Genomic DNA, 47,936 nt, shown 5'->3' on the forward strand with positions numbered 1-47,936 from the left:
GAACCTTGCGGTTAAAAATAGGATAGCAATACTCAAAGGAATTAAAAGAGTAGCAAATAATCTTTAAATAAATGATTTCTTTGCGACCTTTGCGTAACCCTTTGCGAACCTTGCGGTTAAAAATAGGATAGCAATACTCAACGGAATTAAAAGAGTAGCAAATAATCTTTAAATAAATGATTTCTTTGCGACCTTTGCGTAAAACTTTGCGAACCTTGCGGTAAAAATATGAAAGCAACCATCAACAACGAATATACAATCGACCTATCTAAACCCATTGATATTTCGATTCCTTTGACCAATACCGACGAAAATCCTATTGCTTGGTATATCCAAAAACCCGTCATTGAACCAGTAGTTTTTGGGGATTGGGTTGGGAAAGTATCGGAAGGAAGCTCATCGACCAATTTCAATAACATCTTTTTCAATCCACACGGTCACGGTACGCATACCGAATGTTTGGGGCATATCACACGTGAATTTTACAGTGTGAATCAATGTTTGCATCATTTTTTCTTCCGTGCTGAATTGATTTCTGTGGTGCCAGAAGTGCAGGGGGAAGATTTAGTGATTACATTAAAAAGCCTCTCGACTGCGCTCGAGGTGACATTGCAATCGGGTATTTCTTTTGAAGCTTTAGTAATTAGAACTTTGCCTAATTTCAAACTTAAAAAACACCAAAACTATTCGAATACCAATCCACCGTATCTTTCGGAAGAAGCGGCACATTTTATTCGTGAGAATGGCATTCAACATTTACTAATTGATTTGCCTAGTGTAGACAAGGAGAAAGATGAGGGAAAATTACTGGCGCACAAAGCGTTTTGGAATGTGAAAGATGTGCAAAATCTGAATGCAGATGCGAGAATGAATTGCACCATCACCGAAATGATTTATGTGCCCAATGAAGTGCTAGATGGTCCTTATGTATTGAATTTGCAAATTGCATCTTTTGAAAATGATGCCAGTCCGAGTAAACCTATTTTATATGATGTAAGATTCTTGAATAAGGAATTCTGAGTCAAGATTCAAACCTTTAAATCCTAAATCCTAAATCTAAAATCAAAAATTCAATGAATTTAGAAACATTTTATGAATACTGTTTGTCTAAAAAAGCAGTAACAGAGCATTTTCCGTTTGATGAAGATACTTTGGTTTTTAAAGTAGGAGGTAAAATGTTTGCATTGTCCTCATTAAAGCAATGGGAAAAGCAAGAACCCTCGGTGAATCTCAAGTGTGAGCCCGAGCGCGCTTTAGAATTGCGTGCCAATTACGATGCCATCAAGGAAGGGTATCATATGAGCAAAATACACTGGAACACCGTTGCGATTAATCAAGATGTTCCAGATGCTATGCTCAAAGCATTAATCGACCATTCGTATGACTTGGTTTTTAAAAGTCTTACGAAAAAAATACAGGCCGAAATTGCTGATTTACCTATCGATTAGACGACGATATGTCCCCAGTTTTCACCAGATTTAATGCGGAAAATTTGCATTTCGCTTACACCAAATTGCTTGGCAATCATTTTAATCCTAGTTTTTCTGTTGGGATTTTGTAGCATTTTTTTGATGCGCATCACTTTGGTCACCGTCAATTTTCTACCATCAGATTTGATGTTGTGTTCCAGCAAATTTTTTCTTGCTTGAATCACGTGTGGACTTTTTCGGTTGTGTTCCAAAAATTCTTCGCGTGTCGCCCATTTCAAGTTTCGAAGGGAGTCGTTGTCACGCACATAATCTAAATGTAACACGTGAACTTGGTCTTCGGACTGTTTTGGGATAAAATGCTCCGCAATGAGTTTGTAAAAAAAGAGATGTCGGTTGACTGGTTTTTCTCCAGAATTGATTTTGTAGCGAAAAATACGGTAGCCGTCTATCATGCTTCCTTTTAATTCGCGACCTTCTTCAATTCGGTCTTTAAAACTAATCAGCCTTCCTCGGCTGGTAATTGCATAGCGCAATTGCAAGGATTCGTGTACGTCGAATTCTTTAACTTGTTCGTTTGGATATAATCGAATCATATGTGGCTTAGATTGATTTAGAGCAAATATAACTAAATAATGATGTGATTTTTAGAAAAAAAAATGAAGTGTACTTTTTTTTTTGAAAGTTTATGGTTCTTTCTCTAGTTTTTTTAAAATAGATTTCCATTTCTCTAGTTTATTGATCATCAGTAAGAATCGAATGATTAACCAAAAAGCTACTAAAGTAAAAAAGAGAATAATTGTAGTTGAAAAATAATTTACTAAACCGAAACCTAAACCTAAAAAAAACAAACAAAATACTGCAATGGAGAGTGTTGTTTTTTTATGTGTCAATCCGCTTCCCAGTAATAAGTGATGTAAATGCGATTTATCGGCTTTAAAGGGTGATTTTCCCTTTTTTATTCTCCCCATATACACTCTTAATGAATCGAAAACGGGAATCGAAAAAAACGCTAACAATAATAAAAATGGATAAAGGGGATTCCACTTTGGATTAAGGGTTTCATGTTGTAAAAAGTGAATACCAAAAGTCACCAGTAAAAAACCCAAAGAAAGTGAACCTGAATCGCCCATAAATATCTTTGAACGCGAAAGATTATGGTATAAGAATCCAATGTTAGAACCCATAAAAATAACAGACAATAGACTTAAGTTGTAGGTACCAAAATACAGGGAAGTAAAGAACAAGGATAGGAATCCAATCATGGTCAAACTCCCTACTAGTCCATCAACTCCATCCATCAAGTTGAAAGCATTAACCACTCCAGTAATTACAACGATTGTTAAGAGATATTGTACCCAAGAAGCAATGGAGTAGATTCCAAACAATCCGTATAAGGAAGTAATTCGAGTACCACCAAGGCAAATAAGTAGCGCCAAAAGCAATTGGATGGCTAATTTTAGTTTAGCATTTAAATCTCTTTTGTCGTCTATTATTCCTACAATGAGTAGAATAAATGATGCTGAAAAAATGGTTAAGTAGGGACGAAATGAATTTTGATGAGCAGCGGCTACTATTACAATGAAGGAGGAAAAAAATACTGCAATACCCCCCACCAACGGAATGGCAGTTTGATGCACTTTTCGGTGGTTGGGTTGGTCAACCAAATTAATTCTAATTGCCGTTTTTTTTAGAATTGGAGTAATCAATAAAGTAATAAATAATGACAATAGGCCATAGGATAATAATACAATAATAGTTTTCATGACTTATCGATTTTCGTAAAACAATTGGTGATTTTTTAAATGCCCCAGTTGTAGTTCTTCTAAAAATGAACTGTTTAATTTATGTACTTCTGGATGAACAGTAGCCTTAGATTTAATTGCAATTGCTTCTTTTAGTAGCAAATCATATTGTCTGGCAATTGTTTTCCAAGTGTATCTTCTGTTGGCTATACTTTTCATTTCAAGGCTAATTTCTTTGAGTTTACTTTCATAAATACTAACCAGATTGCTTTCAAGTTCATCTTCAGAGTCAAAATAGATTGCTTTATTCTCTGTGGTTGTTTTGTTGTAAGATACTCTGTAAGCCAAAATAGGTAATTGTAAATACATGGCCTCTACTAAAGAAGGATTAGTCCCGCCAGCAGAATGGCCATGGATGTACAAATGTGCGTTTCCTCGAATTAAATCGATTTCTCGCTGCTTATAGATGGGGTCTAAAAGGGTGATATTTGGGTAGTGTTTGTAGGTTTTTTTTAAATTCTTGCCGTAGTCACTATTGTTCCAGTTGCCTACGATAACTAGTTTCATTTTTTCTATTTTTTTGAAAGCTTCTAGCACAATATGCACATTATTTTCGGGTTCAATACGACATACTTTTACGGCATATTTTTCTTTTAAAAAGGGATACTTGATACGGTCTTCCACATTTGGTTTTACTTTTAAAGTGTGATCTGCTCCATATTCTATAACTCTACTCAAAGTTTGGTAACGCAAAGCCGTATAGTTTTGGATGGATTCATTATCTGAGATATCAATATGAGAAAATCGAACCGCTACTCTTTCAGCCAACCATAAATAGAGTTTGGCTATTGGCGGCCATTTATCTCTTTTCCATTCAATTCCATCAATAGAGATGATGATTTTTTTATTGGTAAACCAACGTACAAAAGGAAGTAAAAAAGCTCCTGCAACACCCAAAATGAGCAAGACATCATTGTTTTTTAAGGCATGAAGAATTGAAAGCATATCATACGGAATACTTTGAATTCCATTGGCTTCTAGTGGGAGGTATTTTAGTTTGGCTCCTTTATAAGTTCCTATTCGTTCTTTTTGGGAATATCTTTTTTTGGAACAATAGACCGTAAAGTCATAGTGTTCACCTAAATGAGTTACTAAGTGAGCCGCCAAGGTTTCAAAGCCTCCATATTTTGCGGGTAAACCAACCGTGCCAATTATGGCTATTCTATTTTTTCTCATTGTAATTGATTTTTTATAACTATGCCAAAAAACATGCTAAATTGTTTGAAGTACTATAAACAATGGGATTTGATGTTTTTTTAATGGGTTAAACTTCCAAATCTTGGAAAAAAAGGGCATTAATTGGAAAGTATTCTAGTACTTTCATTTTCGAAATAATCTTCACAAAAAAAGCGACTATATTCTATAGCTTTGCCACTCATCTTTTGGTAAAGGGCTGTATTTTGAAGCACTTCATTTAATTTCTTAGACAGCAAGGGAATGTTTTTGCTATCAATTAAAAAGCCGTTTTTACCTTCTTTTACTAATTCCACTACACCGCCCACTGGTGGTACAATAGTAGGTAATCCATAAGCCATAGCCTCCAAAATAGTCAAGCCAAATGTTTCTATCCATACCCTAGGATTAGACAAATTCAATACTATACTAGCTTCTTTGTAAAAACGATGGGTGTCTTTTTGAGTGGGATAAATGATTAAATTTTCAGGGAGTACTTCCATTTTAAAATAATCATTAATTTCATTTTCTGAAGCATTTACCACCAACTTGAAGGTATATTTTCGATTTAAATGAGCCAATTGCAAAAATTCGTTAACGCCTTTGTAGGCTTTGAGTGAGCAAATCATCAATACAATTTTGTTGTCTTTTAGGCTAGGTTTGATGTTGTTGCACCGTTCCAAAAAGTCTTTTTCGAGTACATTGTAAATGACATTGGTTTTGATTTGTAAAGGCTCTTGATTGGCCAAAAAATTAGAAACATACACAACTTCACTAGCCGACCATTTTACAATTCCAAAAAGGAAAAGCTTTAAAATTTTGGGCTTTATGCTGGTTTCATGTATGTGGTACATAATCTTGCAACCTTTTATTTTTCCAGCTATTGCAGCTCCAAATGGCAGAACAGTATTGATGTACAGAATGTCAGTTTTTTTTAATTTGAAAAGTAGTTTAATAAGTAAAATTAGCTGGCTACTCATCAAAAAAAGCAATCTTAGTAGTGGATTTTTAGCAAAACGATACCAATAATGATGAGTAGTTACTTCTGGAATATCAGATAAAAAACCTTGTTTTCCGCCACAAACGTATAGTTCGGTGTTGATGTTTTTTTTGGTCCAAACCTTAAGGAGTTGTTTAAGTACTTTTGGGCTACCGCTATAATCGTTTAGTAAATGAACAGCTATTACTTTCATGATGTTAAAGTGTTATAAATCTTTTGTAAATAGTCACCTCTACTTTCCCAACTAAATTTATTTTCATAAAGATTTCGCGCTTGATCGCTCATGGACTTGGTAAGATTAGGGTTTTTGTAAAGCTTAAAAAGAGCCTGTTTCAAGTCGATTACGGTATCAGTATAGCCCTGTTCTGGAATTGTTATGCCCACAGCATCAGTAATGTATTGCCCTGGACCTTCGTTGTCCAAACAAATAATAGGAAGTCCAAACGAAAGCGCTTCGGCAATGACCATTCCGGCTCCTTCATGGGAAGGAAAAAGGAAAACGGTTGCCTCTTGGTATTTTTGCATCAATGATTGTCGATCCATCCATTCGATAATTTCTACAAATGGAGCAGCCTCATTGTCCTTAATGATTTTTTCGTATAATTCTTTTTCGGGACCAGTACCCACAAGAGTAAGCTTGCATAATTTTTGCTCTGCTAGCGGGAGTGAGCGAATAAAACCAATAAATGAATTCAGTGCCAAATCAAATCCCTTCAGGGCTACAAATCGGCCCACACTCAAAACCTGAAAGTGGTTGTTTTTTTCTTTATTTTCTGTGCAAAAATCCTCTGAGGCTACCGATGGATAAACAGAATAATTATCCTTTTTTAATCGTAACATCAAGGGAACATTGAAGTTCATGCACCAAATATGGGCACTATTCTGGATTGTTTTTTGCAAATCAGAGGAGTACTTCCAGCATATTTTTTTAACCGACCAGGTCAAATTATTGATGAAATGTTGCTTTTTGGAATATAACTTTAAGTATTGCTTCGGAATAGGCGGATGATGACCAATTGGCCCCCAAACCATAGGTTTATCTAATTTCCATAAAAAACTAGGCATCCAGTCATTATGAAAGTTGACGTTGTGCACTATATCATACGCAATTGTTTGTTTTTTTATAAAGGAAACCATGCCACGTTGCCACATGTAGTAATATATCAAAGCACCTCTTCCGCCTTTTCTCCAGAATCGCATCCAATAGGGTAAATCAAAATATAAGAAAGTGATATTATCAAAAGCTGGATTCGTATTCTCGTTAAGGTACTTTTCAATGGCGGCTTGGTTGTTTTCTCTTGTTATGGCAATCACTTTTTGATAGCGTGCTATTTGAAGGATAAAGTTCCATCCCATGCCGTCTTCTGAACCTTTATAGGGGTTCACGGCGTAACAAGTTGCTAATATTGTTTTGTTAGACATGATTTCTTTCTTTTATTATTTTGGCAGGAACCCCACCAATGATACTATTGTCGGGAAATGATTTTGTAACTACACTTCCGGCGGCTATAATGCATCCGTTACCAATTGCTACACCATCTAGTACGGTGACTTTACTGCCAATCCAACAATTATTGCCAATTTTTATTCCTTTTCTGCTTACCCCTTGAAGCCGAATGGGCACTTCTAAATCATCAAATAAATGATTTTCTGGGTGGCAACTCCAATATTGACCCACTATGCAATCGTCACCAATGGTCAACCCGCCAGCTCCGCCCAAATACGCAAATTCACCAATACCAACATTGTTTCCTATAGTGATATGATCCCCAATGTGGTTTAATGAAGTAGATACAATCACTCGACTAAAAGCACCAATACTTACATTGTTACCCAGCAGAATGCCCTTTTTGCTCAACGCCGAGAGGCTTACGTGATTGCCCAATTTTAGATAATTACCCCAGTGAATTTTAGAGCAATTAAAGAACGTTACGCCTTTACCAAGCAGCATTCCCTTTGGATTTCTCCATCTCAAAAGCAACATACTTCCTCGTATAAAGCATCCCAGTTGGATCCAAAGGAACTGAAGCAAGGCAGCGGTATTTAAATTAGGATCAAAATGAAAATGAGGATTCCTACATTGAATTAGTTTTTCAAAAAGCGATTTCATTAGTGAGCCATGGTTATGGTTTGAAACACTTTGCTCAGGGTTACATCCAGATCTACATTGTTGATCGATTGATAAACATTCGATTTCCCTCTATTTTGAAGGCGGTCAAATAGCTGTTTGTAATCTGTTGTCAGTTCTTCTATTGTGTTTTTGCTGAGTTCTTGTTTCCTTTTTAAAATGACGTTAGCATCGGCAAAAAGGAAAAAATTGTAATCAGGTTGCATCAAAAAGCGATAGCCAAATGTGGTTAATTTTTTGGGTAAAACGATATTACTTCTTTTGCTATCATTGATAAAATCAAAATAGTAGCGATCATAAACCACAACATAGCCGCGAATGATGTATTTGAAATAAATTACAAACTGACCAATGATATAGTCCAAATAGTAATATGAAAATCGGATCAACGAAGAAATTGGATTGTTGTTTTTTCCTTGCCTAGGTAAGCTAGAAATGGCATCCAATTGTGCTTTTTCTTTTCCTTTTGTCCAAACACTCAAAATGGGTAATATGGAGGGACGATGACGCAATATTACCACAGGTTTACGAAGTTGTTTTTGGATGCGATGGGCTATTTGTTCAATAACAGTCGACTTTCCAGCGCCATCTACACCACTAAACGTTATGATGTACCCACTGGTATTGGCGAAGCTTTTTAGAGTATCTAAAACATAGAAAACCATATTTTTAAGGTAATAAAACGATTGGTTTTTTGGATTTTTTTCAATGAATTGCTGCAGTCTAGATTGCTCGTTACCATTCTCATTGATACAAGAGGTAATGTGCAAGTCCAAAGCATTTTGCGATTTTTCTAGTAATGGCAAATAGTGGGAATAACGGCTTGGAACTTTGGCGTTATTCAATAAATAAAACAAAGCGGTAAATCTTGCCGAAACGATAGAAGGTACATGCCTTACTCCGAAAGGTGATATTGGATTGTTTTTATACACTTCTTGCGCATTCATGATTTCTAGATTTCTAACTTTTAGTTGCCAAATCAAGTCAATTGCCAAAATACTTCCGTCTGTAAGTACCGCTTGTAGGGCATACATAAATGATTTTTTTTCGACAGAAACACGGTTCACCAAATGATGACTTTTAAGAAATAGTAACATTTTTTTAGCTTCTTTTTTTTCGATTACGAGATCAATATCTGAGGCCTCGCTTAGTTTTTCTGGCACATAATTTGGAAACTTTAGTGCGCCATAATCTCTGTTTTGAATGCTGTCAAAGACATCCATGATTACTAATTCTCTTGGTGATTTTTCTTCTTCAAAGAAAACATTCAAAGCTTCATTCCAAACGGTCAGTAACCACTCAATTTGGGTATGCCATTCTGATTGCTCAGCATAGACTTTTAGATAATGCATACAGTTGGTCAATAGATACCATTTAAGCTGGTTTTTGAACGTGTTTAAATCATGATTAAAAAGGCAGTTCCCTTGACTATCTACACATTGTTCTTTAAGATCCTTGTATATCTCGGTCCATTTTTTTCTATCGACCATAATCCCTTGCTGAATAACAAAATGAAAGTAATCGAAGGCAAAAGGACGATCTGGTCGAGCTAATTCCCAATCATACAAGGCAATCGTTGCATCTTGTTGATATTGATTCCAAGGTGTAAAATCGCCTTGCGAAAAACCTAGTGTTACGGGTTGTTTGGTTACAGAATTTGATAGAGATTCTATTTTGCGTATTAAATTTTTCGGAATTCTAGGGTCTTCTATTTTTAAAAAATCAGCTTTTATTTCTTGAAACCAAATCCAATTCTTTACTTCGATGGTTTGTTTTCTGAGCATAGCCATTTCTTGTAAAACTTGTAAATGGGTATCGGTAATTTTTGCAACTCTTTTGCCATTTTCAGAGATGTCAGAGAGTTGAATAATGTTGTTGTTGACTTTTCTAATTAATGGTGTTGTAAATCCTCTTGCGACACGTTGAACTTCTTTTAAAATTCTATACTCGTTCTTAATTAATTGTGTTGCGTTTTCGGTGCAAGCAATTTTATAGAAGGTCTTGTTGGCATACAAAATTGCTTTATTGTTTGGGCCAACTGTTCCTGTAAATAATGCCCAATCGCTTTTCAAATCAAAAAGAGGATTTTTATCAACAGCATAAAACCATCTTTTTTGTTTAAAAAGCAAACCTTGTAATTTTAGAACAAAAATGAGTTGGATTAGTTTTGCAAAAAACCAAGAACTTTTACTACCTACATTGTAAAATTTTAAGAATAAAGGTTCGTTATTATCGGAATTCCAAATCCATCTTGGCGAACCGTCACGGTTTGCGATGTACGATAATAGAATACTATGTTCGTATACAGTTGTTTTTTTGGAAGATAAATCGTAGCCCGCTAAATTTAAAATAGTTTTCATGTTTATGATCTTTTCTAATACAGTTATTTGAAAAACTATGCCAAAACAAAAAAACCTTGATTTCACAAGGGTTTTGAGGGTTTTTGGTTTTGGTTTTTTCCATATTTTGGAAAAAAAGTCTCTTTTTTAAAAAGTCCAATCGGGTCTTCTTTTTTTGAGAAATAGTTTTTGAACTGAAGTAAGGTGGGCATTGTTTTTAAATGATATGGAAAAAATTACCATTTGATAAAATAAGATGCCATAGTTGCTTTCGCCAAAAATGCCAAATTCAGTGAAGGAATTAATAATGATTGGAATCATAATTCCAATGAGCATCAGTCGCGTTTCTTTATTCTCGGTTTTAAATGCTAGAATGGTGAAAAATAGTTGAAATAGCGCAATGAGCAACCCTATAAATCCAAGATTCATTAAAACTTGCATGAAAGTATTATGGGTCATTTTTCCGGGATACGTGTGTACACTTTGAAAAAATTCTTTGTAATCAATTCGCATATAACCAAAACCCAATAAAGGTTCACGTGGTAATCCTTCGGTAATCAAAGCTTGCCAGAAAGGTAATCTACCGGTTAGAGTCAAGATTTCTTCTAAACGTTCTTTGTCACCGTCTTTGAGAATGATTTGCTGTACTGCAAAAGGCACTACCATTAAAACAACTCCCATAATGGCAAATTTGAGACCTTGTTTCTTGGTTTGGTTGATGTGGAAAAACACAATTAGCAATACGCCAATTAATGAGGAACGGGATCCTGTCATGAATAAGGCATAAGCTATAATTAGAATTTTAAATATCGTCCAAGCTTTTTGTTGACGGTCGTAAAGATCAAAAATTAAAGAGGCGATGCCTACTCCCGCAAGCATTCCTAATTCGTTCGGATTCATCATTACGCCACCCAAACGTGCTTCTTCGCCACCATTGGTCAATCGAAAAAAAGTATCAGGATCAAACCACATTCCAATCACAAAAACCAGTTGCAATACAAACACCGAGTTACCTAATACATGATACAATCGGATTCGATGTCCTTCAAAAAAATAATCTAAAAGCTTGAAACTTTTGATGAAGAAATAGGCAAAAACTAAACTTTGAAACGTCATGAACCATTGCAATGCACTAAAACCAGGATTTGTACTCCACATGAAAGATATAAAACCAAGCCCCATATATCCTAAATAGAATAAAGGCGAAAAAATGTTTTTATAACTCAAATTATTAACCGCTCCATACCGAACAATTTTGAAATAAATTACAATAGAAGCAAACATTAACCCCATACGCCCCACTACTTTTATTGCTCTAGTAATGTTGACGTTTTCGCTCCAAGTAAAAAAACAGGCAATCATAAGTAGCAAGACTACAAATAAGGCACGGTCTATTTTTTTTAAAAAAGGGAGGTGATTAGGGCTCATTATAGTTTATATAATTGTTGATGAAATTGCTGTAAAAGCGTATTCCAGTTGTAATTTTCTTGAATCATTCGGATGGCATTTTGCTGCATTTCTACAAATTTGCTTGGAGAAGTCCATCTGGCAACAACAGCATTCATCGCGGCTTCAAGTTGGTTACTAGACTGTCGGTAAATGGTTTGACCCGCGTTGTATTTTGTGACTAAGGAGCCAATATTGGTAGCATCAGTAACGATACACGGTTTGCCAAAACTAGCCGCTTCGATAACCGATAATGGCAATCCCTCGTTGCGAGAAGGATGCACAAAAACATCCATGGCTTGCAACAATTGTTCTTTTTCTGAACCAAATTTACTTCCATAAAGAATCACAGCGTGGTTCAGCTTCAAAGCATCGATTTTCTTTTCTAACGCTGGTTTTTCTTTGCTATCACCTACAATCCAAAGTTGGGATTGAGGCATTTTTCTATGAAATTTTTCAAAAGCCAGGAGCAAGGTATCCAGTCCTTTAGTGTAAATATCCAATCGGCCAATGAACCCCAAAACAAAACGTTCTTCGTCTCTTTTTTTGAGTTCAATAGTTGATTGTAATTCAAAACCATAAGGCAATAAAATAGTTTTTTGAGTACGATAGAATTCTTGTAAACCGTTGCGTTCGCTTTTTCCAATGCAATGAATGCTTGAAGCACGATTTAAAATTTTACGTTCAAAAAATCGAAAATACATCTTTTTTAACCAAAAATTTTTGCGCATGGCAATGGTATTGTACGCACCGTGAGGTGTGATTACAAATTCAATTTTGGTATGGTAAAGAAATCGAGCCAAACGATAATATACCGGAATCCATCCACCATGTAGGTGAAAAATAGCTTTTCCTTTTTTGCTCAATAAGGCTTCTTTGAGTGCAGAGGAAAAGGTAAAAGGATTTTTTTGTTTTAGAAACAATCGCGTTTCGAAATTTCGTTCATTATAATTTACTGTAGTGTCTGAAGTGATGCCCCAAACTTCTACTTGCTCTCCAAACAACTGTTGCTGTGTTGCCAATTGGTGCACTACTTTGTTTACACCATTCATCCTTTCGGGATTGGCTTTGCCAAGAATAAGATGTATTATTTCCATAGTTGAAAATGGTTTTTTTTCAGCTGATTTTGCCAATACAAAATCATAATGATTTGATTCATAATAAGTCCAATCACAGCGCCAGTAAGTCCAGAATAGTCTAGTAGGAAATGAAAGGTCAACAAAGACGAAGCGAAGGAAAGTAAATACCCCAAAAAGAAGATTTTGTTGAGCACCAATATGCGAACAGCGATTCGGATAGGGTAACTCAAGAAAATAAAGAAATACAATACGGCAATAATTTTTACTACATAGCCATAACTTTGGTATTTTTCGCCACCCGCTAACACGATTATTGGAGTAGCAAATACAAAGAGAATGCTTAAAAGTACTCCAAATAAAATAGCTCCTTTGAGCGTAATATTTAGCAAATATTTCTTGGCTTGCTTGACATTTTCATTATAAAGTTTCGAAATTTTTGGAAGAAAATAATTTTCAATAGTTTGTAATCCAATATTGATTACGCCAAACAACGTTTGCACCAATCGTAAGGCGCCCAAAGCCTCGATACCAATATAAATTCCAGAAACCAAAATAAAAAAATTGCTTGAGGCCCATTGCAATACAGCCACGGTCAATAACCACTTGCCTTGCTGGACATGATTGCTAAGAAAAATTCGCCAAGAAGCCGGTTTTTCATAGTTTTGATACAAGAACAATACACCAGGAAGACTAGAGGCGAGATTTGCTATTCCAATGATGAAAAGCGCAGAAAGTAAGTTTAGTTGGGGCATTATGAACAAGGCAGAAAGTAATAACAAATACAGGAAGTCCATGCAAAGCACCCATTTTATTTTGGCTATGCCAAGGAATAGTTTTCTAAAAAAATCATTGATTAAGTAACCACATAAGAAGCACAAAAAGGCACCGATAGGAATAGGATCTAGTAATGATTTGGGTAAAAAAAGGACTAACAGTTTTGCACTCAACATGAAAAACAGTAACAAAACCATTAGTCCAAGGAATAATGACACTTGATATTCCTTTTTTTGTATCACTTTTGCTACCGTCACCTGAAAGGGCTGAATGAGCAAAGCATTCGAAATGCTCATTGCCAAAAAAGTAAGCAACAAAAGGCTTGAAAATAATCCAAAATTTGTTAGATCCATTTTTTGTGCCAATACTAGCGTAATTAGAAAACTACTGCCGCTACTGATGGCTTGGTCCACAAGAACCAAAAGTGTTGGATGCTGAATTATTTTTTGGATGGTTTTCATTTTAATTTTTGCGATATTTTTTCCACAATTTTTTGGCTTCAACAAACAAATTAGGATTGTATCCGGTTTTGTTCAAAACAAACCAAACGTTTGGTAATTGAAATTCTTCTTTTAAAAGATTTATCGTTGTGATTCTTTTCTCGGCCGTTTCTCGGCTGTCTAGGACGACTAAATTTTGTGTGGCCAAACTCATGAACAACAAAGCAAGTGGTCCGTCTTTTAGGGCTTGATTATGAATTAACACTAAGTCATAAGTGCTCATTTTTGCATTGATTTCATTTTGAAAATGCTCTTGAGTATATCGATGGTATTTTGTGTCTGAATAATCTATGTAGTGAGTGGCTTCAAATTTGTTGTTGAGTTGACCTGTGGCATCGATGATTAGGGTTTTTCTTCCTTGATTTTGAAAAGCTTTAATCCAATTTTCGGAATGAAAAAGATGTTGATTGGCATCGTCATAGGAACTAACCACCAGTATGCTTTTTGGAGGAATAATCCCTTTGATTTCTAATTGTAGGGCTTCTTTTAAAAAGTTGTTGTTTATCGATTCTGTAGTTTTTAAATAAGGAGTAGTAAGCGCAATGGGGATACTACTGCTTTTTTCGATGGTGCTAGAATCATTTACTTTTGCTTTTAGAAAATGAACGATGTAAATTATAATGATTGAACCTAATAGACCTATAACTGCTGCTACAATGATGATGATGATTCTAATTGGCGAAACCGGCGTTTTTGAAACTTCTCCAGGCGTGATAATTTTATGAAACGCAATTTTGGCCGATTGGGCAATTTCGGCATCTATTCTTTTTTCATTCAAAAAATTATAATTTTTTTCATAAAGATTAAATTCTCTACTCATTGAGTTAAGTTGCTTTTCTTTTTCGGGTAAACCAATAAACACTTTTTCAGCCTCTTTGATATCGTTTTTCAAATTGTTATACTTGATTTGCAGATTTCTCTCAGTGTTTTTTATACTCTCTATTTGATAATCGAAAAGGTCTTTTAACTTGTCATCAATGATTTTTACTTTCTCATGGTTGGGAGTATAAGTTAATAGTAGGTCTTTTTTTTCGGCTTGTAATTGCTTCATTTTTTTGACCAATTCTGTCGAGAGTAAATCCGTAAATGCCTCAAAGTTTAGGGAAAGCTCCAAATAATTATTTTTGCCGTTGGCGATGTATTGGTTCAAATTCTTAATAGCATCTAAGCTCATTTTCAAATTGGTTTGTTCAATTTTTTGTTGAGCAATTTTACGTAAATCGGTTTCGGTTTCTTGTCGAATATTGATGATGTTATTTTGATCTCTGTAATTTTGGATATTATCTTCGGAAGCTTTGAGCTTTTGGTTAGACGTTTGGATTTCGCCTTTCAAAAAGTTAACGGTAGTATTTGCGGCTTTGTATTTACTTTCAATATAATCTTTTATGTACACTTCGGCCAGTTTGTTTACAAATAAAGCAGCTTTGAGTGGCACATTGCTTTTGAAATTGATTCGGATAACAGGAACATCTTTTTCTACGGGTACAATATCTAGATTGCTATTAATTTTATCTAATAGTTTTTGTTGGCTTAAGAATTCGAATTCATACTGATCGATGACTTTGATTTCTTTTTTTGTGGCAATATAGTCATCGTTGAGATGGACTATTATTTTTCCTCCTTCTATGACTAGAGGTTTTCCAATTTGGCCATTTATTCCTTCTTTTGATTCTGGATAAAAGAATAGAAACTCTTTGTTGGAAAGAAGTTGCAATCCATATCGTTTATCCAATGCTTTCGAACCCTCAAAAGTTCCATCAATGAGTATCGGAGAATTTTCGAAAAGTTCGGTAGATAACATTCCCCCCTTGCGATAAATTTCTTTGTTGAAAGGTAGTTTGCTTATGGTTTTTTCTATTAAAGCAGAAGATTTAAGAACTTCAATTTCGGCAGCAATTTTACTGGACGATAACAACGCATCCATATCTTTAAAAAGATTCGAGTTTGATAGACCTTCTTGAATGTCAGCAAGTTTTAGTCTTGCCGTACTTTCATACATGGGAGTGACATAGTTGAGGTATTTTTTGGCAGCCATAATGGAGAGCACAACACTCAAAATTATAATTGGCATTCCTCTAAACAACGGCTTTAGTAATCGTATATTTTCGTTCATAATAACGCCGTTTAAAAAACTCCAAGTAAAATTGCAGCAGCAGTGATTGTTGTGGTAAATGGAATAATAGTAGCCACACGTTTGTCAAATTCTTTGTTCTTTTTTGAAGGAACAATTACGATATCACTGGGATGCAATTGAATGTTGGTATTCAAAATATCCTCTGAAGAGGTTAAATTAAGATGGGTTACGCGAACATTTTGACCTTCTTGACGTAAAATTTTGATGGCTTTGAGATTGGCATAAAAATCAAATCCTCCGGTTTTACTAATCATCTCTAGAAGTGTTACGTTATCTCTATCTACCTGAAACGTACTTGGATTGCGTACTTCGCCTAGGATGGTAATTTCTTTGTTCAATACTTTAACATCTACTATAGGATTGACCAACCATTGTTTCAACTGTGCTCTTAGTTCTTCTTTGAGTTCAGGGATGGTTTTGCCTATAACTACTGTTTTGCCAATTTTTGGAATTTCTATAGTTCCATTAGCATCTACTAAAAGCCATTTTCCATACACTTCATTCGAATTGTAGATTCCGTAAGTAGAGCCTACACTTAAATCATCTTCTCCCCAAACAGAAAGGGTTATTTTGTCATTTTTTCGAATTCTGTATTCGTAATTATCGTCATAGGTAAATCCTGTTTTGTCTGTGTTTTCTTCTTTGGTTTCAAATACATTTTGTGTTTTACAACTTCCAAAGAGTAGGGCCAGAAGGGTTAATTGTAATAGCGTTTTCATGTTGTGTGTCATTTTTGTGTGTCTAAAACATATTTAAAAATCGCTTGATTATTGTTTGATTAGATTTGCTTAGCTCTGTTTTTACTTGACTTATTTTGTTTATGACACGTGTCATATTATCACAAACAGCAAAGTCTTTAATTATATAATCAAACGCGCCATACTTTAAAGCATCGACCGCTGTTTTGACGTTTTCTTGAGCAGAAACCATCACTACATAAATGTTGGGATTATAGCGCTTTATTTTCCTGAGCACCTCAAAACCCGTTAGGTCTTCCATGTTGTGGTCCAGGAAAATGATGTCAGGATTTTGATCAAGATTGTTCAAACAATCATTACCATTACTGAAGTAAGTAATGTCCGTGTAGTTCAAATTAGCTAAATATTGTTCATACACATTGGCACAAAAAATATCATCGTCTACAATAAAGAATTTGAATTGTGTTTGGTCTTCCATGTTATAAAATTTAATAATTTGCATACCAATTTCAAGCCAAAAAACGCAAAGCCCATTGTTTAAAGGGGTTTGCGTTTTTTTTTTGGGTTTGTTTTTTCCAAATTATGGAAAAAAATCCAATATTTTGTCACTTACTCTTGGAGTTCGTTTTTTTGAAGTTGACTAATGGCGAGAGACAAAACGGGTGTAATAGTATGAAGTAATACTGCTATTTCTTCTTTGTTTTTAGTCGATTTTGTAATCTTTTCTAATTGAACTATTTCGGGTATGATTTTTGTTATGCCCAAACTTTCAATACTTGGTTTTATTTTATGAATCAAACGGCTTATTTCCTCAAAGTTATTTTCTTGAAGTGCGATTTCTATATTTAGTAATACTTGAGTAGTTTGCTCAATAAATATGTGTAGCATTTTTTGAACAAAATCTATATTGCCTCGGCTAAGATTTCGTAATATAGACAAGTTATAAACATTTGAATCCGATTTTTCTACGGTTAATCTTGCTTCGTTTTTTGGGCGGTTCACAGTGAGTTTTGCAATAGTTTCTATCAAAGTAAATTCATCGAATGGTTTTGTAACATAGTCGTCCATGCCTGCATTTTTACAGTTTTCAATTTCTGATTTAAAGGCATTGGCGGTTAAGGCGATAATTGGTGTGTTTAGTTTGAATTCGTTTCGAATAATTTTGGTAGCTTCAATACCATCCATTTCGGGCATTTGTATGTCCATTAAGATTATATCAAAGGTTTGATGTTTTAAAAGTTCAAGTGCTTCGATGCCATTTTCGGCCTCGGTTACGGAACAATTAAAATACTGCATTGAATTTTGAATTACCATGCGGTTCATTTTGTTATCTTCTACCAATAAAATTGACAATCCTGTAATGTTGGCATTTATCGCTTTGTTAATTTGTTTTACATTGTTTGGATCTCCTTTTTCTAAAGGAAGCGTAATATAAAAAGTAGTGCCTTTTCCTTTTTCACTTTCTATTTTTATCGTGCCATGCATTAGGCTTACTAATTCTTTGGTTATGGCCATTCCTAGGCCTGTTCCGCCAAATTTTCGAGTAACGGCTTTGTCTTCTTGAGAGAATTTCTTAAAAATCGTTTCTATATAGTTCTGATCCATTCCTATTCCTGTATCCGTAACTTTGATTCGAATTTTTTGAATACTTGTTCGGTCAGCAATAAGTTCACATTTCAAATCGATTCTGCCTTTTGACGTAAATTTTATGGAATTTCCAACAATATTAAATAGAATTTCCTCAATTCGTAACGAATCGGCTTTCAAAACAGTATTGATTTTCGGGTCAATGGTAGCATTAAGTCTTAAGTCTTTTTCCTTTGCCAGAGGATGTAGTACTTTAATGACCTTGTCTATCGACTCGGCAAATAAGAAATCTTCTTTTTCTAGTTCCATTTCTCCAGCTTCTATTTTAGATATATCCAAGATGTTGTTGAGTATGGCGAGTAAATGTCGAGAGGCAATCGTACTATTGTCGATGTATTTTTTTTGTAAATCGGTGAGTTCTTGCTTGCCTAATTCTCTCAAAAAACCAATAATGGCATTTAGAGGAGTTCGTATTTCATGGCTCATATTGGCCAAGAACACCTCCTTAGCTTTGGAAGCTTGTTCTGCTTTTAGTTTTTGTTGGTTGAGTTCGATTTCGAGTTGTTTTTGATCGGTAATATCGAGATGAATTCCAATAGATCCAACTAAATTTCCTTTGTCGTCATAGTTTGGTGCCCCGCTTATAGCCCACCATTTCAGGTCGCCTCTTTTGTCTTTTATAGGAACCTGATACACATCCGAAACCCCTTGTGTACGCAATTCTCTTTTGTTTCTCATCTTTTCAATATTCTCTCCAAACACAAAAATTTCTGATGGATTTTTCCCCATTAAATCGTCAATAGTAAATCCTGACATACTTGCAAAACTTTGATTTGCAAATTGTATATTCTCTTCTTTGTCTACTTCAATGATCCCCAAGTTCATGTTGGATATAATATTGCGGTACTTTTCTTCTTGGTACTTGAGCTTGTTTTCTGCTTTTTTTCTTTCGGAAATGTCTTGAATGAAAGAGCAAAAAAAGAGTTCTCCATTTTCTTTTAAGGGTATAATCGCAATTTCTATTGGGAATTCTTCTCCTTGTCGATTAATAGCGGGCAATTCAATGTTTTTATTTAAGGCTGGACCTTCGCCAGTTTCTAAATAATGTTTCATGCCATTGTTATGCCCTTGATGATGTTGCTTCGGAATGATAGTTTCGGTTAGGGTTTTGCCCATTACTTCTTCTTTTTTCCAGCCAAAAATAACTTCTGCTTGGTTGTTCCAAAATGTTATTACTCCTTTGTGATTAATATTGATTATGGCATTCAATGAAGCATTCATGATGTTTCGGTTGCGTTCTTCACTTTGCGCCAAAAGCATTTGGTCTTGAATACGTTGTGTTACATCGGTATATTTCCAAAGGTGGCCTTTGTACTCTTCCTCAATGACAATAGGAATGTAGTCTCTTTCATAAAACAGGTTGTCTTTGGTTTCTAGTAATTCTTGAATCACCATTTTTTTTCTAGCAATGATATCCGTTATTCGAGCAGCAAATTGCTCTTCATTTTTAAAAAGAAGTTGGGATCTCTTAATTAATTCTTTGCAATCAATTCCAACCATTTCGTTTGGTGAAAGGCTAATATTGCGCATGTCACAAAACAGTTGATTGGTGAACACAATTTTACGGTTCATGTCTTCAACCAAGATGCCAGATTGTAGATTGGCCAAGAGGGTTTTTAGTAAAACTAAATTTTCTGAAAGTTGGTATTCGGCTTCTTTTCTTTTAGAAATATCTTGTAAAAAGGCACAGAAAAACGTTTCGCCATTTTGAGTAATTGGGATGATGGATACTTCGGCCAAAAATTCGTTTCCTGATCGATGGACTCCAACAAGTTCTACATGTTTATTTAAGAACTCATTGTGACCTTCTGTTAAATATTGATAAATAGACTGCTCCCAAAGTGCTTTGTTGCGCTCTGGAATCATAAATTCGGTAAATACCTTCCCAAAAACTTCATCATAAGTATAACCAAATGTTGCCGTAGCTTGATCGTTCCAAAACGTTATTTTCCCTTTATCATCAACCGTAACAATTGCGTTGAGAGAGGAGTTCATCACAATTCTGCTGCGTTCTTCACTCTGTTCTAACAAAATTTGATTTTCTATCCGTTCCGTCACATCGGTATACTTCCAGAGGTGACCTTTGTACTCATTGGCTATGTAAATAGGAATATAATCACGTTCAAAAAATCGTCCTTCTGCCGTTTCTAAAAGTTCATTTGTGACCACCTCTCGTTGCGACAATATTTTGGCTATTCCATCACTAAAAGAGTCTGGATTTTTAAAGACATGCTTAGATTGTTCGGCAGAGTTGGTACAATCTATCCCCACCATTTCATCTGGAGTTACAGGAATCGAAAACATTTCACAAAACAATTGATTGGTAAATAGAATTATTCTGTTTTCGTCTTCTACCAAAATACCTGATCTTAGGTTGGCCAAGAGTGTTTTTAAGAGTTCAACAGTTCTGGATAGGTTTTTTTCACTATTCTTTCTGTTTTCTATTTGTTGGTTTAAGTATTTGGAAATAAATAAAATATCATCTACATCATCTCCTGCTTTGATGTTTTTGTAATCGTCTTCTAATGCTTCTAAAGTATCGTATAAATTGGATATAGATTGTTGCTTTAGTTCATATTCTTTTGTAAGATTTTGATTGATTTCGTTGTATTCTTTTTCACTTTCTCTAAAAGAATGAGTCATCAAATCGCGATCTCTTTCGAAGGCAGTATAGGAGTCGTTTATTGTATTCAAAAATGCCATTACCAATGGATTTTCCATGTAAACCAAAGGCAGGTGTTTGTTGATTTGTTTTTGTAAAAGTTTATGAAACTCGGCCATAAATCATAGTTCGTTTAAACAAGTGATCGTCATTGTTTGATTGTGCAATTCACATCCTGAGAAAGGACGAAGAGGCGAAATTTCTCCATAGGAATAAAATCCGGTTAACAAAGTAGTATTATTAAAAATATCAGAAACAGCCTCAACTTCCTCGTCAATTCTATTGTTGAGGATTACTTTTCTTCCTACACAGCTTATTAAAATTGCTACTTTGGGTGAAATAGCATTCATTTTTAAGCAATTTGCAGCCGCATCGCTAGCTGCATCAATTAGTTTGTCAAAGTTAGCTTTCATAAAACGTACTTTGCTGCCCAGAGGTAAATCTCCTGCAAAAGTCATTGATTGCTTTTGTTCGTCGATAGACAAAATGGTGCGAACAATAACATCTTCTGATTCGTTTAATTTTATCGAAAGCGGAAATAATAAGGCAGAGCCGGGTAATTCCTGTGCGTATTTCCCTAGATAATTTTTATAGAGATCCAAAACACTTTTATTATCAATTTCATATAGAATGTTTTTGTCAGATTTGGTCACGGTGCGTTCCAATCCAAAGCTTTCCCAGCCACCAATCGAACCATGGGAAACCTGAAGCTTATCTCCATAAAAACCGATGGCCACTATTTTGCCAGAAGTAGGTAATTGATTCAAGCCTACATAAGTTTTTTCAAATTTAGCCCCATCTCCAGCTAAACCTCCCGTCACCAAAACACTATTTGCTGTGGCTTCATTAATGCCTTTAACAAGTTCGCTCCCGTTTACTTTCCCACCATCCGATAGTACGAAAATGAGTTTGAGCTTTGCTCTAGGGAGTTGGTCCACTAGTATCTTACCTGCTTCAAAACTATTGGCATATTCCTCAATATTTACTTCTGAAGTAGCAATTTTAGTATCGTCAAATTGCATCGCTACAAGTGAAATTGTATTGTCAAAAACTTCTTTTCCAAATATCTCTCCAGCAGATGAAGCCATTGTCAATACAGCATTAGGAAATTTTTCCCGTATAGCATTGTAATTAAGTGGATCCGAGACTAAAGCTCCAGTGCCAAAACCAATAACTAAATCAGCATCTTCTTCTAATAGTTGTTCTCCATTGATTGTTTTGGTAAATCTTTGATTTTCGTATAAAAAAGAGGTTACTTTCATTTTGATTATTTTTTTAATTCTTTGGTTTGTAAAAGGTTGTAAATGGTAGATTTTCCGATGTCGAGTTTTTTAGCAGTTTTAAGTACATCATTATTATTATTTTTCAGAAAATAAAGAATGATTTCTTCGATGTATTGCTTTAATGTTTTCTCTTGTGAAAGCAGCCAATCGGTCGAATTGATACTAGTAAAACTCAAATCATCGTCAGAAATTTCATTTCCATCACACATTACACAAGCCAGATCAATAACCGATTTTAATTCTCGAATATTACCTGGAAAGGCATGTTTTAGAAGCTTATCTTTGGCGGCTTTGGTTAATGAAATGGCAGGCATTTTATTTTCTTTGACAAACAAATCGATGAAATGCTTGGCCAGAAGTAAGGTGTCATTTTCTCGTTCTCTCAGTGGCGGAAGTTCTATGGGCAATCCCATTATTCTGTAATAAAGATCCTCTCTAAAATTTCCTTTTTTTACTTCTTGAGCCAAATCTTTGTGTGTCGCAACAATGAGTCGCGCATTGAATTTTATTTTGTCAGTCCCACCAAGGCGCACCACTTCTCTTTCTTGCAAAACGCGCAAGAGCTTACTTTGAAGGTTTAAATCCAATTCGGCTATTTCGTCAAGAAAAATAGTACCACCATCAGCTTGTTCAAATTTCCCAATCTTTTTCTCGTTAGCACCAGTAAAGGCGCCTTTTTCATGGCCAAAAAATTCACTTTCAACCAATTCTCTCGGAATGGCTGCCATGTTTACGGCAATAAAAGGTTTGTTTTTTCGATCAGAATTATAATGAATGGCATTGGCAACGACTTCTTTTCCAGTACCAGTTTCACCTGTTATCGAAACATTAATGTTATTGTTTAGCGCTTTGTTTATTTTGATAAACACATTTTTGATACTACTACTTTGTCCAATAATGGTTTTCTCGAAGCTGAATTTTTGCTCTAATTTTTCTTTTAAAATTTCGACTTCTTGAACGAGGCTCCGATTTTCTTTTATTTTTAAAATAGAATTCCAAAGCAAATCTTTCGTGTGATTATTTTTTACAATATAATCGGTCGCGCCAGATTTTAAAAAATCAACAGCTACGGCAATATCTTCTTGTCCACTAATAATGATGACAGGAATGGTATTGTTGATTTCTTTTATTCGCTTCAGTAAAACGTCACCCGATATATCAGGTAGACCAAAATCCAGACAAATGATAGCTGGTCTTTGATGTAAATTATTAAGGCATTCTTTGCCAGACCCAAACAATAAAACATTAAAATCAGGATTTAACTTTAGATGATATTTTAAAGTTTCTCCAAAGAAAGGGTCGTCTTCTACGATGAAAATTGTTAATTCTTCCATGTTATTTGAAACTAATTGCTGTCTAAGTTAGTAAAAATTAAATACATAATATTTTTTAGCAAAAATATTTTTTGACATCAGGCATTGTTTTAAAAAAATCTTTCACCTACTTTTAGCGTATTTTTATATTTTTAATGAAACATTGGTTGGTAGTAATAAAAGATGCTTTTTAGGCATTACTTTTGTTAAGGTATTTTAAAACACAACTCGAGAAATATATATTAATTATTTTAGTAACATACTATTACAATGAAAGAACAAATCAAAAAGTTTTTGAACGAAGAACAAGATCCAAAAGCAATCGAGAAAGTTACGGCTAAGTTGAATGATATTTTGATGAAAAACGAAGAGGTAGGGTATATTGCCGTACAAAAGAAACCTGCTTTGACCGTTTTGCCTGATAGTATTGTTTTGACCAATAAAAGAATCATCATTTGCCAACCCAAAAACTTGGGACTTTCTATGCATTTTATAGATTATACTTGGGACGAAGTAGACGGTGCTTTTGTAAAAGAGAATATTTTAGGTTCAGAGTTTACTTTCTCCACCAAAACAGAATTACAAGTAACTATAGATTATATTCCAAAAATTCAAGCTCGCAAAATTTATACGTATGCTAAAGAACAATTGGATAGTATGAAAAATGGCGCAGCTGCTCCTACCGCTGAAACTGTAATTACTCCCGAAGCAGAAATAATCGAAGAAGTTGAAACTGAGGAAGTGACAAATTTTGCTGAAATTATACCCGCAACAATCACTCACGAAGCGATTTTTGTAAGTGAATCAGAGCCTGCCGTAAGTAATGCAAGTTTGAATCAAGAAGAGTTGTTTGCCAAATTGCAGAATTATAAAAAACTGTTAGATAATGGTTTGATTCTTCAAGGTGAGTATGATGCTTTTAAGAAAGAAATCTTGAGTCAGATGTAGTTCATGTTTTACTATTTCCATAAAAAAAACGTCCAAAAGGACGTTTTTTTTATGGAAATCTATAGGTTTATAAAGTGTTTTTTTGCTTTTCTACAAAAGAATTCGATTGTAATTCTAATAGATCTGTTGCGTTTTTACGTTGTAAGTCATACAGTTGTTTGTCCTCGGCAATATCAGCATAGACTTTGTCGTGCATGCTAGCGCTGGTTTGTACTAATAATTGTCGTTGGTATTTATCTTGTTCAATTGTAGCTTTTAGTGCTGTTTCGAGATCTTCTAGTTTATAATCATATTCGCCTTTTGGCGACAATAATTTGGCAATAATAGGTGAAGTTTCTATAGCTAAAAAGAGTAGCATAATGAAAAATGAAGGCAACCAAGGCAAACTATTCAAAGCATTGATTCTCGCCATTAGGCCATCAAAACCATCAATTATGGGTTGGGTTTGAGATACCTTTTTGTCTAAATCGGTTTGAAGTTTTTTGTTTTCTTTTTCAAGTACGGCAATTTTGGACAGATTGTTTTTTTGCAAAGTATCGAGTTCTTTTTTAGACAAATCGTGTTTGGCAATTTTCTCTTTAAAGACAGGACCTTTACCTAGTTTTTTGGTGCCAGCTGTTCCTTCGGCTTCTTTGATGTAAGTTTCATACAAGGTGTTGACTTCTTTTTCTTTAGTAGAAATCTCTAATTTTAATTTTTCTACTTCGGCTTTGTTTTTATCCAAATCAGTTTTGAAATAATCGGCGACTTCTTTTTTGTTTTTCAAAGCCATCGCATTTTTTTCTTTCAAAAGGACCGTATTGATTTCTTTTTCGAAGATTTTAATTTCTAAAGGTTTCGAAATAACAATGGCAATGATAATAGCTAATAGAATTCTAGGTGTTGCTTGCAAAAATTCCGCGCTAAAATTATCTCTTTTTCTAATGGTGGAAACGATAAATCGATCCAAATTGAAGATTAGTAAACTCCAAACCAAACCAAAGGCAATAGCTGGATAAACACTATCGAACACCGTAAAAAGAGCATAAGCACTAGCCAAAAATGCCATTACAGCAGTAAAAAATACGGTGGCTCCAATACCCACAAATTTGGTTTTTTCGCCTTGGGAGCAACCTTCTAACAGGTTTTTGTCTGCCCCAGAACATAAAATAAAAAAAGTTTGTAACATGATTGATTGATTTTTTTGATTGATGAGTGCAAATTTAACGCCAAAAAATCATTTTACTGATAAAATATTGATTCTATTTTAGTTATGATCAATGTTTTTTGCTTTCGCTATTCAGATGTTATGCTTATGTTGCGACTTTGTTATGGTGAGGTTTCAGATTTGTTACGAATAGTAGAAGATAGGCTAGATTCATAACAAATTGATAAAAAAGAAGTAAAATACTGTTAAATATAATTAACTAGTTTTGCTTTTTAACCATTAAATACTTATATGAAAACAAAGTTACTGTTGCTGTTTTTTTTTACTTTTCTAATCTCTCATGCCCAAAAAGGGGTAATCTCGGGGAAAGTATTAGACGCTGATGATCAATTACCACTTCCTGGGGCTTTGATCCAAATAGAAGGATTCAATAAATATGCTGTATCAGATTATACAGGGAATTATGAGTTTTTAAATTTAAATGCAGGAAAATATGTTCTGCATGTAAAATATATGGGATATGCGCTGAAAACTTTGGATGTAGAAGTAGAAGGAGGTAAAAACGTGAGTGTTACGTTTAATTTAAAAGCCACTGGTACAGAATTAAATGAAGTAGTAGTTGGGGATCGATTAAAAGGGCAATCCAAAGCATTGAACAAGCAAAAAACCAATCAAAATATTACCAATGTGATTTCTTCAGATCAAGTAGGTCGTTTCCCAGATGCCAATGTTGGAGATGCTTTAAAAAGAGTACCAGGTATTACGATGCAAAATGACCAAGGTGAAGCCCGAAACATAATCATTAGAGGATTGGCTCCTTCTTTAAACTCAGTTACGTTGAATGGAGATCGAATTCCTTCTGCCGAAGGTGACAATCGTAATGTACAAATGGATTTAATTCCTGCAGATATGATTTCGACCATCGAAGTCAATAAAACGCTTACCTCGGATATGGATGCTGATGCGATTGGAGGTTCGGTTAACTTAATTACTCGTGCCACACCAAATGGACCTAGAGTATCTGCGACACTTGCAGGTGGATATAGTCCAATACGAGAAAAGGGCAATTACACTGCTGGTCTTATTTTAGGGAATCGTTTTGTAGATAAAAAATTAGGTGTGGTTTTAAGTGCCTCATATAACAATAATAATTTTGGTTCTGATAATGTTGAAGGCGTTTGGGTGAAAGGAAAAAAAGACCAAGTTTATATGGAAGAATATGATGTTAGAAAATATGATGTGCAACGTATTCGAAACTCCTTTTCGTTAGCTACGGATTATAAGTTTAACGAAAATAATTCAATATACGTTAATGCGATGTATAACTTCAGAGATGATTTTGAAAATCGTTACCGTACCAGATTCCGTGGAATTAAACCAACGTATGATGCTAATGATAACATCATTGGTTACAAAGGTGATGTACGAAGACAAACAAAAGGTGGAATTCAAGATAACAAAAACGCACGTTTAGAACGACAAATTGTTCAAAATTATGCCATTGGAGGAGAACATCTTTTAAGCGCTAATTTAGATATGGATTGGGCTATTAATTATGCAAAGGCTAGTGAGGACAGACCAGGTGAACGTTACGTAGAATATCAAAATACCAAATTAGACATTAATCAAGATTTAGTGGATACTAGATTTCCATTACTTTCATCTCTTGGAGCTAATGCAACAGAAAATTTCAAGTTCAGAACGCTTTCAGAAAACGATAATTACACAGAAGAATCTGAATTTGGAGCAAAATTAAATTTCAGATTACCCTTATCAGTGATTGAAGATCAAAAAGGACGTATTCGATTTGGTGTTAGAGCAAGAATTAAAGACAAAAATAGAGAGAATACGTTTTTCGAATATACGCCAATTACTGCACTTGGGAACCTAAATGTAATTTCATCTAGTTCTTACGATGGTGAAAATTTCCAAGCGGGTTCAAAATATGTTCCAGGAACTTTTGTGAGTAATTCCTTCTTAGGAGCTTTAGATTTGAACAATTCCGTATTGTTTACTAAAAAAGATATCCCTTCTGAATATTTGGCTTTAAATTATAAAGCTAAAGAAAATATCTATGCTGGTTACATTCGTTGGGATCAGGATTTTACTTCCAATTTATCTATGATTGCAGGATTACGTGTTGAAAACACCGCTATTGACTATACCGCAAATTATGTAGAAGATGAAGAGAAAAAGCTTAAAGAAATCAATAACACGAATTCTTATACCAATATATTGCCTAGTGTAGCGTTTAAATATAATGGCAAAAATGATTGGGTGTATAGAACAGCCTTTACTACTTCTTTAGCGAGACCTAATTATTATGATTTATCACCATTTATAAGTGTTGTTCCAGCTGATGATTCAGAAATTCTTGCGGGTAATCCTAACTTAAAAGCTACGTATGCTTACAATTTTGACCTAATGGTCGAAAAATATTATAAAAACGTAGGGTTATTGTCAGGTGGCGTTTTTTATAAAAACTTAAATAACTTTATTTATACTTATAGAAATAATCAATATACAAATGCTGATTTTACTGCCGATTTCCCAGGACAACCTAATCCAATTCCTGCTATTAATCCTGGAAATTGGGGATTAACACAACAAAGAAATGGCGAAAACGTAAATGTTTATGGATTTGAAATTGCGATACAAAGGCAATTGGATTTCATTCCGGGGAAATTCTTTAAAGGCTTAGGTGTTTATTTGAATTATACTTTTACAGCTTCTGATGCTAAAGGAATTACGAATTCAAGTGGAGATGAACGAAAAAATGTAAGTTTGCCGGGAACTGCTCCTCATATGTTTAATGGTTCTTTGTCATGGGAAAATAAAAGATTTTCTGCACGTGTTTCGCTTAATTATGCTGCGGATTATTTAGATGAATTAGGTGCCAATGAATTTGAAGACCGATACTATGATAAACAATTATTTGTAGATGCAAATGCATCTTATAAAATAACCAAACGCTTAAGAATATTTGCAGAAGCAAATAACCTAACGAATCAGCCTTTACGCTATTACCAAGGTATAGCTTCTCGCACAATGCAAATGGAATACTATCAAGCTAGATATAATTTTGGTTTGAAGTTTGATTTGTAATTGTTGTCTGTTTTTGTTGTGAAACAAACAGGATGTATTTCCTGTTTGTTTTTTTAATTTTACTCCATGAAGAATTTATTTATTTGTTTGTTTGTCGTACAATTACTTTGTGCACAAACTCCTTCCCAAAGAGAACCTTCAGGCTACACAGGAGGTTATTTGTCTCAATTGCAACCATCCGCTAAGAGCTTGAATTTTTTATTGATGGGAGATTTTGGTCGCTATGGGCAGTTTTACCAAAAGGAAGTAGCTACCCAAATGGGAAAAGCAGCTGCGACTCTCGATTCTAAATTTGTGATTACAGTAGGAGATAATTTTTATCCCAATGGTGTTCGCAGTACGCAAGATTATTCTTGGATGGCTTCTTTTGAATCGGTTTATACGGATTACAGTTTGCAAAACGATTGGTATGTTACTTTGGGGAATCATGATTACAGAGGCAGTTTAAAAGCCCAAATTGATTATTCCAATATAAGTAGACGTTGGCATCTGCCTTCAACCTATTACAAAAAGATGATTGAATTAGAAGATGGTAATAAACTTTTACTTTTGGTTATGGATACTTCGCCATTTATAGACAGCTATTATAAAAAAGGGACGGACATGTATGATAATCTCATAGCACAAGATACCACAGCACAAAAGAAATGGCTAATTAAGGAGTTGGAAACGAAAGATGATGCGGTTAAATGGAAAATAGTCGTAGGGCATCATCCCTTATATAGTGGAGGCAAAAGAAAAGACAGTCAAGAGACAAAAAGTTTTGAAAACAAATTTGCCACTATTTTTGATACTTATAAAGTAGATGCTTATTTCTGTGGTCATGAGCACGATTTGCAAATTATTAAGCCTAAAAATCGTTACACTACTCAGTTTTTGTCGGGTGCCGCTTGCGAAGTAAGACCTTCTGGAACTCGTGAAGGAACTTTATTTTGGGCTGAAAAAGCGGGTTTTATGACTTTTTCGGTGACCAAAGACCAATTATTGGCACAAGTGGTCGATGCTGAGGGTAATGTTATTTTTAAAACGAATATTGATAAAAAAAGTAAGAAATGAATAAATATAGTAGTTTGATAATGGTTGCAGCTTTTGTGACATCTTGCTCGAGTTCATTAGCTCCTTTGCGAAAAGATGGACTAAAACCAACAGTAGTAACCGAAACCGTTTTGCATGATACCGATGATCCAGCCATTTGGATTCATCCAACAAACCCAAAAGAAAGTCTTGTTATTGGCACAGACAAAGACACTGATGGTGGTTTATATGTTTTTAATTTACAAGGCAAAATCATAAAAAAATCAGAAACTATCAAGAGACCTAATAATATGGATATTGCCTACGGTTTACAAATCGATGGTGTACTAACTGACATAGCAGTAACTACAGAGCGCGAAACGAATAAAATTCGCATTTTTAGCCTGCCCGACTTGAAGCCTTTGGATAACGGTGGTATTCCTGTTTTTGAAGGGGAATTGGAAAGAGACCCAATGGGAATTGCAATTTATACACGTCCATCAGATAAAGCTGTATTTGCCATTGTAGGTAGAAAATCGGGACCTTCAGGTTCTTATTTATGGCAATATGAATTGAAAGGAACTTCGAATGCTAAAGTAGAAGCTACTTTGGTACGTAAATTTGGTGCTTACAGCGGGAAAAAGGAAATCGAAGCCATTGCAGTTGATAACGAGTTGGGAGCAGTTTATTACTGCGACGAGCAATTTGGAATTCGAAAATACAAAGCCGACCCTTCATTAAATGACAATCAAGAGCTAGCATTGTTTGGACAAAAAGATTTCAAATCGGATCATGAAGGAATGGCCATATATAAATTTTCTGCTACTACGGGATACATTTTGGTTTCTAATCAACAGGCCAATTCTTTTATGGTGTATCCAAGAGAAGGAAGTAATGGTAATCCAAACGGTTATAGATTATTAGCAGAAATACCAACTTCTACCATAGAATGTGATGGTGCCGATGTTACGGCTATTGATCTCGGGAAACCTTTCGATAAAGGACTTTTTGTAGCCATGAGCAACGGAAAGACGTTTCATTTTTATGACTGGAAAATCATTCAAGAAGCTATTGATAAGCATAAAAAATAGCCAGCTGAAGTTGACAATAAAAAAAGAGCTGTTCCGCGAAGAACAGCTCTTTTTAGTTTTGGTTAGTTTATATTTTGGTTTTGGTAATTTTTATGCTTTTGGAGCACCAGCTAGAATTTCTTCGTTGGCAAATTCTTCAAATTTCTCGAAGTTCGCTTTGAATTTTTGTGCTAGTTCTACCGCTTTTACGTCATATAGCGCTTTGTCTTCCCAAGTATTTCTTGGATTTAAGATTTCGGCTGGAACATTTGGACATTCTTGTGGAATGGCAATTCCAAATACGTCGTGATTTACAAATGGAACCGCATCCAATTCACCATTCAATGCAGCAGTAATCATAGCACGAGTGTATTTTAATTTCATTCGGCTTCCTGTTCCATAAGCACCACCTGTCCATCCTGTGTTGATCAACCATACAGTAACATTAGCGTCTTTCATTTTTTTGCTTAACATTTCGGCATATTTTGTAGGATGCAATGGCATAAATGGTGCACCAAAACAAGCTGAAAAATTAGGTTGTGGTTCTGTTACTCCAGCTTCTGTTCCTGCTACTTTTGCAGTATAACCAGATATAAAGTGGTAAGCCGCTTGACCTGGAGTAAGTTTTGATATTGGAGGAATAATTCCAAAAGAATCAGCCGTTAAAAAGAAAATATTCTTTGGATTTTTACCAATAGACCCTGGTTGAATATTGTCGATATGTGTAATTGGGTAGCTTACTCGAGTGTTTTGTGTAATAGAAACATCATCAAAATCTACTTCGTTGCTTCCTGCTTTAAAGACAACATTCTCTAAAATAGCCCCTCTAGTGATGGCTCTAAAGATATCTGGTTCATTTTCTTCTGATAAATTGATTACTTTGGCATAACAACCTCCTTCAAAGTTGAAAACAGTGTTTTCGTTTGTCCAACCGTGTTCATCATCCCCAATTAGTTTTCTTTCTGGATCGGCAGATAGGGTTGTTTTTCCTGTTCCTGATAGACCAAAGAAGATAGCAGTATCTCCATTTTTACCCACATTGGCACTACAGTGCATTGGTAACGTATTTTTGTAAACAGGCAAGATAAAGTTCAATGCAGAGAAAATTCCTTTTTTCATTTCACCTGTATACCCTGTACCACCGATAAGTGCAATTTTTTTAGTAAAATCTAAAATAGCAAAATTGCTCTGACGTGTTCCATCAACTGCTGGATCTGCTTCAAAACTTGGAGCACAAACCACCGTCCATTCTGGAGTGAAATTTTCTAATTCTTGTTCAGTTGGTCGTAAAAACATATTGTAGCAAAATAAGTTTGCCCAAGGTGTTTCGGTTACTACACGAACATTCAATTTGTAATTAGCATCGGCACAAACATAAGCATCTCTTACAAAAACTTCTTTGTTAGATAAGTGAGCCGTTACTTTTTTGTATAAAGCATCAAAAGCAGCTGGCTCGAAAGGGATATTTACTTTTCCCCACCATATTTTGTCTTCGGTGATACTGTCTTTTACAATAAAACGATCTTGAGGCGAGCGACCTGTAAATGTCCCTGTATTAATGGCTAAAGCTCCTGTGGAGTTTTCCATTCCTTGACCCGAAGCAATAGTTAAATCGTGTAATTCATCTGGAGTTAATTGATACTGAATTTTGGCATTCTCAATTCCTAATTTTTCTAACGAAATCGTTTTCGTAAAAAGAGTGTTAGTGTCCATAAAATTGTATTTGGTTTTTATTTGTTTCAATGTAAAAGTGTATTTTTATTATGGTGCAGCTATTTATGGTATCATTTTTCCTTTTTATTCTTTTTTAAAAAGTCAAATAATAAAACAACCCAAGCTGAAATAAGAAGTACTCCTCCGATAGGAGTAATGAAGCCGATTTTCTTAAAATCAAAGGATGTTAAAGAATTAGTAGCTAAAAAATAGATGGAGCCTGAAAATAAAAAGACTCCAGAAACCGTAAGATAATAAATGATTTTTTGTGATTTTTCAGACAGGGAAGTACTTAAGCCAATGAATAAGAGGAACAATGCATGGTACATTTGATAGCGTACCCCCGTTTCGAAGGTAACGAGTTCTTCTGTTGAAAGTACTTTTTTTAAGGCGTGCGCACCAAAGGCTCCTAAAATGATAGCTATCATTCCTAAAAGGGTAGCAGTCGAAATTACTTTTTTGCTCATAGTTCCTATTTAGAATCTACTGCAAAAGTATTTATTACATTTCAAACAAAAAGGGTTATTTCTGTTTTATTTTTAAATTTTGATGTTTTAACATAATCTGTTTGTTATAAATACAACAAAATAGTATGTTTGTGTTAAATAATTATGTTTTTATGAGAACAATACTCATTATTGGAGCTGGAAGATCTGCTTCATCGTTGATACAATATTTACTGGCGAAGTCAGAAAAAGAGCAATTGCATCTCATTATTGGGGATTTATCATTTGAATTGGCTCATAAAAAGACCAATAATCATCCTAATGCAACCCCAATTGCTTTAGATATATTTAATACACAACAACGACAAGAAGCCATTCAAAAAGCCTCAATCGTTATTTCAATGTTGCCAGCGCATTTGCACATCGAAATAGCGAAAGATTGTGTTTTGTTCCGAAAGCATATGGTTACGGCTTCTTACATCAGTGAAGCGATGCAAGCTTTGGATGCAGAAGCCAAAGCCAAAGGACTCATTTTTATGAATGAAATCGGTTTGGATCCTGGAATCGATCATATGAGTGCGATGAAAGTTATTGATGAGATCAAAGAGAAAGGTGGAAAAATGCTAATGTTCGAATCCTTTTGTGGTGGATTAGTCGCTCCAGAATCAGATAACAATATTTGGAATTACAAATTTACATGGGCACCAAGAAATGTGGTGTTAGCAGGTCAAGGTGGCGCAGCCAAATTCATTCAAGAAGGCGCTTACAAATACATACCGTATTGCAATTTATTTCGCAGAACCGAGTTTTTAGAAGTCGAAGGCTACGGCAGATTCGAAGCCTATTCTAATCGTGATTCTTTAAAATACCGTTCGGTTTATGGCTTAGATGATGTGCTTACCTTATATAGAGGTACTATTCGCAGAGTAGGATTCTCTAAAGCTTGGAATATGTTTGTGCAATTAGGAATGACCGATGATAGTTATATAATGGAAGGCTCCGAAGCAATGACCTATCGACAGTTTGTGAATTCCTTTTTGCCTTATCACCCTACTGATTCGGTTGAACTAAAGATGCGACACATTCTCAAAATAGACCAAGACGATATTATGTGGGATAAACTAGTGGAGTTGGATTTATTCAGCCGTAGTAAGAAGGTTGGTTTAAAAAATGCGACACCCGCTCAAATTTTAGAAAAAATCCTTTCCGATAGTTGGACCTTACAACCAGAGGATAAAGATATGATTGTGATGTACCACAAATTTGGTTACGAATTAAACGGGATAACTTCTCAAATCGATTCCAAAATGGTATGTATTGGCGATGACCAAATGTACACGGCTATGGCAAAAACAGTTGGGCTTCCCGTTGCAATGGCTGCATTGTTAATTTTAAATGGTAAAATACAAACTAGCGGGGTTCAACTTCCTATTCATAAAGAAGTTTACGAACCCATCCTGAAAGAATTAGAATCATACGGCGTTGTTTTTTATGAACAAGCCATGCCATATATGGGCTACAATCCAGATAAAGTATTCAATTAGTTTTCTTTTTAATTTTAATTTTTTTTGAGTTTATTTGTTAACCGCTTCTCTAAACTTGTACTTGAAGAGAAGCGGTTTTTTTATGTAGTAGCAGCAGCATTAGGCTTTTTTGGAAGCATCGTCCCGTGATACGCTATATCTTTTCCTTTTTAAAGAAAAAAGGAAAAGGATGCCGCTTCTCCCGGGGCTAAGAGGAAGCATTGTTTTTTTTTTAGGTTTAGAATTTAAAATCAACCTTGTAGTAATGTTATCGGCAAACTATATTGTACTCGAACGGGAACACCGTCTTTTTTCGCGGGAATCCATTTTGGAGAAAGTTTGATTACGCGAATTGCCTCTTCACCAGTGCCAAATCCGACATCTTTTAAAATTTCTTCGTTTGTAATGCTACCGTCTATTTCGACTATGAATTTGATGTATATTTTACCGTTTCCTTTAAAATCAGTTGGGATTTGAAAGTTATTTCCAACAAATTGGTAAAACTTCTTCATTCCTCCTGGGAAATCTGGATGTTCAGTTACACCTGCTACTGTATAAACGTCATTATTTGGTACAGAAGTAGCATTTTCAATTACTTTTGTTGGTGTAAGATTTGAAAGTGGCTCTTCTTTTGGTGTGCTTTTTTGGATTTGTGGCGTTTTTTTTGGCTCAGGCACGGTAATGTTAATGCTTTTCCCAGAAAACTTTTTGTGCGCATTCTTTAAGTTTTTTTCATAATAGGCCTCTGTATAGAAACTATATTGAAAAGGTTGAGGGAATTTTTTGCTTCTAGCATTTTTATGAACAAAACTTCCTGAAAAATATACGATTTTGTCTGGTGAGTAGACCTCTAAATGACTATTGTTGGCGTGAATACCGTCAATCCAGATGGCATATTTTTTACTGTTTTTGAAGTCTTCAAATTCTGCCTTTGTAGGGATTTTTTTTGAGTATTTTTTGGGAGCAAATGGTAGGTACCTATTCTTTTCTTCCAAGGTTAGTGCTTCATACTTTTTGGAAAAGGTGATATTTCTTTTTTTGTCAATAACATTAACTGAAACACCTGCGTAGTAAGCATCTCTGTCGTTACTTGTAGCAGTAGTGTATTTTGTATTTGCTGCTTTTGTTGCTTGTACTTGTGCAACACTATCGATGCAGAAATAGCAGAAAAGTGCCGTAAAAATGGGTAATAGCGCCAGTTGCTTGCCAAGTATTATCTTTTTTGAAGAATTTCGACTCATCATAAGAAAGCGTTTTTTAGTGACTTGAAAATTTAAATTACTCGCTAGATACAAAGGCGGGTTGCAACTCGCTTTGGATAACAATAGTGATTGATAAAATGGAATATTTTTGTACGATTGCACCACTTTTTCGTCGGCTAGGAATTCATGATTGAGTTGTATTGCTTTTTTGTACAACAAAAACAAAGGATTAAACCAAAAAACAGTTTTTATCAATTCTACAAATAGAACATCTAGCGTGTGTTTTTGATTTACATGGGTCATTTCATGTGCAAACAATTCTTTTTCAATTTTGCGTTCTTGGTATTCCGCTTCATTAATGAAAATGGTATTCATAAAGGTATGCGGCAACACAGCTTCTTTTAGTAAAACTAAAGTCGCGTTTTGGAACGAAAGGGTTGCGTTGTTCTTTTTTAATTGATAAAAAGCGATAATATTTCGAGTAAATCTAAATATTAGAATCGCAGTTACTAGGATGTAAATGCCCCATACTATTTGTTCTAGATAGCTGGTTTCTTCAGCAATTACCATAGTTCCTCCCGAAAAGCTCATCGGAATTGGAGCAGTCGTAGGAGTCGTGATTTCTTCAATAATTTCAATCGAAATGAAAGGAATTAGAAGCGAAAAAAGCAAACTAAGCAACAAGTAAAAGCGATTGAAACGGTGCATTTTTTCCTTTTCTAGAAAAAGCTGATACACTACCAATAGGACAGTGGCAGCGATAGTTGAAGTTAGCAAGTACTGTATCATGATTTCTTTTTTTGGATTTCGTTATCGATGATTTTTTTTAGTTCCTCTAGTTCTCTGGCGGTAAGGTTCGTTTCTTTTGTAAAAAACGAAGCAAATTGAGAAGCTGAATTATTAAAGAAATTACTAATTAGGCCATTGACATGTTTCGAGAAATAATCGTTTTTGTCAATCAATGGGTAATATTCTCTAGAGTTACCATATTCTTTGTAAGCTACAAACTGCTTGTCAATCATTCTTTTTAATAAGGTAGCAATCGTTGTTGTAGCAGGTTTTGGTTCTGGGTAGGCTTCGAGTAGGCCTTTCATAAAGGCTTTTTCAAGTTGCCACAAATGCTGCATCACTTGTTCTTCGGCGTTGGTGAGTTGTTGCATGGTTTATTGTTTTGTGTTTTTTATTTCTTTTTCTGAGATAAGTTCTCCTTTGTCGTACAATCGGGTGATGATTAAATCTTTCTTGGTGTCGAAATATTCCCATTGGCCGGAGTAAAACCAATGAATGTCTTTCCCTTTTTCAATCAACTGTGTAATTCCTTTGGCTTGAAGCGCTCCATTCGGGTGGTAAAAGCGCACTTTGCAATACTCTTTTTTATAGGTTTCTTTTTTGATGATTTTACCATTGGCATAATATTTCCATTTTTTGACTGGCTCTCCTTCTTTGTACCTTCCAATAGATTTGTAGCGAATCGTGTCTAAAGTATATTCTTCAATCCATTTGCCGTGCATTTTTTTGTCTTTCTTTTGATTGATGTGTTGTACTTGGCAACTACATAAAAGAAACAGTACAAATAGTAAGATTGGTTTTGTCATTGCTCTACAAAATAATACATTGTTCTACAAATGTAGAATAAAAAATAATAGGTGCAACAAAATGTTTAACTTTTTTGCAATGAGTGGTTTAGAAACGGTTTTGCGTAAGGGGTAGAAGCGGCATCCTTTTTGGGGACTCGCTTTTTCGGCGAGGGCCCAAAAAGATATAGCGGATGACCCGACCCGCTTTTTCTGCGGGTTACGCCCAAAAAAAAGAATCCGCTCAATCAGGTATGAAGGAGCGGATGTTGGTATGAAAAGAGTATTTATTTACTCAACTCTACAAAATATTTATAAAAAAGTGGAATGGTTTCGATTCCTTTGAGGTAATTGAAAATTCCGAAATGTTCGTTAGGGGAATGAATCGCATCGGAGTCTAAACCGAATCCCATCAAGATGGTTTTGCTTTTCAATTCTTTTTCGAATAATGCAACGATAGGAATACTTCCGCCGGAACGAACTGGAATGGCTGGAACACCAAAGGTTTCCGTATAGGCTTTGTTGGCGGCTTGGTAACCAATGCTGTCGATAGGAGTCACATAACCTTGGCCACCGTGATGCGGTTTTACTACAACACTCACGCCAGCTGGAGCAATACTTATAAAGTGTTTGGTGAACAAATCGGTAATCACTTCCCAATCTTGATTAGGTACTAAACGCATCGAGATTTTCGCATAGGCTTTGCTGGCAATTACTGTTTTGGCGCCTTCTCCTGTATAACCTCCCCAGATTCCATTTACATCTAGAGTGGGACGGATAGAATTACGCTCATTTGTTGTGTAGCCTGTTTCGCCATACACATCATTGATATCTAATGCTTTTTTGTAGTTTTCTAAGCTAAAAGGTGCTTTGCCCATTTCGGCTCTTTCTTCCAGGGATAATTCTTCTACATTATCATAGAAACCTGGAATGGTGATGTGATTGTTTTCGTCGTGAAGCGAAGCAATCATTTTAGATAAAACATTGATTGGGTTGGCAACTGCGCCACCGTACAATCCAGAATGTAAATCGCGGTTAGGACCAGTCACTTCAACTTCTACATAACTCAATCCGCGTAATCCTGTGGTGATGGATGGTTGCTGATTAGAAATCATTCCCGTATCCGAAATTAAAATCACATCGTTTTTTAATTTCTCAGTGTTGTTTTCAACAAACGTTTTTAAGTTGACGCTGCCTACTTCTTCTTCGCCTTCAATCATGAATTTTACATTACAAGGTAAGGTATTGCTTTGAATCATGTATTCAAAAGCCTTTACATGCATGTACATTTGGCCTTTGTCATCGCAAGCACCACGAGCAAAAATAGCGCCATCAGGATGAATAGCTGTAGGTTTGATTACGGGTTCGAAAGGAGGAGAGGTCCATAATTCAATAGGATCAGCGGGTTGTACATCATAGTGCCCGTAGACCAAGACTGTTGGTAAATTGGGGTCGATGATTTTTTCGCCATAAACAATCGGATAACCTGCGGTTTCACAAATCTCAACAAAATCGCAACCTGCTTTTTCTAAACTGATTTTTACGGCTTCGGCAGTATCTAACACATCTTGCGAGAAAGCGGTGTCGGCACTTACGGAAGGAATTTTTAATAATTCTACTAATTCATTGATAAAGCGTTCTTTATGTTGCTGAACGTAACTATTTCTATTTTCCATTTGGATGTTTAATTTTAGCTTTTCAAAAGTACAAAAAATAGAATAGAAAATTTTTGTAAATATTACTTTGAAAATACGAACTTATGCTTATATTTGCACCCACAAACGCGGATATGGCGAAATTGGTAGACGTGCCAGACTTAGGATCTGGTGCCGCAAGGCGTGTAGGTTCGAGTCCTATTATCCGCACAAAAACCCTGACTATCATATAGTTAGGGTTTTTTATTTTCAAATCTGCCCAACCGTTGCCCAACCGTATAAAAAAATCATTTTTATTTTGTTTTCTTCCTATGAAGATTTGGTTACGGCATAGTCGCATTCATGTAAATTCTTTTAACATTTTTATTTTTTTGACCTAACAAAAATGAAGAAGTGAAAGATGACTCTTAAAATGACATGATTACATTCATATCTTCTTTTTGAATAAGTACCCCTATTGGTAAATTCTTGGTCCCAAAAGAGTAAGCAATTAAGTTTGACTTGAAATAAATAATTTTAAATACTACATTTAGACCTTTAAACAAAAAATCAACAATGTCAGAAGAACAAAAGAAACTCTTAGAAACCCAACTATGGGCTATTGCCAATATTTTAAGAGGTAAAATATCAGCCAATCAATTTCAAGATTACATATTAGGTTTTATTTTTTACAAATACCTTTCTGAGAAGTTAGAAAAAAAAGCAAATGAGTTTCTAAAAACGGATGGGATTCTATTTAGTGAAATAGACGAAAACAGTACTGATGGAAAAGAAATTTTAGAAGCATTAAAAGAAGCCACTGTTGATGCCTTAGGTTATTTCTTGAAACCTTCTGAGCTGTTCTCAAACATAGCCAAAAAAGGAAACGCAAAGGTTATTAATCAAGATGATGAAGAGCAAATTCAAAGCACTTTTATTCTAGAAGACTTAGCCAATGTGTTGAATTCTATCGAAAAAAGTACTATGGGTTCTGAGAGTCAAGACGATTTTGACAACCTATTCTATGATATCGATTTGAACTCAACTAAAATTGGTCGCACCACCAAAGACCGTAACGATGTCATTGTTAAAATCCTGACAGCACTGGACGAAATTGATTTTGATCTTGATAATACCGAAGGCGATGTTTTGGGCGATGCTTACGAATATTTAATTGCACAATTTGCCGCTGGTGCAGGACAAAAAGCAGGTGAGTTTTACACACCGCAACAAGTATCGAGTATCTTGGCTAAGATTGTGACTACCCGCAAAAGCAAGTTAAAATCAGTATATGACCCAACTTGTGGATCGGGTTCGTTGTTGCTTCGTGTGGCAAGAGAGGTAGAGGAGGTAGGACATTTTTACGGACAAGAGCAAAACCGTACGACTTACAACTTGGCACGAATGAACATGATCTTGCACGATGTCAATTATCATAAGTTCGATATAAAAAACGAGGACACCCTCGAAAAACCACAACACTTAGATTTTAAGTTTGATGCCATCGTAGCCAATCCTCCATTCTCGGCAAAATGGTCTGCCAATCCTATTTTTACCAATGATGAGCGATTCTCGCAATACGGAAGATTAGCACCAGGAACTAAGGCCGATTTTGCTTTCATTCAACACATGGTGCATCAGTTAGATGATAACGGTATCATGGCGTGTATTGCACCGCATGGCGTATTGTTTCGTGGCGCTGCCGAAGGACATATCAGGAAGTATTTAATTGAAGATTGCAACTACATTGATGCCATTATTGGCTTGCCTTCTAACTTGTTTTATGGCACGAGTATTCCAACCTGTATTTTGGTGTTGAAGAAATGCAAAGAAACGCCAGAAAATATATTATTTATTGATGCCAGTAACGATTTTGAAAAAGTAAAAAATCAAAATGTACTACGTGAAGCAGATATTGAAAAAATCATTACAACCTATCAGAATAGGACTGTAATAGATAAATACTCCAACATTGCAACGCTTGAAGAAGTAAAAGCCAACGATTATAATTTAAATATTCCTCGTTATGTAAATACTTTTGAAGAAGCTATTTCTATTGATGTAAATGCAGTAGCTGATAGAATACAAGACATTGATAGCAAAATGGCAGCCGTTGACAATACAATTGCATCATTTTGTAAAGAGTTAAATATTAAAACACCTTTTTAATATGGAATTTCTAACACCAAAATTAAGATTTCCAGAGTTCGATGAAAATTGGAAATTAAAGCAGTTAGGTGACATTGGGAATTTTATTGGTGGTGGAACACCAAGTACTTCTAACGAAGATTTTTGGAAAGGTGATATTCCTTGGATATCAAGTTCAGATATTTTTGATAACGAAATTCAAGATATTAGAATGTCAAGATTTTTAACAAAAGAAGCTATAAAAGAAAGCGCAACAAAAATAATCCCAAAAAATAGTATTTTATTAGTATCAAGAGTTGGTGTTGGTAAATTAGCAATTAATAAAGTTGAAGTTTGTACAAGTCAAGATTTTACGAACATTATTGTTTATGATGATAATAGTTATTTCATAGGTTATAATTTAATTTCCAAAAAAAATATTCTTTCCAATTTCTCGCAAGGAACATCAATAAAGGGCTTTACCAGTAATGATATTAAAACATTAGGGATCAAAGTCCCATCACTTGAAGAACAAACCAAAATAGCCAATTTCCTTTCTGCAGTCGACAATAAACTAAACCTTTTAAAAGAAAAAAAGGCACTTTTAGAAGAATACAAAAAAGGCATCATGCAAAAAATCTTCAACCAAGAAATCAGGTTTAAAGATGATAATGGTGAGGATTTTGGGGAGTGGGAGGAAAAGAAGTTTTCAAATTATATTAAATTATATAGAGGTAGTTCACCACGTCCAATTGTTAGATATATTACAAATTCTAAAAATGGTGTAAATTGGATTAAAATTGGAGATACAAAAGGGATTGAAAATTATATAATTGATAATGTTTCTGAAAAAATCACTTCAGAAGGAGCAAAACATTCGCGTAAAGTTGATGTCGGAGAGATTATTTTGGCTAATTCAATGAGTTTTGGAAAGTCTTATATTTTGAATATATCAGGTTGTATTTATGATGGTTGGTTTGTTTTAAGAGAATATGAAAAGGTTTTTGACAAAATGTTTCTTATTCAATTATTAAATTCCGACTATTTACAAAAGCAATATAACACTTTATCAACAGGAGGAGTTGTACAGAACATAAGCAGTGAAATAGTTTATAGCACATTTCTTTTGAAACCTTCAATTGATGAACAAACCAAAATCGCCAATTTCCTTTCGGCAATTGATGAAAAAATAGCATTAGTTTCCAATCAAATACAAGATACTCAAGAATATAAAAAAGGATTGTTGCAGCAAATGTTTGTGTAAATAATATAAAAAATCGATATAAAAAAAGTAATACTGCTATTTCTAATTGTAAAAAAAAATGTATTTTTTTCTAAATAATTTGTCATTTATGCTTAATATTTCACTTATATGTTATACTTTTGCAACAACAGTACACACCACGCTACCCATTAGAACAGCGTCCCAGGGTGTGTCTTTTGCTTTTATGGCTATTCCGAACTCCTCTATAATAGCCTGTTATGTTTGATAAACCAGCATTTACAATTGAGCAACAGGTAGCCCAACTACAAGAAAGAGGTTTACAAATAAAGCATCCACGTATTGCCGGAAAGTACCTTATCAACATCAGTTATTACAGGCTTGGTGAGTATTGGTATGTAATGCAATCAGATAAGGAAAATCACATTTTTAAGCCCAATAGTAATTTCATGGATGTGATTGCATTATATAATTTTGATGCGGAACTACGCCTACTTTTATTTGATGTTATTGAAAAAATCGAAATAAGTTTACGTACTAAATTGATTTATTATCTATCTCTAGAGTTTGACCCTTGGTGGTTTCAAAACTTTGATTTGTTTGATAATTCTAAAGAATTGGTTAAAACATTGTCCAGTTTAGAAGGAGAAATCGAACGTACTAAAGATGTTGCCATAACTAATCATAAAAAAAAGCACAAAGATGACGGCCGATTTCCTCCAGCATGGAAATCACTAGAACAAACCAGTTTTGGTGCTTTATCAAAATTATATGGTAATCTAAAAAATTCAGTAAAATCGAAAGATAGTATTGCTAAGGAATTTGGCGCTGTAAATCATACGTTCTTGCCAAGTTGGCTACAGTCTATTGCTCAAATTCGTAATTTTTGTGCGCACCATTCAAGACTTTGGAATAGAAATTTACCAAGTACCGTCAAATTATTACCAAAACCACCAAATCCTTGGATTGTTGATGAAGAAAATATCCCAAAACAACATGAGTTTAGCAAGTTGTATGTACACATGTGTTTAATGAAGTACATCTTAAATACCATCATACCCAAAAATGAATTTACTCAAAAATTAACACTTTTATTTGAAAAATATCCCAATGTGGATCCCAATGCGCTTGGGATGAAACCCAATTGGCAAAACGAACCTTTGTGGAAAATTAAAGACTAATTACTTACTATGACATCACAATCCGAATTAATTTTAGAACAAAATTTAGTCAATCAGTTAGCCGCTAATGGGTACGATAAAGTAACTATCAAGGATGAAAATGATTTACTAGTCAATCTTAAAAAGCAATTAGAAAAACACAATAAAAAAGTGTTTTCGGATAATGATTTTAAGCAAATTCTAAACCATCTAACCAAGTCTAACAATGTTTTTGAAAAGGCTTTATTACTTCGCGATAAGTTTGCTTTCAAAAATGATAATAACGAACTGGTTTATGTGGAATTCTTAAATATGGATTTTTGGTGTCAGAATGAGTACCAAGTAACCAATCAAATCACGGTTGAAGGAACCTATAAAAATCGTTATGATGTAACCATTTTAATTAATGGTTTGCCCTTGGTGCAAATCGAATTGAAAAAGACAGGCCTAGAACTGAAAGAAGCCTACAACCAAATCAACCGCTACCAAAAACATTCGTTTTCAGCCAATACTGGACTATTCAACTATGTGCAGTTATTTGTAATCAGTAACGGAGTAAATACCAAATACTTCAGCAATTTTGGAAACAAAAAACCAGATTATAAACAAACCTTTTTTTGGACAGACGAAAACAACAAACGCATTTCTAAACTAGAAGATTTTGCCAATACCTTTTTAGAGAAATGTCATTTGTCTAAAATGATCACGAAATATACGGTATTGCACGATTCTGATAAAATGTTGATGGTATTACGTCCGTACCAATTTAATGCCGTAGAACGCATTATTGACAAGGTAAAAAACAGCAATCACAATGGTTATGTATGGCACACCACAGGTTCAGGTAAAACATTAACTTCGTTTAAAGCCAGCCAAATTTTATCACAATTACCTAAGGTAGATAAAGTAGTTTTTTGTGTAGACAGACAAGATTTAGATTACCAAACCGCCAAAGAATTCAATGCCTTCAAACCTGATTGTATTGACCCAACTAATAACACGGCCAATTTAGTACGTCAGTTTAAAGATGGCAATAGTAAGTTGATTGTTACGACGATTCAAAAATTATACAATGCCATTACCAGAGAACACCATCTTAAAACAATGGATGATCTCAAAAATAAAAAGATAGTTTTTATTTTTGATGAATGTCACCGCTCGCAATTTGGAGACACGCATAAAAAGATTACCCAATATTTTGAAAACTATCAAATGTTTGGGTTTACCGGTACACCCATTTTTGCCGAAAATGCCTTATCAAAAAACAAGCAAAACCAAACCACGGCAAGCTTGTTTGGAGAACAATTGCATAGTTACGTTATTACCGATGCGATAAAAGATGAAAATGTATTGCGCTTTTCGGTAGAGTATGTTGGTAAATACAAAGAACGTGAGAATTCTCAAAACGAAATTGACATTGAAGTAGAAACAATTGATACCCAAGAATTGTTAGAAAGCAATGATCGTATCGAAAAAATTACTAATTATATTATTCAGCAACATCCAATAAAAACACAGAACAAAACCTTTACGGCTATGTTTTGTGTGAGTAGTGTCGAAATGTTGATTAAATACTATGATTTGTTCTTGAAATTAAAACAAGAAGGCAAACATAATTTGAATATTGCCACCATTTTTAGTTTTGGCGCCAATGATAGTATGATTACAGACACCGAAGATTATGACGAAAAAGACTTTAATGAAGTAGCCGAACCAAAAGAAAGTTACAATGCGTATCACAAGAGGGATAAATTAGAGGAATACATTATTGCCTACAACCAAACGTACGGAACCAATTGGACTACAAAAGACAGTCAATCCTTTTATAATTATTACAAAGACATAGCACAACGAGTACGTACCAAACAGGTAGATATTTTGTTTGTGGTTAATATGTTTCTCACGGGATTTGATAGCAAATCCTTGAATACTTTGTTTGTAGATAAGAATTTAAAGTACCATGGTTTAATTCAAGCATATTCTAGAACCAACAGAATTTTGGGTGATAAAAAATCACAAGGAAATATTGTTGTTTTTAGAAATCTGAAGAAAGCCACTGATGATGCTATTGCTTTATTTTCAGATAAAAAGGCCAAAGAAATTATCATCTTAAAACCATACGAAAGTTACGTTAAAGAAATTAATGAAGCCTATGCTAATTTAATAGCAATTACCCCAACTTTCGAATCAGTTGATGATTTATATACCGAAGATGAAGAACTGGAATTTGTAAAGGCATTTCGTGAAATCATTAGGTTAAAAAACATAATTGCTTCATTTGTAGATTTTAAATTTGATGATATTACTTTAGGTGAACAAGAATTTGAAAATTATAAATCCAAATACTTAGAGTTATCAGATAAAGGTAAAAAAGAAAAAACCTCCATACTTAACGAAGTCGATTTTGAACTAGAATTGATTCATCGCGATGATATTACAGTAACCTATATTTTAGGATTGTTAGCCAAGTTAAAGGCAACAAACCCAGCGGAAAAAGAACGCAGACAAAAGGAAATATTAGATCTTGTGGCGGGTGATGTTAAACTGCGTAGCAAACGAGAATTGATAGAACGTTTCATTGAAGAAAACTTACCGGCACTAGATGATATGTCTATTGAAGAGGGTTATGCGACTTTTATGATTGAAGAGCAAGAGAAAGCCTTTAACCAGTTTGTAACCGATGAAAAATTGAATGCGGATAAACTAAAAAAACTAACCGAAGATTATTTATTTACCCAACGAATTCCTACCAAACAAGAAGTAGTGGAAGTACTGGAAAATCAACCCTCTATTTTACAAAGAGCAAAAGTTGGAGATACTATTTTGAGTAAGTTTCTAAATTTTATCGACACGTTTTTTAATGATTAATAATCTCAGTAAGAAATTGTGAAGGTATCTATAGAAATTAGAAAATTAAGTGCAAGTATTCAGCAAGAATATAAACTATCAGATTTATGAATCATTTGTCTAAAACTAAAATAAACCTAACTTTCATGTTTTGGTTATAAAACTCTCCACGAGAATCTGCATTTTTAAACTCTTGCCAAACCTCCAGAGGAACATTTCTATAAATGTTGTTTTTTTGTTTTTGTTTAGTGAGTAAAACAAAAAAAACAACACAGCGATAATAACTTGCTATTCTTTAATTTTAATTTTTACGTACTCAACAGTACCATTAATTTCCTTAGGCTGATAAGTTTCTCCAGTATCTTTATTTAGAAGAAACATGCCATTGCTGTAAATTTCATATTTCGACTCCGCACCTCCATTATAAAAATTCAAACATAAAAAAATTACTATTACAACTAGTAGTACAGTTTTAATCAATTCCAGCATTCTTTCTAATTCTATTTTCATATTTATCTTTTATTAATTTCATCTAAATCATCTCCCAAATCCAAATTAGCTAATAAATCCAAAACCTCTAGATCGGTAAGCTCCTTATCTATCAAAATATGGTCCTCATTATTGTTATCAAATCTTAAACTGCTATTTTGTTTTCTTGAAATGTCATATTTAGAAATTAAAGGACTAATAACCAATGCAGAAATCATACTTGAAATTAATCCCAAAGCAGGGAAAATCAACAATATAGTTTTAATTTTTGAAACCTCCCAAAACTGCGTAAATGTAATTGATCCAGTATTATATAAAACGTACAGATAACTTAAAATACCTAACAAACTTGCTATTGCATGAAATCCTACTGACAACCAACTATAACCATAAACTTTTTTAAGTAAAAAATTATTAAGTAATGATGGCAACGAAAAAACTACCGTCAATAATCCTATCAAAGTAAAAATTAAAAAAATAAAAGGAAACCAATCCAATGAGTGAATATAAGCCAGCCCAATTAATATATAAAACGGAATTTCGTCACATACATAATACCATAAAAATGAAGTTACCGGCAAAAAAATTAAATGTTTCAGTGTATTATTCATATTTTATTTTTCAAAATTTAACAAAACTAAGTAAGATTATCAGCTGCCCACTGCGTATTTATATCCTGCATTTTTTATGATTTTGAATCTACGATTAAACACTAAAAATCTTATATGCTTTAAATGTAATAAAGATAATAATGCACACGCATTTTTTTGAGTCTAATAATTCAAAAATCAAACAACAAATCAAGATAGGAACCCAAAGCAACCCGATTTCTTTGTCAGGGAGATTGACTTAGAGAAAAAGTAACTGGAAGTGTGCTTGCTTTTAATTTTTAATTTTCTTTTAAAAAACTATTGTACTAGAAGATTTTGAAAACAAGTAGTTTTATTTGGTTAAAACATAAAATCTAGAACTATTTACAATATGAGAAGTTTATGATGGTGTTCTTCCGTTCGAAATTAAAATAATAAGATTGTGTAAAGTAAAAACTTCGTAGACAGATTCGTGTTGGAGATGGTATACAATTTTTTCGGGCGATGGGGGTTCATGGAAAGTCGTTTCCCAAAGGGCAGGGGGGTGTAGTTCGTATAAGTTTGTCCAAATTTTTTGGTAGTGTCTCACTAACTGTGTAAGTTGAAAAGTTATTCTGAAAATTTGAGCTAATTCAAAAAGCTCAAAAATTTTCGGAAATAACTTTTTAACTTTTTAACCTTTTATATATTTACATAGTTATGATTGACAAAGACGAC

General features: G+C 34.4%; 37 protein-coding genes and 1 tRNA gene. 12 read left to right on the plus strand and 26 right to left on the minus strand.

All coding sequences use genetic code 11. The annotated features are described in order from the left end of the window. The first annotated feature begins 228 nt into the window (after positions 1 to 228). Positions 229 to 1,020: a cyclase family protein gene (locus tag O9307_RS08785; RefSeq protein WP_298297875.1), complete on the plus strand. Its 792-nt coding sequence runs from the start codon at positions 229 to 231 to the stop codon at positions 1,018 to 1,020. 53 nt (positions 1,021 to 1,073) lie between these two features. Beyond that, a complete protein-coding gene (locus O9307_RS08790) occupies positions 1,074 to 1,448 on the plus strand; it encodes an MmcQ/YjbR family DNA-binding protein (RefSeq protein WP_298297878.1) in 375 nt (124 codons plus the stop codon). Here O9307_RS08790 and O9307_RS08795 read toward each other — a convergent pair. From O9307_RS08795 to O9307_RS08870, 16 genes are all read right to left on the minus strand, one after another. Continuing rightward, on the minus strand, positions 1,445 to 2,023 hold the full coding sequence (locus tag O9307_RS08795; protein WP_298297880.1) for a hypothetical protein: 579 nt from the start codon (positions 2,021 to 2,023) through the stop codon (positions 1,445 to 1,447). The genes O9307_RS08790 and O9307_RS08795 overlap by 4 nt on opposite strands. 90 nt (positions 2,024 to 2,113) lie before the next feature. Further along, positions 2,114 to 3,193, minus strand: a complete 1,080-nt coding sequence (locus tag O9307_RS08800) for an MraY family glycosyltransferase (RefSeq protein WP_298297883.1) — start codon at positions 3,191 to 3,193, stop codon at positions 2,114 to 2,116. A gap of 3 nt (positions 3,194 to 3,196) precedes the next feature. After that, positions 3,197 to 4,408 (minus strand): DUF1972 domain-containing protein, encoded by a 1,212-nt coding sequence (locus tag O9307_RS08805; protein WP_298297885.1) that lies wholly within the window; start codon positions 4,406 to 4,408, stop codon positions 3,197 to 3,199. Between the two features lie 119 nt (positions 4,409 to 4,527). After that, positions 4,528 to 5,598 (minus strand): glycosyltransferase family 4 protein, encoded by a 1,071-nt coding sequence (locus O9307_RS08810; protein WP_298297888.1) that lies wholly within the window; start codon positions 5,596 to 5,598, stop codon positions 4,528 to 4,530. Then, positions 5,595 to 6,827, minus strand: a complete 1,233-nt coding sequence (locus O9307_RS08815; RefSeq protein ID WP_298297890.1) for a glycosyltransferase family 4 protein — start codon at positions 6,825 to 6,827, stop codon at positions 5,595 to 5,597. The genes O9307_RS08810 and O9307_RS08815 overlap by 4 nt, the downstream gene beginning before the upstream one ends. After that, positions 6,820 to 7,515: an acyltransferase gene (locus O9307_RS08820; protein WP_298297892.1), complete on the minus strand. Its 696-nt coding sequence runs from the start codon at positions 7,513 to 7,515 to the stop codon at positions 6,820 to 6,822. The genes O9307_RS08815 and O9307_RS08820 overlap by 8 nt, the downstream gene beginning before the upstream one ends. Next, a complete protein-coding gene (locus O9307_RS08825; RefSeq protein ID WP_298297895.1) occupies positions 7,515 to 9,893 on the minus strand; it encodes a hypothetical protein in 2,379 nt (792 codons plus the stop codon). The genes O9307_RS08820 and O9307_RS08825 overlap by 1 nt, the downstream gene beginning before the upstream one ends. Positions 9,894 to 10,019: 126 nt before the next feature. Then, entirely contained in the window at positions 10,020 to 11,300 is a 1,281-nt protein-coding gene (locus O9307_RS08830) for an O-antigen ligase family protein (RefSeq protein ID WP_298297897.1), read from the minus strand. Next, the gene (locus O9307_RS08835) at positions 11,300 to 12,415 is read right to left on the minus strand and encodes a glycosyltransferase family 4 protein (RefSeq protein ID WP_298297900.1); all 1,116 of its coding nucleotides are present in this window, start codon (positions 12,413 to 12,415) and stop codon (positions 11,300 to 11,302) included. Before O9307_RS08835 ends, O9307_RS08830 begins: the two co-directional genes overlap by 1 nt. Beyond that, a complete protein-coding gene (locus O9307_RS08840; RefSeq protein WP_298297902.1) occupies positions 12,406 to 13,632 on the minus strand; it encodes a hypothetical protein in 1,227 nt (408 codons plus the stop codon). Before O9307_RS08840 ends, O9307_RS08835 begins: the two co-directional genes overlap by 10 nt. 1 nt (position 13,633) lies before the next feature. After that, positions 13,634 to 15,784, minus strand: a complete 2,151-nt coding sequence (locus O9307_RS08845; RefSeq protein WP_298297905.1) for a Wzz/FepE/Etk N-terminal domain-containing protein — start codon at positions 15,782 to 15,784, stop codon at positions 13,634 to 13,636. Positions 15,785 to 15,795: 11 nt separating this feature from the next. Then, positions 15,796 to 16,524, minus strand: a complete 729-nt coding sequence (locus tag O9307_RS08850; protein WP_298297907.1) for a polysaccharide biosynthesis/export family protein — start codon at positions 16,522 to 16,524, stop codon at positions 15,796 to 15,798. Between the two features lie 22 nt (positions 16,525 to 16,546). Further along, entirely contained in the window at positions 16,547 to 16,981 is a 435-nt protein-coding gene (locus tag O9307_RS08855) for a response regulator (RefSeq protein ID WP_298297909.1), read from the minus strand. Between the two features lie 131 nt (positions 16,982 to 17,112). After that, a complete protein-coding gene (locus O9307_RS08860; protein WP_298297912.1) occupies positions 17,113 to 20,931 on the minus strand; it encodes a PAS domain S-box protein in 3,819 nt (1,272 codons plus the stop codon). A gap of 3 nt (positions 20,932 to 20,934) precedes the next feature. After that, on the minus strand, positions 20,935 to 22,074 hold the full coding sequence (locus O9307_RS08865) for an FIST N-terminal domain-containing protein (protein ID WP_298297914.1): 1,140 nt from the start codon (positions 22,072 to 22,074) through the stop codon (positions 20,935 to 20,937). 5 nt (positions 22,075 to 22,079) lie between these two features. Beyond that, complete coding sequence (locus O9307_RS08870; RefSeq protein WP_298297917.1) at positions 22,080 to 23,429, minus strand: sigma-54 dependent transcriptional regulator; 1,350 nt, start codon at positions 23,427 to 23,429, stop codon at positions 22,080 to 22,082. 249 nt (positions 23,430 to 23,678) lie between these two features. Here O9307_RS08870 and O9307_RS08875 point away from each other — a divergent pair, with 249 nt between their 5' ends. Beyond that, positions 23,679 to 24,356, plus strand: a complete 678-nt coding sequence (locus O9307_RS08875; RefSeq protein ID WP_298297919.1) for a PH domain-containing protein — start codon at positions 23,679 to 23,681, stop codon at positions 24,354 to 24,356. 67 nt (positions 24,357 to 24,423) lie between these two features. Here O9307_RS08875 and O9307_RS08880 read toward each other — a convergent pair whose 3' ends face one another. Next, complete coding sequence (locus O9307_RS08880) at positions 24,424 to 25,524, minus strand: DUF4407 domain-containing protein (RefSeq protein ID WP_298297922.1); 1,101 nt, start codon at positions 25,522 to 25,524, stop codon at positions 24,424 to 24,426. 270 nt (positions 25,525 to 25,794) lie between these two features. Here O9307_RS08880 and O9307_RS08885 point away from each other — a divergent pair, with 270 nt between their 5' ends. The 3 genes from O9307_RS08885 to O9307_RS08895 all read left to right on the plus strand — a co-directional run bounded on the left by O9307_RS08885 (position 25,795) and on the right by O9307_RS08895 (position 30,713). After that, on the plus strand, positions 25,795 to 28,608 hold the full coding sequence (locus O9307_RS08885; RefSeq protein ID WP_298297924.1) for a TonB-dependent receptor: 2,814 nt from the start codon (positions 25,795 to 25,797) through the stop codon (positions 28,606 to 28,608). Positions 28,609 to 28,674: 66 nt separating this feature from the next. Then, on the plus strand, positions 28,675 to 29,664 hold the full coding sequence (locus O9307_RS08890) for a metallophosphoesterase (protein ID WP_298297927.1): 990 nt from the start codon (positions 28,675 to 28,677) through the stop codon (positions 29,662 to 29,664). Continuing rightward, positions 29,661 to 30,713: a phytase gene (locus tag O9307_RS08895; protein WP_298297929.1), complete on the plus strand. Its 1,053-nt coding sequence runs from the start codon at positions 29,661 to 29,663 to the stop codon at positions 30,711 to 30,713. Before O9307_RS08890 ends, O9307_RS08895 begins: the two co-directional genes overlap by 4 nt. A 90-nt stretch (positions 30,714 to 30,803) precedes the next feature. On the opposite strand, the gene pckA is transcribed toward O9307_RS08895, so the two are convergent. Both pckA and O9307_RS08905 read right to left on the minus strand, forming a co-directional pair. Beyond that, positions 30,804 to 32,405, minus strand: coding sequence for a phosphoenolpyruvate carboxykinase (ATP) (gene pckA, locus O9307_RS08900; RefSeq protein WP_298297932.1), 1,602 nt, complete (start codon positions 32,403 to 32,405; stop codon positions 30,804 to 30,806). Between the two features lie 71 nt (positions 32,406 to 32,476). Next, entirely contained in the window at positions 32,477 to 32,872 is a 396-nt protein-coding gene (locus O9307_RS08905) for a DUF423 domain-containing protein (protein WP_298297937.1), read from the minus strand. A gap of 152 nt (positions 32,873 to 33,024) precedes the next feature. Here O9307_RS08905 and O9307_RS08910 point away from each other — a divergent pair, with 152 nt between their 5' ends. Further along, positions 33,025 to 34,395, plus strand: coding sequence for a saccharopine dehydrogenase C-terminal domain-containing protein (locus O9307_RS08910; protein ID WP_298297940.1), 1,371 nt, complete (start codon positions 33,025 to 33,027; stop codon positions 34,393 to 34,395). 230 nt (positions 34,396 to 34,625) lie between these two features. On the opposite strand, the gene O9307_RS08915 is transcribed toward O9307_RS08910, so the two are convergent. The 4 genes from O9307_RS08915 to O9307_RS08930 all read right to left on the minus strand — a co-directional run bounded on the left by O9307_RS08915 (position 34,626) and on the right by O9307_RS08930 (position 38,826). Then, positions 34,626 to 36,365, minus strand: coding sequence for a M56 family metallopeptidase (locus O9307_RS08915; protein WP_298297943.1), 1,740 nt, complete (start codon positions 36,363 to 36,365; stop codon positions 34,626 to 34,628). Then, positions 36,362 to 36,736 (minus strand): BlaI/MecI/CopY family transcriptional regulator, encoded by a 375-nt coding sequence (locus tag O9307_RS08920; protein WP_298297945.1) that lies wholly within the window; start codon positions 36,734 to 36,736, stop codon positions 36,362 to 36,364. Before O9307_RS08920 ends, O9307_RS08915 begins: the two co-directional genes overlap by 4 nt. Positions 36,737 to 36,739: 3 nt before the next feature. Then, a complete protein-coding gene (locus O9307_RS08925; protein WP_159687980.1) occupies positions 36,740 to 37,171 on the minus strand; it encodes a hypothetical protein in 432 nt (143 codons plus the stop codon). A 266-nt stretch (positions 37,172 to 37,437) separates the two neighbouring features. Beyond that, the gene (locus tag O9307_RS08930; protein WP_298297952.1) at positions 37,438 to 38,826 is read right to left on the minus strand and encodes a dipeptidase; all 1,389 of its coding nucleotides are present in this window, start codon (positions 38,824 to 38,826) and stop codon (positions 37,438 to 37,440) included. Between the two features lie 107 nt (positions 38,827 to 38,933). Between O9307_RS08930 and O9307_RS08935 the strand changes: the two genes are divergently transcribed. The 5 genes from O9307_RS08935 (at position 38,934) to O9307_RS08955 (ending at position 46,161) form a co-directional block, all read left to right on the plus strand. Further along, positions 38,934 to 39,015, plus strand: a tRNA-Leu gene (locus O9307_RS08935). A gap of 345 nt (positions 39,016 to 39,360) precedes the next feature. After that, positions 39,361 to 40,953 (plus strand): type I restriction-modification system subunit M, encoded by a 1,593-nt coding sequence (locus O9307_RS08940; RefSeq protein ID WP_298297955.1) that lies wholly within the window; start codon positions 39,361 to 39,363, stop codon positions 40,951 to 40,953. A 1-nt stretch (position 40,954) separates the two neighbouring features. Then, complete coding sequence (locus O9307_RS08945) at positions 40,955 to 42,175, plus strand: restriction endonuclease subunit S (RefSeq protein ID WP_298297958.1); 1,221 nt, start codon at positions 40,955 to 40,957, stop codon at positions 42,173 to 42,175. 218 nt (positions 42,176 to 42,393) lie between these two features. Further along, positions 42,394 to 43,314 carry an Abi family protein gene (locus tag O9307_RS08950; protein ID WP_298297961.1) on the plus strand — a complete coding sequence of 307 codons (921 nt, stop codon included), beginning with the start codon at positions 42,394 to 42,396 and terminating at the stop codon, positions 43,312 to 43,314. Between the two features lie 9 nt (positions 43,315 to 43,323). Beyond that, positions 43,324 to 46,161, plus strand: a complete 2,838-nt coding sequence (locus tag O9307_RS08955; protein WP_298297963.1) for a type I restriction endonuclease subunit R — start codon at positions 43,324 to 43,326, stop codon at positions 46,159 to 46,161. A 91-nt stretch (positions 46,162 to 46,252) separates the two neighbouring features. Here O9307_RS08955 and O9307_RS14725 read toward each other — a convergent pair whose 3' ends face one another. Genes O9307_RS14725 through O9307_RS08965 form a run of 3 tightly spaced genes read right to left on the minus strand, consistent with a single transcriptional unit; the run spans position 46,253 to position 47,240 of the window. Further along, positions 46,253 to 46,432, minus strand: coding sequence for a KTSC domain-containing protein (locus O9307_RS14725; protein WP_366100318.1), 180 nt, complete (start codon positions 46,430 to 46,432; stop codon positions 46,253 to 46,255). Then, a complete protein-coding gene (locus tag O9307_RS08960; RefSeq protein ID WP_298297966.1) occupies positions 46,429 to 46,650 on the minus strand; it encodes a hypothetical protein in 222 nt (73 codons plus the stop codon). The genes O9307_RS14725 and O9307_RS08960 overlap by 4 nt, the downstream gene beginning before the upstream one ends. Positions 46,651 to 46,652: 2 nt before the next feature. Then, on the minus strand, positions 46,653 to 47,240 hold the full coding sequence (locus O9307_RS08965) for a hypothetical protein (RefSeq protein ID WP_298297969.1): 588 nt from the start codon (positions 47,238 to 47,240) through the stop codon (positions 46,653 to 46,655). Between the last annotated feature and the right edge of the window lie 696 nt (positions 47,241 to 47,936).

The sequence above is a fragment of the Flavobacterium sp. genome (assembly GCF_027531905.1).
Classification (GTDB): domain Bacteria; phylum Bacteroidota; class Bacteroidia; order Flavobacteriales; family Flavobacteriaceae; genus Flavobacterium.

Excerpts from the sequence above, each read along its gene's own strand:
- O9307_RS08810 (WP_298297888.1), bottom strand. The coding sequence starts at position 5,598 with ATGAAAGTAATAGCTGTTCATTTACTAAACGATTATAGCGGTAGCCCA.
- O9307_RS08910 (WP_298297940.1), top strand. The coding sequence starts at position 33,025 with ATGAGAACAATACTCATTATTGGAGCTGGAAGATCTGCTTCATCGTTG.
- O9307_RS08885 (WP_298297924.1), top strand. The coding sequence starts at position 25,795 with ATGAAAACAAAGTTACTGTTGCTGTTTTTTTTTACTTTTCTAATCTCT.
- O9307_RS08805 (WP_298297885.1), bottom strand. The coding sequence starts at position 4,408 with ATGAGAAAAAATAGAATAGCCATAATTGGCACGGTTGGTTTACCCGCA.
- O9307_RS08845 (WP_298297905.1), bottom strand. The coding sequence starts at position 15,784 with ATGAACGAAAATATACGATTACTAAAGCCGTTGTTTAGAGGAATGCCA.
- O9307_RS08855 (WP_298297909.1), bottom strand. The coding sequence starts at position 16,981 with ATGGAAGACCAAACACAATTCAAATTCTTTATTGTAGACGATGATATT.
- O9307_RS08825 (WP_298297895.1), bottom strand. The coding sequence starts at position 9,893 with ATGAAAACTATTTTAAATTTAGCGGGCTACGATTTATCTTCCAAAAAA.
- O9307_RS08965 (WP_298297969.1), bottom strand. The coding sequence starts at position 47,240 with ATGAATAATACACTGAAACATTTAATTTTTTTGCCGGTAACTTCATTT.
- O9307_RS08880 (WP_298297922.1), bottom strand. The coding sequence starts at position 25,524 with ATGTTACAAACTTTTTTTATTTTATGTTCTGGGGCAGACAAAAACCTG.
- O9307_RS08930 (WP_298297952.1), bottom strand. The coding sequence starts at position 38,826 with ATGGAAAATAGAAATAGTTACGTTCAGCAACATAAAGAACGCTTTATC.
- pckA (WP_298297932.1), bottom strand. The coding sequence starts at position 32,405 with ATGGACACTAACACTCTTTTTACGAAAACGATTTCGTTAGAAAAATTA.
- O9307_RS08905 (WP_298297937.1), bottom strand. The coding sequence starts at position 32,872 with ATGAGCAAAAAAGTAATTTCGACTGCTACCCTTTTAGGAATGATAGCT.
- O9307_RS08925 (WP_159687980.1), bottom strand. The coding sequence starts at position 37,171 with ATGACAAAACCAATCTTACTATTTGTACTGTTTCTTTTATGTAGTTGC.
- O9307_RS08795 (WP_298297880.1), bottom strand. The coding sequence starts at position 2,023 with ATGATTCGATTATATCCAAACGAACAAGTTAAAGAATTCGACGTACAC.
- O9307_RS08920 (WP_298297945.1), bottom strand. The coding sequence starts at position 36,736 with ATGCAACAACTCACCAACGCCGAAGAACAAGTGATGCAGCATTTGTGG.
- O9307_RS08960 (WP_298297966.1), bottom strand. The coding sequence starts at position 46,650 with ATGAAAATAGAATTAGAAAGAATGCTGGAATTGATTAAAACTGTACTA.
- O9307_RS08865 (WP_298297914.1), bottom strand. The coding sequence starts at position 22,074 with ATGAAAGTAACCTCTTTTTTATACGAAAATCAAAGATTTACCAAAACA.
- O9307_RS08955 (WP_298297963.1), top strand. The coding sequence starts at position 43,324 with ATGACATCACAATCCGAATTAATTTTAGAACAAAATTTAGTCAATCAG.
- O9307_RS08915 (WP_298297943.1), bottom strand. The coding sequence starts at position 36,365 with ATGATACAGTACTTGCTAACTTCAACTATCGCTGCCACTGTCCTATTG.
- O9307_RS08860 (WP_298297912.1), bottom strand. The coding sequence starts at position 20,931 with ATGGCCGAGTTTCATAAACTTTTACAAAAACAAATCAACAAACACCTG.
- O9307_RS08835 (WP_298297900.1), bottom strand. The coding sequence starts at position 12,415 with ATGGAAATAATACATCTTATTCTTGGCAAAGCCAATCCCGAAAGGATG.
- O9307_RS08875 (WP_298297919.1), top strand. The coding sequence starts at position 23,679 with ATGAAAGAACAAATCAAAAAGTTTTTGAACGAAGAACAAGATCCAAAA.
- O9307_RS08870 (WP_298297917.1), bottom strand. The coding sequence starts at position 23,429 with ATGGAAGAATTAACAATTTTCATCGTAGAAGACGACCCTTTCTTTGGA.
- O9307_RS08820 (WP_298297892.1), bottom strand. The coding sequence starts at position 7,515 with ATGAAATCGCTTTTTGAAAAACTAATTCAATGTAGGAATCCTCATTTT.
- O9307_RS08850 (WP_298297907.1), bottom strand. The coding sequence starts at position 16,524 with ATGAAAACGCTATTACAATTAACCCTTCTGGCCCTACTCTTTGGAAGT.
- O9307_RS08940 (WP_298297955.1), top strand. The coding sequence starts at position 39,361 with ATGTCAGAAGAACAAAAGAAACTCTTAGAAACCCAACTATGGGCTATT.
- O9307_RS08815 (WP_298297890.1), bottom strand. The coding sequence starts at position 6,827 with ATGTCTAACAAAACAATATTAGCAACTTGTTACGCCGTGAACCCCTAT.
- O9307_RS08840 (WP_298297902.1), bottom strand. The coding sequence starts at position 13,632 with ATGAAAACCATCCAAAAAATAATTCAGCATCCAACACTTTTGGTTCTT.
- O9307_RS08800 (WP_298297883.1), bottom strand. The coding sequence starts at position 3,193 with ATGAAAACTATTATTGTATTATTATCCTATGGCCTATTGTCATTATTT.
- O9307_RS08790 (WP_298297878.1), top strand. The coding sequence starts at position 1,074 with ATGAATTTAGAAACATTTTATGAATACTGTTTGTCTAAAAAAGCAGTA.
- O9307_RS08950 (WP_298297961.1), top strand. The coding sequence starts at position 42,394 with ATGTTTGATAAACCAGCATTTACAATTGAGCAACAGGTAGCCCAACTA.
- O9307_RS08945 (WP_298297958.1), top strand. The coding sequence starts at position 40,955 with ATGGAATTTCTAACACCAAAATTAAGATTTCCAGAGTTCGATGAAAAT.
- O9307_RS08890 (WP_298297927.1), top strand. The coding sequence starts at position 28,675 with ATGAAGAATTTATTTATTTGTTTGTTTGTCGTACAATTACTTTGTGCA.
- O9307_RS08895 (WP_298297929.1), top strand. The coding sequence starts at position 29,661 with ATGAATAAATATAGTAGTTTGATAATGGTTGCAGCTTTTGTGACATCT.
- O9307_RS08785 (WP_298297875.1), top strand. The coding sequence starts at position 229 with ATGAAAGCAACCATCAACAACGAATATACAATCGACCTATCTAAACCC.
- O9307_RS08830 (WP_298297897.1), bottom strand. The coding sequence starts at position 11,300 with ATGAGCCCTAATCACCTCCCTTTTTTAAAAAAAATAGACCGTGCCTTA.